This window comes from Cyanobium sp. Candia 9D4 (assembly GCF_024346155.1).
Classification (GTDB): domain Bacteria; phylum Cyanobacteriota; class Cyanobacteriia; order PCC-6307; family Cyanobiaceae; genus Cyanobium; species Cyanobium minutissimum.
Window position 1 is genome coordinate 1 of record NZ_JAGQCK010000011.1, and the last position, 55487, is coordinate 55487.

Consider the following 55487-nt stretch of genomic DNA (forward strand, 5'->3'; position numbering starts at 1 on the left):
AGAAGGCCAGGGAGATCCAGCCGCCGCCACCGCCCTTGCGGTAGCCGAGCTCGACCCGGTAGTCGCGGTCGGAGAGGGGGACCGGGAGGTACCACTCGGTGGCATGGCTGTCGACCACCACCTCCTGAAGGGTGTGGGGATGGGAGGAGCCGCCGGCCAGGCCGGTGACGTCGGCGACGCGCAGGCAGAGCTGGGAGGCGCCGGCGTGCAGGGCGTCGGAACGGTCGTCTTCGGAGATGTCCCAGAAGACGTAGGCCCACTGGGGATCGCGGGGCAGGAAGACGACGCGGGTTTCGGCCGCCGGCCGCGGCGCCGGAGCCATCTCGGCCTCGATGCGCTCGAGGCTGCGGCCCTCACCCTCCTCCACCTGGCGGGTGCTGATGGCCTCCACCAGCTCCTCCTTGGACTTGCGGCTGTACAGAGAAACGCCGAGGTCGCTGGCGATCTGCCGCAGCTGGCGCAGCGTCATCATCGCCAGGGAGGTCAGCGTCTTCTGGCTCACAACATCAGAATTCGTTTGGGATCAGTCTGGAGGAGGTTTCCGCCTTTGGGCGGCAGCGCTCGGCCGTGGTCAGCATCCACTGACGGCCATGGGCGCGCCCGATCCCCCTCTCCCCAGACGGGGACACGAAAAAGCCCCGCCGCTGGAAAGCGGTGGGGCCAGGGGAACGCAGGGGCCGGCGGGGGACCGGCCGGCGAGGGCCGTGCTCAGCGGCCGATGCTGCGGTAGGGCACCTTGGAGAGGTAGTCCATGCCGGTGTTGCCGGCGGCGGCGCTGCCGACACCACGCAGGGCAGGCAGGGTGCGGACCCAGGGCAGGTAGTCCTGGGGGAAGCCGCCGCGGCGCTGCTGGGCGCGCTCGGGGAAGCTGCGTGACTTGCCGGTGTAGACGATCTGGGGGAAGCCCAGGATGCCCCGGTAGTAGGACTCGTAGCGGGGGGAGGTGATGTTGAAGGGGGTTTCGCCCACTTCGCGGGAGCCCACCACCCGGTTGCGGTGGTAGGGGACGGTGTCGTAACCGAAGGCGTCCAGGTACTCCTCGGAGTCGAGGATGGCGTCCACCGCGCCCTTGACCCCTTTGGTCATGATCACGGCGGACCAGGCGATCTCCTCCGCCTTGCCGTGGACCGGGCGGCCCAGCAGCTTCTCGACCAGGTGGCGGGCCACCCGGTAGTTGCTGTTGAGGTTGTAGAAGCTGCGGTTGAAGGTGTCCGACAGGCAGAGCGCGCGGATGAACTCCCGCACGTTGATCTGGCCGTCCCGCAGCTGGGACTCAAGGGTGCGGTCGCGGTCGACCTTGAAGGCATGGAAGAAGATCTGGCGGTAGGCCGCTTCGATCACGAAATTCTGATCTTCCCGGTCCATGGCCTTGTCCATGGACACGGCCTTGGGGTCCTCGTCGGAACCCACCCGGAACGGCGCGACGCGCGAGTTCTGGGAGGTGGGGGGGTACTTGAGGAGTGGAAGAGCCACGCGTGGTCCGGCATCCGTCGTTGGGGATCGTAGAAGTAGGGCCCCGGCGGCCCCGGGCCCGGGAGGGCAGGGCTCACAGTCCGTAACGTTGGCGACACAACACCGGCGCCGCTCCCGTCACCAGCCCAGGGCCGACAGGCAGGTGGTTTCGGGGCTCGCCGGGGCGCCCGTTGCCTCGGCTTCGTCGCCTGTGCCGGTGGCCGCCCCGTCGACGATCCGGGTCTCGACGCAGAAGGAGGCGGTGTTGGAGAGCCCCTCGACGGTGCTGGTGCGCAGGCGCACGTCGGGCCCGGCGAAGCTGAAGCGCTCCAGGCTGTTCATCGTCTCGTAGCTGGTGGTGAGCAGCAGGCCGTCCCGGTCATCCATGGCGAAGTGGCCCGCCACCGGCGCCGTTTCGGCGTAGCCGCGATCGCGCAGCAGCAGGCCGCACCGGCCCCGTTCGTCGGTGGGGATCAGGCCGAAGACGCTCTCGCCCTCGTGGGCCTCGCCGGCCTTGTCCCAGGCCATCGAGCCGCTCCAGCGCACCCGGCAGCCGCCCACCAGGCCGGCCGGATCCTGGCCGTGCAGGACGGCGATCGCCTCCAGGCGCGGATCGGCCGCCTCCAGCTCCACCACTTCAATGAAGGAACCGCCCGCCTCGGCGCGGCGGTGCAGCAGGTGGTGGCTGCTGCGCTGGGAGCGCCAGCGGCCGCAGCTGAGCCGGAAGAAGCTGATGGCGTCGGCGATGGATCCGCTCACGGGGGCCTCAGGCGATGGGGCGTGATCAGGCGATGATCGCAACTCCCCCACCCTCCCGCGGCCCCCTGTCCGCCGCCCCCGCCGCCGCCGCCCCCGTCGCCGCCGCCCTGGCGGCCGCCTTCTGCTGGGCCTTCTCCAGCCTGCTCTGGCGCCGGCTGCCCACCTCCCTCTCGGCCGCCCGGCTGAACCTGCTCAAGAACCTGCTGGCGGTGGCCCTGCTGCTGCCGCTGGCCCTCGTGCTGCCCTGGCAGATGGCGCCGCGCTCGCTGCTGCTGCTGGCCCTCAGCGGGGTGCTGGGGATCGCCCTGGGGGACACCCTGTTCTTCGCAGCCCTGCGGCGACTGGGCACCCGGCGCACCCTCACCATCGATGCCGGCGGTCCGGCGGTGACGAGCCTGGCGGGGGTGGCCCTGCTGGGGGAGGTGCCCCGGCCGGCCCAGTGGCTGGGGATCGCGTTGATCAGCCTGGCGGTGCTGCTGGTGGTGCACCAGCGCGCCCCCCGGCAGGACGGGCCCGAGGGGGAGCTGCCGGCGGAAGGTGATGGGGCGGGCACCGACGCGGCCGCTGACGGGCTCGGGGTGGCCCTGGCCCTCGGGGCCCTGGCCTGCGGCAGCGGCGGGGCGTTGCTGGCGCGGGCGGGGCTGCTCGCCGGGGGGCCGGCGCCGCTGCAGGCGGCCACCCTGCGGCTGGCGGCGGCGGCCCTGGTGATGCTGCCGCTGCTGACGGGGCTGCCGCGGGCCGTGCAAGGGCCCCGGCCAGCCGGGCGCCGCTGGCCCCTGGCCCTGGCCGCCACCCTGCTGGGCACCAGCGCCGGCATCGCCCTGCAGCAGACGGCCCTGGCGGGCCTGCCGGGGGGCCTGGCCGTGGCCCTGCTGTCGACGGCGCCGGTGATGGCCCTGCCCCTGGCGGCCCTGGAGGGGGATCGGCCCGGCTGGCGGGGGGCATTGGCCGCCGCCGCCGCCCTGGCCGGGGTCAGCCTGGTGGCGGGGCTGGTGGGGCTGCCGGGGGCCTGAGGCGACGGTCGGCCTCGCCGGTGGCCCAGTGCACCAGGTCGGGCAGGTCGAGGTCGAGGGGCGCCTTGCCGGCGGCGGCGGCGATGGCCGTCAGCTGGGTGGCCACGTGGCCCATCTGGGTGAGGAAGGCCTGCTCGAAGCCGGCATCGGCGGCAATCACCGGCTGGGCGGCGGCCCAGGCCGCCACGGCCGCGTCCGGCGGGAGCTCACCGGTGCGCCGCCCGGCGATGGCCTGGAGGGTGCGCAGGCCATGGGCCAGGAGCCGCAGGTGGTGGCGCTCCAGGGTGGGCAGCAGGGTGGCCTCCAGCTGCTGCAGCTCCTCAGGGCTGAGCACGGCTCAGCCGACCGCGGCCACGGGGTCGGCGGCCACGGGGGCGATCCGGAAGCCGCAGCTGTGGCCCCCCTCGAGCCGCCAGTGGACCCGCTCAACCGCGCAGTCGGGGAAGGTGTGGCGGATCAGGCGCAGTTCCTGGTCGCAGACGACGGGGTACTGCTCGGCGATGCGCATCACCGAGCAGTGAAATTCGCTGATCACCCAGGCGGGGCCATCGGCGTTGTCGGTGGCGGGGGCGTCGTCGCGGCGGCATTCGGCCACGTAGCCCTCCTTGCGGCGCAGCTCCACCAGGCGCTCGATCCGCTGGGCCAGGGGGCCGCCGCCGATCTGGCGGCGGTAGTCGTCCGCCTTCTCCTCGGCCTGCTGGCGGAGCACCAGCTCGAGGGTGTCCGCCGGCAGGCTTTCGGTGAGGGTGTGGAGCAGGCCGAGGGCGAAGGTCTCGCTGCCGTCGGGGAAGCGGCCCTGGCCCAGGGCGGTGAGGTGCCAAACGTTGCTGGGCCGGCCGGGACCCTCGTGGGGCGCGCTCGCCTCGACCAGGCCGTCGTCCTCGAGGCTGCGCAGGTGGCGGCGCATCACCTGGACCGACACGCCGAGGGCGGCCGCCAGCTGACCCGCCGTCGCCTCACCTTCCCGCAGCAGCACCGAGAGGGCCGCTTCCCGGGTGGGATGGCTTCCCTCGGCGGGAACGGCCGGAAGGCCGCGGGACTGGGCGGGGGCGCTCATGACGGGCGTCTGACCACAACGACGGGCGTCTGACCAAAACACCATGCCACGCACGCCGGGGGATTGGGGGCCGGGCGGTGGTGCCCGCCGGGGCGTCACAATGACCTTTCCATGCCGTCAACGGACCACGCCTGTGCCCTAGGCTCCCGCAGTAACGAAACCAAAGTGTTTCGTTATTCGATCCACCGGTGCGCGCAACCCGACGCTCTGCCCATGACCGACGCCTCCACCACGACGACCCCCGCAGCCGGTGCCGAGAGCCTGGAGGTGATCCGCCGTTTCGCGGAAACCTACGCCCAGCGCACCGGGACCTACTTCTGCAGCGATCCGGGGGTCACCGCGGTGGTGCTCGAGGGCCTGGCCCGCCACAAGGATGAGCTGGGCGGTGCCCTCTGCCCGTGCCGCCACTACGAGGACAAGGAGGCGGAGGTGGCCCAGGCCTTCTGGAACTGCCCCTGCGTGCCGATGCGGGAGCGCAAGGAGTGCCACTGCATGCTCTTCCTCACCGAGGACAACCCCTTCCGGGGCGAGCTCCAGACCATCAGCCTCGAAGACGTCCAGTCCCTCACCGCCGGCTGAACCGGCCCCCTTCCCCATGGCGAGCAGCGCAACCGTCGGCGATCTGGTGAGCCAGCCGTATAAGTATGGCTTCGTCACCGACATCGAAACCGAGAAGATCGCCAAGGGCCTCAGTGAGGACGTGGTGCGGCTGATCTCCGCCAAGAAGAACGAGCCGGCCTTCCTGCTCGACTTCCGCCTGCGCTCGTACCGCCAGTGGCTGCAGATGGAGGAGCCGGACTGGGCGACCCTGGGCCATCCGCCGATCGACTACCAGGAGATCATCTATTACGCGGCGCCCAAGCAGCAGGAGAAGAAGGCCAGCCTCGATGAGGTGGACCCGAAGCTGCTGGAAACCTTCGACAAGCTCGGCATCCCCCTGAGCGAGCAGAAGCGCCTCTCCAACGTGGCGGTCGATGCGGTGTTCGACAGCGTCTCGATCGCCACCACCTACCGGGAGAAGCTGGCGGAGCACGGTGTGATCTTCTGCTCGATCAGCGAGGCGGTGAAAGACCACGCTGACCTGATCGAGAAATACCTCGGCACCGTGGTGCCCGGCAACGACAACTATTTCGCCGCCCTCAACTCCGCCGTGTTCAGTGACGGCTCCTTTGTGTTCATCCCGAAGGGCGTCGAATGCCCGATGGAGCTCTCCACCTACTTCCGCATCAACTCCGGCGACACCGGCCAGTTCGAGCGCACCCTGATCGTGGCCGAGGAAGGCGCCTCGGTGAGCTACCTGGAGGGCTGCACGGCGCCGATGTTCGACACCAACCAGCTGCACGCGGCGGTGGTGGAGCTGGTGGCCCTCGATGACGCCTCGATCAAGTACTCCACCGTCCAGAACTGGTATGCGGGGGATGAGAACGGCAAGGGCGGCATCTATAACTTCGTCACCAAGCGGGGCCAGTGCCGCGGCGACCGCAGCCACATCAGCTGGACCCAGGTGGAAACCGGGTCGGCGATCACCTGGAAGTACCCCAGCTGCGTGCTTCAGGGGGCCGATTCGGTGGGCGAGTTCTACTCGGTGGCCCTCACCAACAACCGCCAGCAGGCCGACACCGGCACCAAGATGATCCATGTGGGCCCCCGCACCCGCTCCACGATCGTGAGTAAGGGGATCAGCGCCGGCCACTCCTCCAACAGCTACCGGGGCCTGGTGCAGCTGGGCCCCAAGGCCGTGGGCGCCCGCAACTACAGCCAGTGCGACTCGATGCTGATCGGCGACCAGGCCGCCGCCAACACCTACCCCTACATCCGCTCCCAGCAGCCGGATGCCCGCATCGAGCACGAGGCCAGCACCTGCCGGATCTCGGCCGACCAGCTCTTCTATCTGCAGAGCCGGGGCATCGCCTTCGAGGAGGCAGTGTCGATGATGGTGAGCGGCTTCTGCCGCGACGTCTTCAACCAGCTGCCGATGGAGTTCGCCGCCGAGGCCGACAAGCTGCTGGCCCTCAAGCTCGAGGGTTCGGTCGGCTGATCCCGGCCCACGGCCACCCCGGCCGGCCCAATGCTTCTACCCCTGTCCCTTCCCTGCCCTTTTCTCCCCCGCCGTGATCCGCCCCGACGCTCCCGTACTGCTCGAGATCCGTGATCTCACGGCCCGCGTGGAGGACCAGCCGATCCTCAAGGGGGTGTCCCTGACGATCCGCGCCGGTGAGATTCATGCGGTGATGGGCCGCAACGGCAGCGGCAAGAGCACCCTCTCCAAGGTGCTGGCGGGCCACCCGGCCTACACCGTCACCGGCGGCAGTGTGCTCTATGAGGGCGAAGACCTGCTGAGCCTGGAGCCGGAGCTGCGGGCCCGCGCCGGCCTGTTCCTCGGCTTCCAGTACCCGGTGGAGATCCCGGGGGTGAGCAACCTCGAGTTCCTGCGGGTGGCCACCAACGCCCGCCGCGCCGGCAAGGGGGAGGAGGAGCTCGACACCTTCGCCTTCGAGGACCTGGTGCGGGAACGGCTGCAGGTGGTGCAGATGGATCCGGCCTTCCTGGAGCGCAGCGTCAACGAGGGCTTCTCCGGTGGCGAGAAGAAGCGCAACGAGATCCTGCAGATGGCCCTGCTCGAACCGCTGGTGGCGGTGCTGGACGAGACCGACTCCGGCCTCGACATCGATGCCCTGCGCATCGTGGCCGGTGGCGTGAACCACCTGGCCGGCCCCGACAACGCCACCCTGCTGATCACCCACTACCAGCGGCTGCTGGATGTGATCACACCCGACTACGTGCACGTGATGGCGGCGGGCCGGATCCTGCGCACCGGCGGCAAGGAGCTGGCCCTGGAACTGGAGGAGCGCGGCTACGACTGGGTCGACGCCGAACTGGCGGCCCTGGAGCGCACACCGGCGGAGGTGGGCTGAGATGGTGGCCGCTTCGCTCTCCACCCCCACCGCCGCCGCCGACGCCGCCCCCGGTGGCTGGGTCGCCGCCCTGCTGGCGAACGTCCCCGGTTTCGCCTCCCCTGGCGCCGATGTCCTGGCGCCCAGCCGCTCGCGGGCGGCCCAAACCCTGGCGCAGGCCCCGCTGCCCTCGCGGCGCGTGGAGGCCTGGCGCTTCACCGACCTGGCGCCTCTCACCGCCCTGAGCCCCACCCTGCTCAGCCCCGCCCCGGCGGCGCAGCCTGAGACGGTCGCGGGCAGCCTGCGGCTGAGCCTGGATGGCCACAGCGATCCCCTGGCCGGGATCAGCCTGCCGGCGGGCCTGGAGCCCATCAGCGGCGCGGAACTTGAGGCGTCCCTGGGCCAGGTGCTGGCGGCCACCGGCAGCGCCGAGCTCTGGCCGGTGCTGCTCAACGGCGCCACGGCGCGCCACGTGCTGGCCCTGCGGGTGCGCGGCGCCGTCGCCACCACCCTGGAGCTGGTGAGTGACGCCGGCGACGGCGAAGGGATCCTGCCCCTGCGGCTGCTGCTGGTGCTGGAGCCGCAGGCCTCGGTGGAGGTGCTGCAGGTGCACCGCAGCGGCGGCGCAAACCTCACCAGCGTGGTGCTGGAGGCCCGGCTGGGCGAGGGCGCCGAGCTGCGCCACGGCCTCCTGGCTCCCGGTGCCGACACGGGCTGTCTGCTGGCCACCGTGGCGGTGGAGCAGGCCACGGGCAGCCGCTTCAGCGGCGTGAGCGCCCATGGCGGCTGGTCCCTGGGACGGCTGGAGCCGCGGCTGGTGCAGCGGGAGGGGGCGGCCCACAGTGCCCTCAAGGCCCTGCAGCTGGCGGATGGCCGCCAGATCAGTGACACCCACAGCCAGATGGTGTTCGAAGGCCCGGATGGGCGGCTGGAGCAGCTGCACAAGGCGGTGGCCGACGGACAGGGCCGCAGCGTGTTCAACGGGGCGGTGCAGGTGCCCCGTGCAGCCCAGCGCACCGATGCCGCCCAGCTGAGCCGCAACCTCCTGCTCTCCGACCGGGCCCGGATCGACACCAAGCCGGAGCTGGAGATCGTCGCCGACGACGTGCGCTGCGCCCACGGCGCCACCGTGAGCCGGCTGGAGCAGGACGAGCTCTTCTACCTTCAGAGCCGCGGCATCGCCGCCGACCAGGCGGCCCGGCTGCTGTTGCGGGGCTTCTGCGAGGAGGTGCTGCAGGAACTCCCCGACGCCGCCCGGCCGTGGCAGCCTCTGGCCAGCCTGTTGGGGGAGCAGGGACGATGACACCGACCTCCACGAACTCCCCGAGGATCGCGGCGCCGCCGCTGGCGGCCACGCCCGTGGTGGCCGACCTGGCGGTGCAGACGCGGCCCGATTTCCCCCTGCTGGCCCAGACGGCCTGCCTGGGGCAACCGCTGATCTACCTGGATTACGCCGCCACCAGCCAGAAGCCCCGCCAGGTGCTGGAGGCGCTGCAGCAGTACTACAGCCTCGACAACGCCAACGTGCACCGCGGTGCCCACCAGCTGAGCGCCCGCGCCACCGACCATTTCGAGGCGGCCCGGGGCAAGGTGGCCGCCTTCATCGGTGCCGCCAGCGCGCGGGAGATCGTGTTCACCCGCAACGCCAGCGAGGCGATCAACCTGGTGGCCCGCACCTGGGGTGACGCCAACCTGCGCGAAGGCGATGAGGTGCTGCTGTCGGTGATGGAGCACCACAGCAATCTGGTGCCCTGGCAGCTGCTGGCGGCCCGCACGGGCTGCGTGCTGCGCCATGCGGGCGTCACCGAGAGCGGCGAGCTGGATCTGGAGGACTTCAAGGCCAAGATCAGCGATCGCACCAGGCTGGTGAGCCTGGTGCACATCAGCAACACCCTGGGCTGCCTCAATCCGATCGAGGCGGTGGCAGAGCTGGCCCACGGGGCCGGCGCCCTGCTGCTGGTGGATGCCTGCCAGAGCCTGCCCCACAAGCCGGTGGACGTGGCCGCCCTGGGGGCCGATTTCCTGGTGGGTTCCTCCCACAAGCTGTGCGGGCCCACGGGCATGGGCTTCCTCTGGGCCCACGAAGCCCTGCTGGAGGCGATGCCCCCGTTCCTGGGCGGCGGCGAGATGATCCACGACGTCTACCTCGACCACAGCACCTGGGCCGATCTGCCCCACAAGTTCGAAGCCGGCACCCCGGCGATCGGCGAGGCGATCGGCATGGGCGCCGCCCTCGATTACCTGCAGAACCTGGGCATGGAGCGCATCCACGCCTGGGAGCGGCAGCTCACCCGGCGCCTGTTCGAGCGGCTGCAGGCCATCGACGGCGTGCGCATCCTGGGGCCCACGCCTGACCAGCAACCTGACCGGGCCGCGTTAGCGGCGTTCAGCGTCGACGGCCTGCACGCCAACGACATCGCCGCCCTGCTCGATTCGGCCGGCATCTGCATCCGCAGCGGCCACCACTGCACCCAGCCCCTGCACCGCCACTACGGCCTGGCCAGTTCCGCCCGCGCCAGCCTGGGCTTCACCACCACCCCCGAAGAGATCGACCGCTTCGCTGAGGAGCTGGAGGGAACGATTGGGTTCCTGAGGGAGCACAGCTGAGGGGGGGCAGGCGATAAGGGAGCATGCTTTGCCGTGGCTCTTGGCTGAGAGACGGCCAGGGCTAGGGTGTGACATCTGTATCGGCCCGAACATGTGGATATCGGACCCGTTAGCCACGGTTATCGTTGGTGCTCCAGAAGTAGGTAACTGCTGCGCTGCAATGGTTTTGGCGGAAGTCAGCTGGAAGCACCGGCGTGGTTCACGGAAGGATAGGACCGCCATTGGGTGGTTATCGGAAACCGTCTAATTGGCGTTATACGTATCGCTAAGCTTTCAGCTATCAAGCAAGGAACCTACAAGGTCTGATGTTCAAGCCAGATCCATCCGAAATCGCTGCTGCTCTTCAAGAGCTATGCAAGCGGTGGGAGAACGTCTTAAATGCTCGTTACCAGACATGGTCAGGGCATTTCAGTGGCTTAATGGCCTTTATGAGAGACAATCCTTATATTGCCGATATTCTAAAGGAAGCTAGTCAGCAAAGTTCCGTCGCTTTTAGGGACTGGTGGTCCGAGTTCCAGGCAACAGGAAACTCTTTTGTTGGGACAAAGTCATATTCTATACCCGAAGACAATACCACCAGGGCAGTGCTCTTTTATCAGTTCCTGGAAGAGATTGAGGCAGGGAGGATTGACCTTCAAGGATTTTGCGTTGATGCATATGGGGTATCAAAGTTTCAAGATATGATGGATACGTTCAACCGTGAGATTGTGTCCCATATAGTGGGAGAGATAGAAAGGAAGTTGATTGATCTACAAAGCACTATAAGTGGCTCTCAGCTTGCAGACGAAGATCCTCCAGAAGTTGGAAAGGTGACATACGTGAGCTCACGGCGAATAGAAGAACTCAGGTTACTGACCACGCAGGACTTTGATTTATCAAGACTGGTTCGCTGCTTGAAGAGCTCAACTCTAACTACGAGAACAGCTGCTTCATGAGTTGCGCCATGCTAGTCAGGGCAATCACCGATCACATCCCTCCAATCTTCAATAAATCAACCTTCGGAGAGGTTGCCTCTAATTATGGAGGAAGGTCATTCAAGGATTCAATGGAATATCTTGATCGCGGCCTTCGGAAGATTGCCGACAATCAACTTCATTCCCAGATTCGTCACAAAGAGTCTTTGCCCACAGCTCAGCAAGTTCATTTTTCCCCGATGCTTGACGTACTACTCGGCGAGATTATCATCCTACTTTCTAGATGAGAACGTATAACAACACCATCCACCAGGGCCGCCACCGAGGGATGTCTCAAGTCGCGCAATCAATCAGCGGCCTGGTGATGGCGAGCGTTAGGTAAAAGATAAGCATGACGCTGCTGATCCAAGAAGTTCCTGTAACAAGTGCTCCAATTGAACTACTGCTACTTGCCGATCCCTCAGAAGACAAGATTCGCTCCTATCTTTCAGGATCAAAATGCTTCGTTGCTTCAAGGGGTGCGGTTGTGGTTGGTGCATGCGTCGTACAGCCACGTGGCACAGATACCTATGAGCTAATGAGCATTGCTGTTCACCCAGCCCACCAGAAGTCCTGAAACGGCACAGCGCTATTGAAATGGGTTATTGATTTCTTTCGCAACTCTGGAGCACGGCAACTAGAGGTGGGCACCGGCACGTTCGGCTATCAACTCGCTTTCTACCAGCGTCATGGTTTTCGGGTTACAAGTATTGACCGTGACTTCTTTTTCAAGAACTACCCAGAGCCCATCTTGGAGGACGGAATACAGCTCATCGACATGCTGCGTCTGACGCTGAGGTATTCAGGCAATGCTGCCTAACTATTTATTCAGGCCGGCGCCGTTTCGCGGTGCGGCTTCATTCAGGCGTTAACCAAGGCCGAGATAGCCTCTTCAAGCCCTATCTTAATCATCGATTCTGTAGGATCCATAGAGTTAGCCTTTCCCCCTGTCATGGGCAAGGGTGACACATCAAAGTTCCCTGATGAATTTATTTGAACTTATAGATGCAGCCCTGGCAGGGCAGCAGAAGATCGCCAACAATGGATCGAGACAATCATATGTATCCATGGCGGTAATGACTTGCCCTTGTGGCTCCCGAAGCAGGAATTCCCGGCCAGGAACGCAGCAGGCAGCGAAAGTGCCGCTGACGTCTGCCGCTGAGACCTGCATAGGTCTATCTTCGCTCGGGGATGTTCTTGCCCAGTGGGTTCGCACAACCGAAAGGATCTATGCCATTTCCTATGGCCAATGCGACGAGTGCTCATGTCCCGCTTATGCGGGCAGTGGGACGTATTGCGCCCGATCGAGCTGTGGGCATCATTGGAAGTCCCACAAAGCAGGATAACCCAATAGGCTCAATGTCCTGCCCTAGTGAGTAAATTCAGCAGCGATCTCTTCTTTCGGATGTGACTCACGGTGAATAATTTTCCGGAGCTAGGAGGAGCTGGAGATAGTTTGCATGGCATCGTTCTTCTGCAAGCAAACCCCTCGAGTGGACAAGCCCTCATCGATTCCCATGTTGAGTTGTCGGGATCGTGGCTGTCACTCAGGGGCAACCTTAATCCAATACGATAAAGTCAGTCCGCGATCGCCCACTGGTTCCGACCGTTATCCTTGGCTTTATACAATCCTTTGTCTGCTCGTGATAGCAGGTTGATGCACTTTGGATCTGGCGGGATAAATGGGCTGATGCCAATGCTAACCGTGCTGCGAATAGATTCTCCGGAAGTTAGTTCGATGGTGGCATTGGCCACATTCTCTCGAATCCTTTCAGCGACAGTGCATGCCTCTGGTAAGGGTGTGTTCGGCAGAAGTACGACAAACTCTTCGCCCCCGAAACGTGCAATGACATCATAGGGGCGAAGGGTAGACTCGCAAACTTGAGCAATCTTCTTCAGCACGATATCCCCATTGATGTGCCCATGGCAATCGTTGACTGACTTGAAATTATCAACATCAAGAATTAACAGCGACATTGGCTCGTTAGAGCGCAGAGTTCTTTCCGGCTCAATCTCAAGGCAATCCAAAAGATAACGGCGGCTGTACACCTTCGTTAGGGGGTCGCGGTTGACCATTTCCAGCAGCTGGGTTTGTAGATCCTCCAGCTCAATCAGGAGCTTGACAACGAAGCTGCTCGCTAAGGGCGCAACGATTCCCGGGACGATGGCGGCTACCAGTAATGACTTTAGGAGTACATCCACACCCTCCCACCAGAATACGGACATGATTACGCCAGTAACCATGCCCGACATCAGAATAGAGAATGCTGTAATAGCAAGCACTGAGCGATAACGCCCCATGCGGAAGATTGCGTTTCGCCAGGTCTTTGCTGTCTGTGCGTTATGGGCGGTCGTTGTCATGGTTCGGTGTAAGTCGGCCCATGGATTGGCTTCATGTAATCCTCAGTGCTATCGCTACATCATAAATCATTGGACCGGATAATGCTGTGATGATTTGGTTTGGGGCAGTGGTGGTCGTTTGTTTCTCCATTCAGCCGTAAGGCCTCTACCGCAAGCGTGACACATGTCGTCCTCGAATTCCCCTGCATGCCAAGGGCCTTCTGCAACGGCAATGGCTCAAGGTGCTTCACCGGCCTTGATTGGCGTGAACAGCACCTGCCGGCATCATTCAAGTAGGTTGAAGGGTGGCACTTCGATCATCTTCAGAGTTCTGGAGCGCGATTGCCTTTGTGAATGCGTTCCATTCAATGCGCCCTGCCGACGCGGCCTGGCTCCATCGTTGGCTTGAGATGTTGACATCAGACTATAGTGGATAGTCTCCATCGAGGAAGTGCAGTTGGCACGTGAAGGAGCTGTCCAAGTTGGGAATCGGACCCTCGCCTATCTCGAAGTCGGTGATGACGGCGGACCACTCGTCATCCATCACCACGGAGGGCCCTCCAGCCGCCTGGAGGCCAATCTCTTTGATGCGTCTGCCAGGGCCCATGGGCTGAGGTTCGTCTGTGTGGATCGGCCTGGTATCGGAGGGTCTGATCCTCAGCCAGATCGCACCTTCGTGTCATGGACCAACGATCTCCTGGCCTTAGCCGATTCCTTTGCTGCACAGGAATTCGCGGTGACCGGCTGGTCTGAAGGGGGCCCGTGGGCGCTTGCTGCCGCCGCCTACCTGGATCCTGCCCGTCTGGCCCATGTCACCTGCATCGCCGGTGCCAGCTACGGAACGTTCGGAGCCAACTGGGCCGCGAGATACCAAAGCAGCGTTGATGCACTTGGGGGGCGCCTGGCGTTGCATTTCCATCCTGGCTTCAGGCTCATGTATGAACTTCTGGGGTTGAGTGCGACGCGCTTTGAGGCCAGCTATATGCAGGCGCTGAAGAAGTCGATCGGTGTCTCTGATCAGGAGGTGCTGTCAGATGAGGGAGTCTGCCAATCTTTTCTGGAGGCATCGCGTGAGTGTTTTCGTCATGGTGCCGATGGACTGGTCGCTGACGCCACGATGCTCTACGAGGCCTGGCCCTTCGATATGACCACAGTGACCCGACCCGTCCACTTCTGGCAGGGAACGGATGACAAACTGGTGCCTGAACCCATCAACAGCACGGTGGCGGACCAAACCCCCGGAGCCATCTGGCATTCCATCAACGGCGGAGGCCACTTCATTGCCCTCAGCCATGCGGACGAGATCCTGGCTCAGGTTGCCGGAGATCTCCATGGCCAAGGGCATGGATAGGACCTCCATGACGCCTCGAGGACCCACCATCCCTTCAGCACCGAGATCCATTCAGAAGGGCACGCCCCTGAAGCTCCTGCTGGGCCAGGAGGCTATTGAGTGTCTGGCGCAGAATATTCAGTACGTAGATGCAGACTTCCCGGCCATCCGATTCTGTGAATCCGCACTGGCAGGCCTCGAACTGTTGACCATCATGCAGCGTGGCCTGCATATCGCCAGGGCGCTCCACGAATTCCTGCCTGGGAACTATGAGGAGTCTCTTCAAGTCCTCATGGCTTCCTTGACGCCGGAGAAGTCAGACACAGAAGACTTCGGCGTGGCAGGCTTTTTCTATCTTCCCCACAGCTTCTTTATTTCTGAGTACGGGCAGGACGATCAACACAATGGTGGCAGCGACCCCTTCGAGCCGTCGATGCTGGCGTTGCATGCCCTCACCAAGCGGTTCACCTCAGAGTTTGCCATCCGCACGTTCCTGATCCAGCAGCAAGAGCGCACGCTGGAGCAGGTCGATCAATGGCTTACCGACCCTAACCCGCATGTGAGGCGCCTCTGCAGTGAGGGGACACGGCCCAGGCTTCCTTGGGGGAAACGCATTCCTTCGTTTGTTGCCGATCCCAGGCCAACGCTGCCCATCCTTGAAGCTCTGAAGGACGATCCATCGCTGTACGTCCGCCGCAGCGTTGCCAACCACCTGGGGGACATCGCCAAAGACCATCCGGATCTCGTCTATGCCACCTGTGAGCGTTGGCTGCAGGACGGCGCCTCCGCAGATCTTCAGTGGCTGATCCGCCATGCGGTTCGCTATCCCGCCAAACAGGGAGATGCACGGGCAAGGAAGATCCGTGCGGCAGCTTGCTAGCATCCAATCAGTTCTTGACGTCGAATGAAGAACGACTGTTCTGATTTGTGTTCCAAACAAGCCCTTGATGGGTGGTTGGCATCAACTCAGACCTTCCGATTCGCTTTCCTGGCGATGGCTGTCCTAGTTGCAGGCGGCTCCGCTCCTGGTCACGCAGGGCAAGGTGCGGCCAAGTTCGGCCCGGCATGGACATCCGTCGACTGCAAGACCTTCGACGTCCCTCCCGCCATCGCCGCCCAGTCGGATTGCGGTTACGTCACCGTCCCCGAGCAGCATGCGAAGCCCAAGGGACGCACCATCCAGCTCGGCGTGGTCCGCACGCGCAGCACGGGAAAAACCCCGGCGGCTGATCCCCTGTTCGTGGAGCAAGGCGGCCCTGGGGATTCCACCATCGGCGACATCGCCAATGGGGCTCTCCCGAAGTACCCCGAACTGCCGGCCTTGCTGCAGGGCCGTGATCTGATCTTCGTGGAAGAGCGGGGCACCAGGTTTGCCAAGCCTTTCCTGTTCTGCCCTGAACTCAATGCCCACAACATCGCTGTGGCGCAGGGGAAGCAGAGCTACACCGACCCAAGCTGGATCAGGGCCTGTAACGCTCGCCTGAAGGCCCAAGGGGTCAATCCCAGCGCCTTCAATACCCGCGAGAATGCGGCCGATATCTACACCGTCGCCGAGACGTTGGGCTATCCGGTCTTCAACTACTACGGCGTGTCCTACGGCACGTTGCTGGGCCAATACGTCATCGCCCAGGCCGACAGGCACAAGTCCAAACTCCGCAGCGTGATCCTCGATGGCGTCGTGCGGCCGGATCTGGATTTCAATCTGGCCTCAAGTCATACCTTCAGCTACGCCCTGAGACACGTGTTCCGCGCCTGCGCGCAGGACCAACAGTGCAACGCGGCCTACCCGAATCTGGAGACGACGTTTCTGGGGATCGTCGATCGGCTCAACCAAAAGCCCGTGCCCCTGACCCTCACCATTCCCTCCAGCCAGCAGACCTTCACTACCCAGCTTGACGGCAACGCGTTCATCACGGGCGTCGTGCCCTATCTCGCCCGGCCCTATTCCGGTGAATCGTCCCGGGGCAGTTCCTTGCCCCAGTTCATCCACGCCGCCAGCCAAGGCAACTTCGGTTGGATCGCCGAATCCCTGTCGGATCTCGAACCGCGCGGGGCCAGGGAGATGTATCACACGGTCGTCTGTGCCCGGGGTCGATCGGTACGGGTCCAGCCCGGCCAGGTGCTGCCGCCGCCCTATCCGCAACTGCTCCCCCTGGGCCTGCGTGAAGCTGAAGCGGTCAACAATGCCTGCGACATTCTCCAGGTGGAGCAGAAACCTCCTTTCGTTTATGCCAATCCGCAGATTCCCACCCTGGTGCTGAACGGCAGCTACGACCCGATCACGCCGGCCCCCTACGGCGAAGCCGTGGCCAGGAACCAGACCACCGCCTACGTGGTCACCTTCCCCGGTGTCGGCCATGGGGCGCTGTTTGCGCCGCAGGGGATGCCCGCCGCCGCCTGCGTGACACAGATCGCCGCCGACTTTCTGGCCAACCCGAAGCAAGCACCCGACAGCCGTTGCCTCGCCCAGGTCAAGCCGGTATTCGTCGTTGAGTGATCGCTGCCCACTTCCAGCCCCGCCCTCCGAGCGATGACGTTCCTCTCCTTTCTCGTCCCGCTGCTGGTGCACTACGCGTTGACGGTGCTGCCACTGGGCGTGGGGCTACTGGCCTTTGCCAGGACAGGCCCCGGCCGCAGGCGTCAGCGTTGGATCGTGGTGGCTGGCCTGTTGGCTGTTCTGGGTGGCGTCCTTGTGCTGCTCCGGAGCAAGGCGGCTCTGCTGGGTGCGCCAGACGACGGCACCTGGTTCATCGTAGTGACGGGACTGCTGCCGATCGCCCTGGGGGGCGTCAGCCTGCTGCGCTGGTCGCGCCTCTGAGCCTCCGAAGCAGCCAGGCTGGGGACATCAGGGCCCGGTGATGCCGCAGACGCTCTTTTCCACCCTCTCCCCCGGTGAACGGCTGTCGATCGCCGGCACCTACTCCCTGACCCTGCTGGAGAACCTCTGCACGCTCTCCTATCCGGCGATCACCGGCTGGGCGGTCGATGGGCTGCTGAAGGGCAGCTACCGGGGCCTGTCGGCGCTGATCGCCGTGTGGCTCGTGCACCTGGTCACGGCCTTCGTGCGGCAGCGCTTCGATACCCGGGTCTTCATGGGCCTCTATGCCCGCCTCGCCGTGCGCACCGTGGCCGAGCAGAAGCGCCTCGGCCACGGCACGAGCATCGTTTCGGCGCGAGTCGAGATGATGCGCGACATGGTCGGCTTCTTCGAGGCCGACGTGCCGGCGATGTTCTCCCAGGTGGTGACCGTGGTGGGCTCGCTGGTGATGCTGTTCACCTACGACCTCCAGGCCGGACTGATCGCCATGGCGGTGCTGCTGCCGATGGGGCTCGTCAACGGCTGGTACTGGCGGCGCGCCCTGCGCCTGCACCGCGGCCTCAACGACCAGATCGAGCGCGAGATCGAGGACATCGAGGCGGCCCGCCCTCTGCGCCTGCGGCGCCACTTCGGCCGCGTGCGTCGCTGGCATGTGCAGCTCTCCGACAGCGAGTCGTGGACCTGGACCGTGACGGAGCTCGCCACGATCGTGGCGCTCGTGGTGCTGCTGATCGACTTCACCCGATCGGCGTCCTTCAGCGCCGGCGCCATCTATGCCGTGCTCGCCTACGTGTTCGACTATCTCGAGGGCCTCGACAGCGCTCCGGCGCTGGTGAACAACGTCGCCCGGCTCAGGGACATCCGGGCGCGGCTGGGCAACGCCGTGGCCGCCGATTGAGCGGACCCGGCAACGCATCTAGCGTCGGGCTATGTCCCCCCGGCTCTGGCGCGATGGCCACCACCCTGCGACCCCTGTTGGCGGCCCTGGAAACGATGCCGCCCAAAGGGCCCTGATCGGGTGCTCTGAACCCAGGCCGCAGCGCCGGCGCCACGCTCCCCAAGGCAGGCAAGCCGAGTCGGCCGCTGGCCCTTAACCACCTCTTAACGATTTATTTCAATGGCTGTAGGCGGTGGCCTCCTGGCCTGAAATGTGGACCATTGGATTGGCGCGGAGCGGTGAAGCCCCGGAAAATTGCGCTTATTGGTATCAGTGGCACTGGGAAAACCACCCTGGCACGTTGTATCTCACGGCTATCGGCTATCCCGTTGCATCATATGGATCGTCTGATCTGGGCTGACAATTGGGCAAGATGCAGCCTGGACGCGATCGATTCGGAGCTGCAAGCCATCCTCAGAACGGATGCCTGGATTGTCGAAGGTTGGATTGATTCGTACTCCCAGAAGATCCTGGAGGCTGCGGATCTTGTGATCTATCTCGACTATTCGGGTTGGTTGGCCCTGTGGGGTGGCCTGAAGCGAGGTTGGAGGCATCGTGTCACGCCCCGACCTGAGCTGCCAGCCGGTTGCTGTGATTCCTTGAGGTTGAAGGCTCTTCTTGCCCTGTTGCGCAAGGACGAGCGGCCGCGGATTGAACGCTTCCTGGCGACCTGGGCACCCGCCAACCTGGTCCGGTGCCGATCGCGATCGGAGGCTGCCATCGTGCTGGGACGCATGGGCTTGTGCGAAAGGCCCTCGAGGGCGACCTAGACGTCCACGCTGGCATCGCTCCGGTGTTCGGAATCCAATGGACCGATGAGGTCCGCACGGACGTCTCGCTTGAAGCGGATTTTCTTCGACACTCAGGTTCACTCAGCACGGCATCGTGGCGTGTGCCCGTCTGCCAGACCAACCACGTTCTGGTGCGCGACGAGGAGCCGCCGCTGTCAAACGCCGGACTCCAGGGAGTGTTTCAGGTCCTGCGCGATGCCGTGGCCACGCTGATCGATCGCACCCAGCCGTGCCACCTTGCCTGGAGCCAGGTCGAATTCGATGCGATCGGTGGCCTCAACCACTGGCTGGAACTGGCCCCCTGGCCCAGCCGGTCTGGACCCTCTTCGGCAGGCAGGTGAGTGGGGATGATGTCACCCTCCGCCCCGCCCGTGGCCTGGCGGCCACCCTGCCCTGCTCGAGCCTTCGGCTGTCCTGCCGCACGGGCTGGTTGGCAAGCCCCTATGGAGGCCATCGCTGAAGGAGGCCTACCTCACAGGGGCAGCTGCCGGAAAGCCTCGCTGGACATGGGCCTGCCGATCCAGTAGCCCTGGATTTCGTCGCAGCCGGCCCGGCGCAGCAGCTCCATCTGCTCGGGGGTCTCCACCCCTTCGGCGATCGTGCGCAGGCCCAGGGTGCGGGCCAGGTTGATGATCGTCAGCACGATGGCGTGGTCGTCGCGGTCGGTGGCAAGCCCACGCACGAACGACTGGTCGATCTTGAGCTTATGGGCGCGGATCCGCTTGAGATAGCTCAGCGATGAGTAGCCGGTGCCGAAGTCGTCGATGGCGATCTGGATTCCTTCGTGGTACAGGCGATCCATCAACAGCAGGGCTTTTTCGGGGTCATCCAGTGTCACCGACTCGGTGAGCTCCAGTTCCAGCCGCGCAGGGGGCAGCTGTTCTTCGGCCAGGATGGTGAGAATCCGACCGGCCAGATCGCTGTTACGGAATTGAACCGCCGAGATGTTCACCGACACCGTCAGCGGCGGCGCCCCATCCTGTCCTGCGGGCCGGACCCACGTGCCGGCATCCCGCAGGGCCTGGCGAAGCACCCAGTCGCCGATGGGAATGACCAGGCCGTTGGCCTCGGCGACGGCAATGAATTCCCCCGGAGACACCGAACCCAGTTCCGCCGAATCCCAGCGCAGCAGAGCCTCGGCACCGATGATCCGGTTGGTGACCAGCTCCACCTGGGGCTGGTAGAGCAGCTTGAACTCGTTGCCTTTCAGGGCCTTGTGCAAGGCGTTGGAAAGGCGCAGGTGACGGGAGATCCGCTCCTGCACGCTGGGGGTGAAGAACTGGAAACCGTTGCGGCTGCCCTCCTTCACCTGGTGCATGGCCGCATCGGCATGGCTCATCAAGGTGGCCATCGTGCTGCCGTCCTCCGGGTAGAGGGCGATGCCGATGGACGCCGTCGTGAAGAGGGTCTCGCCATGGACCCGACAGGGTGACGCCACCGTCTTCAGCAGGCGTCGCACCAGTGCCAGGGCGCCATCGGCGTCGGTGTCCGGCAGCAGCAGCAGGAATTCATCCCCTCCGGAGCGCGAGAGGGTGTCCCCGGGGCGCAGTTCCCCCTCCAGGCGCCGCGCCACCTCCACCAGCAACTGGTCGCCGACGGCATGGCCAAGGCTGTCGTTGACGGTCTGGAAGTGATCCAGGTTGAGGTTGAGCAGCGCCAGACGACCTCCCTGCTTCTGGGCCAGCATCAGGGCATGGCGAAAGCGGTCCCGCAGCATCACCCGGTTGGCCAGGCCGGTCAGCTGGTCGGAGTACGCCAGCCGCTTGATCTGTTCGTTCGCAAACCGGCGCTCGGTGATGTCGCGGGAGACGCCATGCATCTCGATACGCCCTGTACTGATATTGCGGATCAGCTTGGTCACCACCTCCGTCCACACGCTGGACCCGTCCTTGCAGGGCTGCTCCACCTCATCCACCGACACGATCTCGCTGCTCCGGAGACCCTGTCTGAATTCCTCCAGCTCAGAGCGGATCTGCTCCTCCATGCGCTGCCCGCTCCCCGGCTGCAGGGAGTCGGCGAACGGCCGGGCGATCACCTCGTCCGGCGTGTAGCCCCGCATCCGCTTCACGGAGGGGCTCACATACAGGTAACGCATGGTCACCGGATCGAGGGTCCAGATCACGTCGTGGACCGACTCCGTGAGTTCCCGGTACTTCGCTTCACTGGCCGCCATCTCCTGCTCGAGTCGGCGGCGCATCGCCAGGGCGTTCAGCCGGCTGAGGGTCAGGTCGATGTCCCGCACCATCTCCACCAGGAGTTGCTGGCTCTGCTCATCGAAGGCGTTGCAATCGGGGTGGTAGATCGCCAGCCCACCGACCACGACACCCTCGCGGAGCAGAGGCAGGGCGGCGGCCGATCCCCAGCCGTAGAGGCGGGCGCGGTCATGCCAGGGGGCCAGGCTGGCATCGTTGAGAAAGTCCTGGCACCACTGGGGCCGGTTCTCCCGCATGGCGCGACCCAGGGGGCCTTGCCCGTGCGGGACGTCGGGATCGATGCTGATGTGCAGGTCGTCCAGGTACTCGGTGCCGGTGCCGGCCCAGGCCACCGCCCGCAACTCCCGGCCCACGGGATTGAGCAGCCCCGCCCAGGCCATCTTCATCTCGCCGTAGGTCACGGCGATCTCGCAGATCTCCTGCAGCAGCGCCGTGCCGTCCTCGAGGCGGGCCATCGCCTGGTTCGACCGGCTCAGGGCCGTGTAGAGCCGATTCAGTCGCTCGATCCGGCGGGCATCCTGCTTGCGGGCCGTGATGTCACGGCTGAGCACCAGGAAACGCGGCTGGCCCTGGGAGGGAAGGCTGCGTTGCGACACCGACAGCTCGAACCATGCCGGTCCGCTGGGCAGGGGCAATTGAATCTCCTTCCCATGGCTGAATCCCCTGCTGCCGGCCTCCGCCAGGGCCTCCTTCACGACGGCGGCGGCGGATTCCGGCAGCACCTCGCTCAGGGAGTGGTTCACCTGTTCCTCGGCGGGTCGTGTCAGCAGGTTGTGGCGCGAGCTGTGGACGTCCAGGATCTGCCCATCGGCGGAGATTTCGATCAGGGGGTCGGGGATGGCCTCGATCGTGCTGGTGAGAACATCGCGGGCCTCGGCCAGGTCGCGGGTGCGGCGGCGCACCTCCAGCTTCAGGCTGGCGCTCCACAGCGCGATCAGCCCCGCGGCGGCCGCCGTGGCCCCGAGCACCTGGAGTCCATGGCGGGCCAGCCAGCTGAAGCGGGGGTGGACGCCATCGCCCAGCCACTTGCGTTCCATGGCGGCTTCCTCGGCCGCGCTGATCCGATTGAAGCCTGCGATCACGGTGTCCCGCAGGGCGGTGTGGTCCTTGCGCACGGCCTCGTACATGGCCGAGGTGTAGATCGGCGGCGATTGCAGGAACTCCTCGCTCAGTCCCTCCCTGGCCAGGATGTAGTTGGCCGGCAGCTCATTCATGCAGAACACCGGCAGGCTTCCGGAGCTGGACGCCTCGATGAGGGCGCTGTAATCCGGGTAGATGCGGAAGGTGCGGTTGCCGGCCGCCTTGAGTTTTTCGATGCACACATCGCCGGCGCGGACCCCCACCTTGAAGGCCTTGCTGGTATCGAGATCAACGATTCCGCTCAGCCTGCGGTCGTAATAGAGGCGAACATCCACCTCCAGATAGGGTTGGGTGAAGGCGTAGATCTTCTCCCGGTCCCTGGTGCGGGCCATGGCGGCGATGACATCGGCGCGGCCGGCCTGGACAGCCTTCTGGGCCTCCAGCCAGTCCATCGCCTGCAACTCCACAGGGATTCCTGTGCGACGCTGCCAAAGATCCCAGCGATCCCTTGCCAGGCCCTGGATCCTGCCCTGGGGATCCACGAAGCTGATCGGCGGGAAGGCGTCGCTCACCACCACCCGCAGGGGCCGCTGAGCCTGGAGTTTGGCGCTGGCCGTCAACGGCACCGCCAGGCACGACAGCGCCAGCAGGTGCGTCCAGGATGAAACGCGGAACGAGGAACGGACCGGGGGAAGGACGAAACGATGAAAAAAAGACGTTGCGCCCCCTTGATCGCCCTCGGGCGAGTTCTTCTCCATTCAACCTACTCACCCCCCCGGCAGTCGTCAGGGCATTCCGCACCGCTTCGCTGCGAATCTTCAGAGCGGCCTGAGCACCGCCAGGGCCTCGGCCCGGTGCTGGCCCTGCCAGGCCCACTGCCACCGCCAGCCCGCCGCCTCCGCCTCCCGCACGATCGCCTCCGGGTCGGCTGGATGGTCCCACTGGCTCAGGTGTTCGATCACCTCCTCCTGGCGCTCCGGCTCCAGCGGGCTCCAGCCGTGCACGCGGGCGCAGTAGCGGCCCACGTAGGTGTCACGGTCCTCCCCCGGCGCGCGGAACACATCGGCCCAGAGCAGCAGGCCCCCCCGGGCGATGTGACGCCGGCAGCCCCGCAGGAAGCGGCCCTTGTCCGGCTCCTGCAGGTGGTGCACGGCGAAGCTGCTGAAGATCAGATCCACCGGCGGCCCCTCCGGCTCCGCCTCGGCCCAGGCCAGCAGATCCCCCTCCAGGAAGCGGCTGGGGTAGGGCACCGCCCCGAGGGCCTCGGCGGCCAGGGGCAGCACCGCCCCGTTCAGGTCCAGGGCCGTGAATGAGGCCAGCGGCAGGCGCCGCAGCAGCGGCGGCAGCAGGGAAAGGTCGCCGCAGCCCAGGTCCACCGCGTGGGGGGGCGGCTCCGCGGGCCCGCGCTGCGCCAGCCAGCCGTCGATGGTTCGCGTGATGGCGGCGGTGAGGGCCCCGTGCTCCATCAGGTCGTGCTCCAGCACCCGGCGGTAGGTGCTCCAGTGGCGGGAGAAGAACGTCATGGCAGCGATTCTGGCGGCCCCGTCGCCTCCGGCACCGCCACCCCGTCAGCTTTCGGAGGCCATCGCTATGGTCAGCGCCACTTCGGCGCGGCGGCGCGAGTCAGCAGTGACGGAACGGCGGATGCATCTGGTGCGCTGGGCGCTCACCACCGGCTGGATCCTGATCATCCTCTCGCTGCTCTACGACCCGTTCACGCCCCGGTTCACCGCGCCCGACCACCCCTGGAGCCCCCTGCGGCTGCCGGAGGCCTGCGTGACGGTGCAGGGCAGCTGTCTGAGCGAGACCCCCTACCCCCTGGGCACCACCCTGTTCTGGGGCCTGGTGGTGCCCTCGGGCATCTTCATCCTGCTGGTGTTCGGCCATGAGCTGTGGCGGCGCATCTGCCCGCTCTCCTTCCTCTCCCAGATCCCCCGCGCCCTGGGGCTGCAGCGCCAGATTGCCCGGGTGAACCCCAAGACCGGCGAGAAGCGTCTGCAGCTGGCCAAGGTGCCGGCCGATTCCTGGCTGGGCAAGCACTACTCCCGGCTGCAGTTCGGCTGGCTGTTCGTTGGCCTCTGCGGCCGCATCCTCTTCTTCAACGCCGACCGCCTGGTGCTGTTCGCCTGGCTGGCCTTCACCATCGCCTGTGCCATCGCCGTCGGCTGGCTCTACGGCGGCAAGAGCTGGTGCCAGTACTTCTGCCCGATGGCACCGGTGCAGAGCGTCTTCTCCACCCCCACCGGCCTGCTGGGCAGCCGGGCCCACATGGCCAGCACGCCGATCACCCAGTCGATGTGCCGCACCGTCCAGCCCGACGGCAGCGAGCAGAGCGCCTGCGTGGCCTGCCAGCAGCCCTGCATCGACATCGACGCCGAGCGCCTCTACTGGGCCCGGCTGCCCAGCCCCGCCTTCGCCTTCGAGCGCTACGGCTACGTGGGCCTGGTGTTCGGCTACTTCGTCTATTACTACGTCTACGCCGGCAACTGGGACTACTACTTCTCCGGCGTCTGGCTGCGCCAGGAGGACCAGCTGGCCCAGCTGCTGCGGCCAGGCTTCTATCTCTTCGGCCAGCCGATCGATGTGCCCAAGCTGGTGGCGGTGCCCCTGTTCCTGGGGCTGTGCACCTGGCTGGGCACCCTCGCCGGCCGGGCGATCGAATCGGCCCTGCGGACCCGGGTGCGGCGCCGCGGCGCCGAGCCCGACCGGGACCGGATCCGCCACCGGGTGTTCGTGGTGGCCACTTTCCTGGTGTTCAACTTCTTCTTCCTGTTCGCCGGCCGGCCGCTGCTGCTGCTGGCGCCGGCCTGGCTCCAGTACCTGTTCGACGTGACCCTGGTGGCCGTCAGCACCCTGTGGCTCTACCGCGCCTGGAACCGCTCCCCCGACCTCTACGGCCGCGAGAACCTGGCCGAGCGCTTCCGCAAGCAGCTCACCCGCATGGACCTCGATGTGGGCCGCTACCTCGACGGCCGCTCCCTGGCCGACCTGGGCACCGAGGAGGTGTACGTGCTGGCCAAGGTGCTGCCGGGCTTCACCGGCCAGAAGCGGCTCGAGGCCTACAAGGGCGTGGTGCGCGAAGCCCTGGAGGAGGGCTTCGTCAACGCCGCCAGCAGCCTGGAGGTGCTCAAGCAGATGCGCCTCTCCCTCGGCATCAGCGACGGCGAGCACCGCCAGGTGCTCGACGAACTCGGCGTGGAGGATCCCGGCCTGCTGGATCCCGACAGCCGCCGCAGCCTGGAGGACCAGATCCGCCTCAGCGGCTACCGCAAGTCGCTGGAGCGGCTGATGCTGGTGCAGCGCCTCGGCAGCGGCCCGGTGGCGGGCGGCCCCGACGGCGCCGCCCTGCAGGCCCTTCGGCGCGAATACGGCATCTCCTCGCGCGAGGAGGAGCAGGTGCTCGACGACCTCTCCCCCGCCGCGGCGGCGACCCACAAGGTGGAGCGGCTGCTGGAGCGGCTGCCCGCCCTCACCGACGGCTACCGGGCCCTGCACCAGAGTGCCCTGCGCCACCAGTCCGCCGTGCTGGCCCTGCTCGACGACCGGCTGCAGCTGCGCAAGGAGCTGACCCTGCGGGCGATCCTCGACGGCCTGGCCACCCTCCAGGAGGATCCGGCGGTGCCGGCCCTGGTGCAGCGCCTCCAGGCCATCGCCCCCCTGGAGCTGCCGGAACTGCTGCGCCGGGAGGGCTGGGAGCGCCGCCTGCCGCCGTCCGTCGCAGGCACCCTGTCCCACCCCGGTGGCGAGGCCCCCTCCTGTTCCCTGGAGGTGCCCGTCGGGGAGACCCTTGGCTTCCTGGCCAGCCTGGCCGCCGATGCCAGCCCCACCCTCGCCTCCGCCGCCCTGTTCCTGACGGCCTGCCTTGACGCCGAGCGGGCCCGGGCCATGGCCGCCGAGCGGGGCGGTCCCGGCGCCCCGGCACTGCTGCGCCAGACCGCCCGCACCGTCGAGGGCCTCAGCGGCCCCCCTGAGCTGCGGGGGTTTCCGGAGCTGGAGAAGCGGGTGTTCCTGGCCACCAGCGACTTCTTCCGCCGCAGCGACGCCGACACCCTCGATGCCCTGGCCTCCCAGGCCGATGTGCGCGCCTTCGCCAAGGGCGAGCTGATCACCGAGGCGGGTGACACCTGCCGGGAACTGCTGCTGCTGATCGAGGGCCGGGCCCGGGTCCTGCACCGGGACGGGCAGCGCACCTGGGTGGAGGACCTCCAGCCCGGCCGGGTGCTCGACGAGCTCCAGGTGCTCACCCACAGCGCCTCGGAGAGCACGATCGTGGCCGAGGCCGACGGCACCCGCCTGCTGGCGGTGCCGGTGGATTCCTTCGATGCGGTGCTGGAGCGCGACCCCGACTTCGCCCGCCGGGTGCTGGAACTGGAGAGCGGCCAGCTGCAGCGGCTGATGCGGGCGGGAGTCTCCTGAGTCCGGAGTCCCCGGCGCCGTTGGTACCATCACGCCCATGTACGTGCTGATCGGCGGGGCGGGAATGATGGGGCTGGGCCTGGCCCGCCAGCTCCTTCAGCTCGGCCACACCATCGCGATCATCGACATCGATCCGCTGGCCTGCAGCTTCGCCCGCGAGAAGATCGGCGTGATGGCCTTCGAGGGCAGCGCCGTCAGCTCCACCGTGCTGATCGAAGCCGGCATCCGCAAGGCGGATGCGGTGGTGGCCGCCCTGCGGGACGATGCCCTCAACCTGGCCCTGATCACCCTGTCACGCAGCTACGGCAGTTCCCACATCGTGGCGCGCATGCGCGATCGCGAGTTCCTCCAGGCCTACCGCCTGGCGGGAGCCAGCCACATCATCAGCACCATCGATCTGGCGGTGGCGACGATGGCGAATGCGATCGAATATCCCGATGTGGAATCGATGATGCACTTCGAGCAGGGCCAGGTGAAGGTGCTCAAGCTGCCGGTCCCCGCCGATTGTTCCGTGGCCGGCCGCAGCGTCGCCGCGATCGCCCAGGATCCCCGTTTCCCGAGCGGCTCCCTGATCATCGGCTACCAGCTCAATCCCGAGGCCAGCGTTGAGATCCCCAACGGCAACACCGTGCTCCAGGCGGGATCCACGATCCTGGTGGTCACCAGGCCGGAGTTCGTGCACCCGCTGATCGACTATCTCGGCCTCAGCGCTAGTCGTCGTCCAGCGCTAGAAGTTTCTCATCCAAATCTCTGACGAAGGGCTGCACGAGATCGTCCGGCACGATGCGTTTACGGAGCGCCTCCATCAGGGCCCCCTTCTCGGCCAGGAGCAGGCGTCTCCGGATCGCCTCCAGCGGTCGGGCCCCGGGCTGATCAGGGCCGGAGCGCCCCTCGCTGTAGGCCTCCCGCAGCACCCGTTCGGACGCCGCCACCCGCGCCTGGTAGGAGGCCCACAGTTCCTCGTAGGCGGTCTTCGGCAGCACCCCGGACTTCAGCAGCCGGTCGAGTTCCTCCTGGGCCGCCTTGGAGGCGATCAGCTGGATCTGCAGCCTGCCGATTTCAGCGCCGACCGGTGACACCTGGGCGATGTTCAGGCGTCCGATCAGCCAGGGCAGCGCCAGCGCCTGGATCACCAGGGAGAACAGCACCGCGCCGAACACCAGCTCGATGATGCCGCTCCGGCCGGCCAGCGACAGGGGAATCGCCACCGCCATCGCCATCGAGAGCGAGCCTTTGATGTTGCCCAGCACCAGCACGTGCTGCCAGCGCAGGGGGATCGGTCGATCGAAGCGACGCAGCAGCGCCAGCAGCCCGTACACCGTGAGCACCCGCGCCAGCTGGTAGGCCAGCACCACCAGGGCGATCGCCGGCAGCGACGTCCACAGGGTCAGGGGGTTGATCTCGAGGCCGATCAGCAGGAACAGGAAGGTGTTGACGATGAATCCGGCGTACTCCCAGAAATTCAGCACGGTGAGCCGGTCGGTGGCCGTGTCGCTGCGTGGCAGGCCCTGGTTGCCGAAGACGAGCCCGGCGATCACCACCGCCACCGCACCGGAGACCCCCAGAAACTGGCCGAACTGAAACGTCCCCAGGGCCAGGGGCACCGTGAGCAGCAGCGAGCTGAGGGGGTCGTGGAGGCGCAGGAACACCGGCAGGCACAGGTAGCCCAGGACGCCACCCACCAGCACCCCACCCACCGCCACCACCACCATCTCCCGCAGCCCCTGCGCCACCGTGATCGAGCCCGAGGCATGGATCAGCAGCAGCAGGTTGAAGCTGACCAGGGCGGCCGCATCGTTGAACAGGGTCTCGCCCTCCACGATCGTCGTCAGCCGCGCGGGCACCCGGATCTCCTTGAAGACCGCGATCATCGACACCGTGTCGGTGTTGGCCAGGATCACCCCCACCAGCAGGGCAGGGATCCAGGGGAGCCCCAGCACCAGATGCACCAGCAGCGCGATCACCCCCGAGGCGACCAGGGAGCCCGGCCCCGCCAGCAGCGCGATCGGCTTGAAGGTGCTGCGCAGCCGGCTGATGTCGGTGTTGATCGCCGCCTCGAAGATCAGGATCGGCAGGAAGAGATTGAGCACCAGCGAGGGATCGAGCCCGATCCGTCGCGAGAACACCTCGGTGAACGGCAGGCCCGCCAGCACCAGGCCGGTCACGTAGGGCAGCCGCAGCCGCTGGGCGATCAGGGCCACCGCCGTCGCCAGCAGCAGCAGCACGATCGAAAGGCTCACCAGTTCGGGGATGCCACCGGCCGTCGTTCCGGCCGTCGGTCCGGCGCTGGCGCCGCCGCCCGCCACCGTCGCCATGGCCAGCCCCATCTCGTTCAAGTCGGCCACCGCGGGGTTGGGGTCTTCGGTCCGCTCAGTTCGATCGCGGAGCCCCATTATTGGCTCAGGTGGCCACCCTGGGCCGCCCTGGACGGGGCGGACGGGCCGTTGCGATGCTGGGCAGGCGCTGGGGGCGGCAGGCTCTTGCCCAGGGGGATCAATGCGGGTGGTATCGGGTGTGCCATCGCCCTGACGGCGCTGCTCTCCCCTGCATGGGCGGAGGCTCCGGCGGTGGGGCGGGAGGCCGAGCCGCCTTGCGTGGCCCGGATCGCCGCCGTGCAGCGGGAGATCCTGGGCCGCAACCTGGCCACCGGCTCCGGGCCGCCCCTCAACGCCTTCCAGCAGCTCAATCCCTACGCCCTCGAACAGGCCGCCGCCCTCGACCGCGCCCGGGCGGCGGGCGCCCCCGCCGGCCCCCTCGACTGCCTGCCGCTGGCGGTGAAGGACAATTTCGCCACCGCCGACCAGCCGATGACGGCCGGGTCGCTGGCGCTGCTGGGCAACCAGCCGGCGGCCGATGCCGAGGCGGTGGCCAGGCTGCGGGCCGCCGGGGCGATCGTGGTCGGCACCACCACCATGGACGAGTTCGCCTTCGGCATCCGCGGGCTGTCGGGGGCGGCGGGCCGGGTGGGCAACGCCTACGACCCCTGGCTCAGCCCGGGGGGCTCCTCCTCCGGTTCCGCCGTGGCGGTGGCGGCGGGGTTCGTGCCCCTGGCCCTGGGCAGCGACAACTGCGGCTCCCTGCGCCTGCCGGGCGTCTACAACGGCGCCGTGACGCTGCGACCCACCCAGGGGCGCTTCTCCAGCGCCGGCCTGTTGCCGTTGGGTTTCGTCAACGGCACCCCGGGGCTGATCGCCCGGGACCTGGACCTGCTGGCCCGGGGCCTGGCGGTGCTCGATCCCACCTGGCGGCCTGGGCGGGCGGCGGCCCCGCCGGACCTGCGCGGCCGGCGCCTGGCGGTGCTGGCCCGGGCCGGCGACCAGGACCTGGCACCCACCACCGCAGCGGCGGCGACGGCTCTGCGGCAGGCCGTGGCGCTGCTGCGGGCGGCCGGAGCGGAGGTGGTCGAGGCGCTGGTGGTGCCGGGGCTCGACACCCGGCTCGGTGCGGACTTCGTCAAGGGCTCGGGGCGCCGCATCGATGCCCAGCTGGCCCGCTACCCCGGCAGCCGGCGCAACTGGGACGACATCTGCGGCTCCGGCCGCCTGCCGCCGGAGTGGACCCCGGCCGAATGCCGTGGGCTGATGGCCAGCGATCCGGCGGCGGAGGCGCGGGCGCGCCGGCGGATGGACGCCAACCGCCGGCGGCTGGAGCAGGCCCTGGTGGCCGGGCGCCTCGATGCTCTGCTGCTGCTGAGCGACCGTCGCGGCGGCGCCCAGCGCGAGCCCTCCCCCGCCATCACCTGCATGGTGAGCAGCACCAGCGGCCTGCCGGCGGTGGCGCTGCCGGTGGGCATCGATGGCCGCGGCCTGCCGGTGGGCCTGGAGATCCTCGGCGCCGGCGGCCGGGACGAGGATCTGATCGCCATCGCCGCGGTGCTGGAGGCCCGCCGCGGGCCGCTGCCGCCGCCCCGACCGGTGGCGCCCCTGGCGTCCCCCCTGGATCTGGCCGGCCACAACCGGCTGGTGCCGCTGCTGGGCTGGAACGCCTGGCGCAGCCGCCGCGGCGAGGCCCTCGGGGATCTCGAGCCCGGCCGCTTCCGGCGCCTCACCGACACCCTGCTGCGCCGGCCCGGTGATGGCGGAAAATCAACACCGGCGCCCCCTGCGTCCCCATGACCCCCGGGTCCCCATGACCCCTTCTTCCTGATGAACATCGACGGCAGGCCCTGGCGCACCATCTGGCTGGAGGAGGGCGGGCGCTCGGTGGGCGTCATCGACCAGACCCTGCTGCCGCACCGCTTCGTCACCCGCTCGCTCACCAGCGTCGAGGAGGCGGCCGAGGCGATCGTCACCATGGTGGTGCGGGGGGCTCCCCTGATCGGTGTCACCGGGGCCTACGGGCTGATGCTGGCCCTGCAGGCCGATCCCTCCGATGCCTCCCTGGCCGCGGCCTTCGCGCGCCTCGATGCCACCCGGCCCACCGCCATCAACCTGCGCTGGGCCCTGGAGCGGGTGCGGGCCGCCGTGCTGCCCCTGGCGCCGGAGCAGCGCGCCGGGGCGGCCGGGGCCGAGGCGGCCGCCATCGCCGAGGAGGACGTGGCCATGTGCGAGGCGATCGGCGACCACGGCCTGCGCCTGTTCCAGGAGATTGCCGCCCGCCGCCCTGAGGAGCGCCGCGGCCAGCCCCTGAACGTGCTCACCCACTGCAATGCCGGCTGGCTGGCCACGGTCGACTGGGGCACGGCCCTGGCGCCGATCTACAAGGCGCACCGCTCCGGCCTGCCGATCCACGTCTGGGTCGATGAGACCCGTCCCCGCAACCAGGGGGCCAGCCTGACGGCCTTCGAGCTGGGCCGCGAAGGGGTGCCCCACACCGTGATCGTCGACAACGCCGGCGGCCACCTGATGCAGCACGGCCAGGTGGATGCGGTGATCGTCGGCACCGACCGCACCACCCGCACGGGCGATGTCTGCAACAAGATCGGCACCTATCTCAAGGCCCTGGCCGCCCACGACAACGGCGTGCCGTTCTACGTGGCCCTGCCCGCCTCCACCATCGACTGGTCGATCGGCGACGGGGTGAAGGAGATCCCGATCGAGGCCCGCTCCCCCCTGGAGGTGACCCGCATCGCCGGCAAGCCCGCGGCCGGGGAGCCCACCAGCGTGCAACTGGTGCCCGACGGCAGCGACGGCTTCAACCCCGCCTTTGACGTCACCCCCGCCCGGCTGGTGACGGCCCTGATCACCGAGCGGGGCGTGGCGCCGGCCAGCGAGGAAGGGCTGCAGGCCCTCTATGCCGACCCGGTGGCCGCGGGCTGAGCCGCGGACCGCTGCCGCCACCAGGGGTTCGGTTCAGAGCGAGGGCCGCAGCAGGCTGATGGGTTCGCCAGGGCCATCCGGCCGGACCGTCAGGGTGGAGTAGGTCCAGCTGCCGGCCTTCTGGCGGGCCTCCACGTAGAGGGTGCCGCTGCTCCGGGATCCCTGCAGGGGAATGGCCAGCCGGGCCTCGCCCGTGCCACCCGAGAGGCTGACGTTGCCGGAGACGAGGAAGCCCCCCTGGATCGGTGTGCCCAGCCGGCCGATCACCACCGGATCCCGCTGGGCCCTGGCCAGGGCCTCCTTGTAGGGCGTGGTCGATTTGAGCAGCCCGAACACGAGGCTGACGATCAGCGCGATGAAGCCGGCCACGCCGGCCAGGCCGGTGAGGCAGCCGGCCGGTACCAGCCACTTCCAGTGACGGGCCCACCAGCTGGGGGCCGGTTGGCTGTCCATGGGGTGATTCTGGTCGTCGACCCTCAGAGCCCTTCGAAGCGGACGTTGAGGTTGAGCTGGTTGGGGCCGATGGCGGTGGCCTGCAGCACCAGGGCGGCGGCCTTGCCTGCGGCGGTGCCGTCCACCTTGGTACCCGCCGGGGGATCCAGCACCAGGTTGAAGCCCCAGGGGCCGACCACGGTGTTGACCGTGCGCTCGCTGTAGCCCTGCTTGGCGAGCGACGCCTTCACCTTGGCGAGCAGCTCGTCCGGCTTGCCGGGCAGCTGGGTATTGAGGCTGGTCTGGCCGATGGCGTTGGCGGCGAACAGGCTGGCGGCCGGCTTGGGCAACGGCAGCGCCAGGCCCTTGAGCAGCGATCCGGCCGGGGTGGCCAGGGCGGCCCCGCCGACCAGGGCGCCGGCTCCCACCAGCAGGGAGGTGGAGAGGGCCAGCAGACGGGGACGCCAGTTCATGGCCTGTTCATCACGGCAGCAGGGCAACCGTACCCCGATTCCGAAGGCACACCCCCCTGTGGTTCAACACACAGGGGCCCAGCCCCGCCATCGCCTAAACATCGGTACATCGGTCGTTGTTCCGTTCAATGTTTTCCCGGATCTCCCGTCCCAGCCGGCGCCTGTTCCTCTCGGTGGCGGCCGGTGCCGCCACCGCCCTGGCAGCCACCGGCTTCGCCTTCGCTGAAGCGCCGATCACCCGGGCTCTGGCCGCCGCCCCCTCCCAGGCCAGCGCCGCCTTCAGCACCCTGGCCGCCGGCGGCACCACGCTCCAGGTGCTCTCCCCTGAAGAGGCCGCCGCCGCCGCCCGTTCGGGCCGCTGGAAGGTGCTCGACGTCCGCCCGGTCCCGCCGCTCTCCTACGTCGGCGGCCACATTCCCGGAGCCGTCCATCTCTCCGAGCAGGCCTTCCGGGGCCCCAACGGCCGTCTGCCGTTCCAGATCTGGACTCCCACCAAGCTGGCGGGCCTCCTGAGCCAGGCGGGCATCTCCAACCGGGATTCGGTGCTCGTCTACTCCGACGGCAATGACGTCCTCGGCACCGCTCTGGTCGCCTACATCCTGGAGAAGAGCGGCGTGCGCCAGGTGGCGATCGTCGATGGTGGCCTCAGCGGCTACAAGGCGGCCGGCCAGAGCACCACCAAGGCCTTCCCCAGCTTCCAGGCCGGCAGCTTCCGTCCCACCACGGTCCAGGGACTGGCCATCACGCTCGATGAGCTGAAGCCCCTGATCGGACGCAAGGACGTGGTGATCATCGACCCCCGTCCCAAGGCCCAGTTCGAGGGCACCGACCAGACCTTCATTCGCAACGGTCACATCCCCGGGGCCCGGAACATCCCCTGGCAGTCATTCACCGAAGCGAACAACGCCGATGCGTCCAAGAAGAATGCCCACAAGCTGAAATCCCTCGAAGAGATCCGGGCCCTCCTCGTCAGCCGCGGCATCACTCCCGACAAGAAGATCATCGTCTCCTGCAGCACCGGCCGGGAGGCCAGCCTGCAGTTTCTGGCTCTCCGGCATCTCCTCAAGTACCCCAACGTGCGGATCTATGAGGGCTCCTGGACCGAATACAGCGCCACCAATCTGCCGATCGCCGTGGGGCCCGAGGGCAGCCCGGCCCAGCAGGTGAGTCTGCGCTGATCCCCACGTCCGTTTCCCCTTCCCGCCGCCATGGCCAAGACCCTCTCCCGCGCCCGTGTCTGGGTGCTGGCCAGCCTGTTGCCGCTGCTGTTGCTCACCCCGGCCATCGCCCTGGCCTGCGACACCGGCGCCGACAGCTCACCCCCCGCCGCCCGGACGAAGAAGCGTTGAAACAGCCGCTTTCCCCGGCGCTGGCCGTGGCCCCCGCCGTGGCGGTGGCTGCGGCCCTGGCGATCCGGCAGCCGTCCTCGGCCCTGGTCTGGGGGCTGGGCTGCGGCCTCGGCCATGTCCTGGTCCGCTCCCGCTTCGGCTTCGCCTCCGGCTACCGCCGGTTGCTGCAGCGGCGGGATGCGGGATCGGTCTTCGCCCAGCTGCTGCTGGCGGCGCTGCTGGTGATGGCCATGGCCCTGGTGCTCGCCGCCGAGCCCCTCACCGGCCTGCGGCCGAAGCTGCTGGCGACTCCCCTCTCCCTGCCGTTCCTGGCGGGGGCCTTCCTGTTCGGCATCGGTATGGAGCGGGCCCGGGCCTGCGGCTGCGGCACCCTGGCGGCCACCTCCCGCGGCGGCGCCGGCGTGCTGGCCGCCCTGGTCGGGCTGGTCGCCGGTGCCTTCCTCGGCACCCTGCACGCCCCCCAGCTGGCGGCCCTGCCCCTGCCGCGCCTGCCGTCCCCGGTCAGCCTCGACTGGTTCGGCCTGCTGGGCGCCCTGACCTTCCAGCTCGCGTTCATCGCCGTCCTCACCCTGGTGCTGTCGCGCTGGAGCGGTCAGGTGCCGTGGCATGGCGAGGGCCGCGGCCCCTACGGCGGCGCCATCGCCGTCGCCCTGCTGGCCACGGGTCTGCTGCTGGTGACGGCCGAGCCATGGAAGGTGCTCTGGGGCCTGGCCCTCAGTGGCGCCCACGCCGCCCAGGCCCTGGGCTGGGATCCCGGCGGCAGCCTGTTCTGGTCCAGCCCCCGGGGCCAGGCCCTGCTGACGGGACCGGAGGCCTGGCTGTTCAACGACGCCGTGCTCGTCGATCTGGGCCTGCTCTACGGCGCCGTCGCCACCGCCATCGGGCAGGGCCGCTTCCGCTGGCGCGGCGAGCGGCTGGAACGCCTGCCGGACCTGGCCCGGCGCGGTTTCGGTGGCCTGCTGATGGGCTACGGGGGCCTGCTGGCGTCGGGGTGCAACGTCAATGCCTTCCTGGGCGGAGTGATGAGCTTCAGCCTGCACGGCTGGATCTGGCTGGGTGCGGCCCTGGCGGGCTTCGCCGCCTCGCTGCGGTTGCGCCCGGCTCCGGGCCCCGCAGCGCCGTCAGACTGAGTCGCCGCCGCTCCGCCGTCCATGGCCCAGGCCCAGCCCGTCGCTCCGGCCCTGACCCCCGCCTCCCCGGCCCCGCCCCCCAACTGGGTGGCCTCGCGCCATCCCCTCGGCTGGCTGATCGACCGGCTGCTGGCCGTCGAGCCGCTGCGGCGCCTGCTGTTTCTCCAGGCCCGCCAGCTGATCATCCGCACCGCCGAGCGCCGCGGCATCGCCTGGCGGGCCCGGCGCGAGGAGCTGGTGCGGCAGGCCGAGCCGCTGCTGGCCAGCAGCACCGAGGCGGCCACCCAGGCGCCGCCCTACTACCGGGCCCGCTTCCACGCCTACCAGGAGGGCAACCTCTGCTGGGCGGCGGCCGGCGAGGCGGAGCAGGCCACCGATGCCATGGCCCTGCGGGTGTGGCCGGGGGAGACGCTCGAGCCCCAGGAGGCCCAGCGCCGGCTGAGGGACGCGATCTTCGCGGCGATCGCGCCCAGCCTTACCGGGCCGGTGCGCACCGCCCTCGACATCGGCTGCTCGGTGGGCGTCGGCACCCTGGCCCTCAAGGACTGGCTGGACCGGCGTGAGGGCACCGATGTGGCCGTCGAAGGGCTCGATCTCTCCCCCCAGATGCTGGCGGTGGCGCGGGTCCGCGATCCAGAGGGGCGGATCCGCCGCTGGCACCACGCCGCCGCCGAGGCCAGCGGCCTGACGGCGGCCAGCGTCGATCTGATCACCCTGCAGTTCGTCTGCCACGAGCTGCCGGCCGACGCCACCCGGGCGGTGCTGCGGGAGACGGCCCGGCTGCTGCGGCCCGGTGGGGTGGTGGCCCTGGTGGATCAGGACCCCGATTCGGCCGTGATCCGCCGCCTGCCGGCGCCGATCGCCACCCTGCTCAAGAGCACCGAGCCCTACCTGGAGGAGTACTTCAGCCTCGATCTGCCCCGGGCCCTGGAGCAGGCCGGCTTCGGCAACGTGCGCCGGCAGGCCTGTGACCCGCGCCATCGGGTGCTGGTGGCCGTGCGCTGAGGAGCTCCCGAGTGCGGCGGGCGCCCATGGCGTTCAGCCCCAGCCCACCAGCGCGATCTTGCCGATCGTGCTCCCGGAGGCCAGCTGGGCGTGGGCCAGCTCCAGGTTGGCGGCGTTGATGGGGCTCAGGGTGCGGGCCAGGGTGGGGCGCAGCTCGCCGGCCTCGAAGAGCTCGGCGATCCGGTTGAGGATCTCCCCCTGCCGCCCCATGTCGGCGGTCTGGAACTGGGAGCGGGTGAACATGAACTCCCAGGCGAAGGTCACGCTCTTGGACTTGAGCCGATTGAGGTCGAGGGGGTGGCGGTTGCCCACGATCGCCACGATCGAGCCCAGCGGCGCGATCAGTTCGGCCATCACCTCCCAGTAGGCGTCGGTGTCGCTGAAGTTGGCGATCCGATCCACCGCCTTGAAGCCCAGGGCGGCCAGCTGGGGGGTCAGGGGCCGGTGGTGGTCGACGACGTGGTCGGCCCCCAGCTCCCGCACCCAGGCGGCGCTCTCGGGGCGCGAGGCGCTGGCGATCACCACGGCCCCGGCCCGGCGGGCCAGCTGGATGGCGATCGAGCCCACCCCGCCGGCGCCGCCGAGGATCAACAGACTGCGGCCCCGCCCAGTGCCACCGGTTGGATCAAGGTCGAGCCGCTCGAACAGGGATTCCCAGGCCGTCAGCCCCGTCAGCGGCACGCTGGCCGCTTCGGCCCAGGCGAGAGACGCCGGTTTGCGGCCCACCAAGCGCTCGTCCACCAGCACGGCCTCGGCGTTGCAGCCGGCCCGTCCCGCATCGCCGGCGAACATCACCGCATCCCCCACCCGGAAGCGGCCCACCCGCTCCCCCACCGCCGCCACCACCCCGGCGGCGTCCCAGCCCAGCTGCCGGGGCGGATCCCCCACGCCCACGGCGGCCCGCAGCTTGGTGTCGATCGGGTTCACCGCCACCGCCTCGATCCGCACCAGCAGGTCGTGGGGGCCGGGAACGGGCACCTGCAGTTCCGTGTCCACCAGGGCCGGGGTGGCCAGAATTGCTCTCATGGCGGCGGGGTCAGTAGCGGCAGTAGCCCACCTCCCCCTTCAGGGGTGGTTTGCAGGGGAAGCGCAGCGGCACGAAGATCCGGTTGCCGTTGGCCTCGTTGGTGAGGGTGATGTTGCCCTGCACGAAGAGCTCCCGGCGCCAGATCCCCCCCAGCCGGTCGCGCAGCAGGTCGCTGCCGCTGGCGTCCTTGCCCTTGCCGGACACCGACCGGTAGGTCATGGACTGGCCGTCCTTCCAGCGGATCTTCAGGCCGCCGGGGAGCTGCTCATCGACGCAGGCCAGGGGCTTGTCGTTGTACTCACAGTCCTTCCAGCCGTCGCGGGGGATCTGGGGGGGCACGGGCTGCTCGGCCCGGGCGGGGGCCGCCACCCGGCCTCCCACCGCCAGCAGCAGGGGCAGCCACGCCAGGCAGGCCCACGGCTTCAAGACCTGGCGGCGGCAGTCGATGGACACGGGCAGCCCCTGGAGGATCGCTCCCCGTAGTCTCCCCCCAGAGTCCCCGTTTCGCCCCATGGCCGTGCAACATCGCTGGTCGGATGCCGCCGCCCGCGAGGCGATCGCCCGCTACGGCGCCCAGGGGGTGAACGAAGACCTGGCCCTGCGCACCTACACGGCCCGGCTGCTGGGGGCCGACCCCGAGCTGGTGCTGCACGGCGGCGGCAACACCTCGGTGAAGATCACCGTGCACGGGTTGCTGGGCGAGCCGATCCGGGTGCTGTGCGTCAAGGGATCGGGCTGGGACCTGGGCACGATCGAGCCGCCGGGTCATCCGGCGGTGCGGCTGGAGCCCCTGCAGGCCCTGAGGGCCCTGGAGTCCCTCAGCGATGAGGCGATGGTGGCGGCCCAGCGCCAGAACCTGATCGATCCGGCCGCCCCCAACCCCTCGGTGGAGGCGCTGCTGCACGCCTTCCTGCCCCACACCTTCGTCGACCACACCCACTCGATCGCCCTGCTGGCCCTGGCCGACCAGCCCGATGCGGCCGAGGTGTGCCGTGAGGTGTACGGCGATCGGGTGGCCCTGGTGCCTTACGTCATGCCCGGTTTCGCCCTGGCCAAGGCGGCGGCCCTGGCCTATGAGGCCGCGGCCGCCGGCGGTCATGAGCCTGAGGGCATGGTGCTGCTGCAGCACGGCCTGTTCTCCTTCGGGGCGACGGCCGAGCAGAGCTACGACCGGATGATCGACCTGGTGCGGCGGGCCGAGGAGCGCCTGGCCCGGGGCGAGCGCTCGCTCCACACCGTGGCCGTGCCGGAGCGCCCGGCCCCTGCGGCGGCGGTGCTGCCGGTGCTGCGGGGCGCCCTGGGCCGGGCCGCCGTCGCCGCCGGCGTCCGTCCCCACTGGATCCTGGCGCTGCGCGACACGCCCCTGGCCCGCGCCGTCAGCGACGATGCCCGACTGGCCGACTGGGCGACCCGCGGCGTCGCCACCCCCGACCACGTGATCCGCACCAAGGCCCGGCCCCTGGTGCTGCCGCCGCTTCCGGCCGGCGGCGACGGCCTGGCCCTGGCCGCCTGGGGCCAGGCGCTGGAGCAGGCCCTGGAGGCCTACGCGGCCGAGTACCGCGCCTACTTCCAGCGCCAGAACGCCGCCGCCGGAGGCGCCAAGAAGGCGCTCGATCCCCTGCCGCGGGTGGCGGCGATCCCGGGCCTGGGGCTGGTGGGGATCGGCAAGTCGGCCGCCGAGGCGGCCACCGTGGCCGACATCGCCGAGGCCTGGGCCCAGACCCTGCTGGCGGCCGAGGCCATCGGCCGCTTCGCGCCCGTGGGCGAGGCCGACACCTTTGCCATGGAGTACTGGAGCCTGGAGCAGGCCAAGCTCGGCAAGGCGGCCGAGAAGCCCCTGGCCCGCCGGGTGGTGCTGGTGACGGGGGGCGCCGGCGCCATCGGTGCCGCCACCGCCCGGGCCTTCGCCGCCGCCGGGGCCGAGGTGGCCGTGCTCGATCTGGACCAGGAGGCTGCGGCGGCGGTGGCCGCTGCCTGCGGCAAGCGGGCCCTCGCCGCGGCCTGTGACGTCACCGACCCGGCGGCGGTGCGGGCCGCCGTCGCGGCGGTGGCGGCCCATTTCGGCGGCCTCGACATCGTGGTGAGCAATGCCGGTGCCGCCTGGACCGGCCCGATGGCCACCCTGGCCGACGCCGACCTGCGGGCCAGCTTCGAGCTCAACTTCTTCGCCCACCAGAACGTCGCCCAGGCGGCCCTGGCGCTGTTCCGCGCCCAGGACCGCCCCGAGGGCGGCGGCCGCCCAGTGCTGGGGGGCCAGCTGCTGTTCAACGTCAGCAAGCAGGCGCTGAATCCCGGCCCCAACTTCGGCGCCTACGGCATCAGCAAGGCGGCCCTGCTGGCCTTGGTGCGCCAGTACGCCCTGGAGGAAGGCGAGGCGGGGGTGCGGGTGAACGCCATCAACGCCGACCGCATCCGCTCCGGCCTGCTCGACGACAGCATGATCAGGGAACGCTCCGCCGCCCGCGGCCTCAGCGAGGAGCTCTACATGGCCGGCAACCTGCTGGGGGCCGAGGTGCGCGCCAGTGACGTGGCCGACGCCTTCGTGGCCCTGGCGCTGATGGAGCGCACCACCGGCGCCGTGCTCACCGTCGATGGCGGCAACGTGGCGGCGATGGTGCGCTAGGCGCGCCTTTCGGCGCGACGGTGCGGTAAGGGTGCTGCGCGGCGCCGCTAGAGGAACCCATTGATGGTGGCGTTCAGGATGGTGCCGTTGGCGAACTGGAGCCGTTCAATCACGCCCACGTTGTTGTCGTCGTACCAGCTGAAAATGTTGATCCCGCCGCCATCGCTGCCCCCGGGATTGGAGGGGGCAACAATCACCTCGAGTGTGTTTCCGTTGCGGCTGAAGCTCACATCCGCCGGCGTGATGCCGGCGCCGAGAACGATCTGATCGATCGGGCCACCGACACCGGCATCGCCGGTGTCGGCCAGGAAGTCGGTGCCGTCGCCCCGCTGCCAGCGGTAGGTGTCGGCACCGCCGCTGCGGTCCTCGAGCAGGTCGTCGCCGGCGTTGCCGGCCACGTCGTCATCGCCGGCGCCGGAGTAGATCCAGTCGCCGTCGCCCCCACCGGTGATGGTGTCGTTGCCGGCGAGGCCCCAGAGGCTGTTGCGCTGGGTATCGCCGGTGAGGGTGTTGTCGCTGCCGTCGCCGGTCTGCCACTGGCCAACCGGCAGGGAGGCACGAAGATCCGTGGCGCTTCGGGTGGTGGTGTCGAACAGGAAGCGCAGGGTCTCGATCGGCCCGTCGGTGCCACTGGCAGAGAACCCGATGTCGGGATCGAGCAGCCCCCAGAGGGTGACGCCCCAGCTGATGTTCGTGCTGGAGAAGAGCTGGATCCCGTTGCCATCGGCCCGTATCCCGATGCTGGCCGGGTCGATGTCGGCGGTGAGTTCCACCACGTCGCCGGGCTCGTTGGCCACGGGATCAATCAGGAACCGGAACCCATCGCCGCTGCCGATGCGATAGGTGTCGGCTCCGTTGCTGCCGTTGAAGAAGCCATCGCCCTGCAGGCTGATCAGGATGTCGTTGCCGGCCCCGCCATTGAGGTCGTCGTAGCCGCCGCCGCTGCCGTCGAGGACGTCGTTGTCGTCGCCCCCATCCAGCTGGTCCGTGCCGTCACCGCCGATCAGGGTGTCGTTGCCGCCGTTGCCATACACGGTGTCGTTGCCGCCCAGGGCATCGAAGCCGTCGCTGGCGTCGCCCAGGTTCAGCAGGTCGTCGCCTTCGGTGGCCCCGTTGCCGAGGTCATCCACCACGTTGGCGGCAATGGCGGTGCGGTCCCAGACGTCGAAGGTGTCTCCCTGGACGTTCTGGAACAGGATCTCGTCGATGCCGTTGCCGAGGAACCAGTCCCTGACGAGGATCCTGTCGCTGACGGACCCCACCAGTCGCACCACCAGATCCTCACCGCTGCGGGTCAGCTGCACGCCGTTGGCCTCAATGCCCCGCAGCTCCAGCCGATCGGTGTCGTTGCTGTCATCGACCAGGCTGTCGCTGCCGTCGCCCGGGGCGTAGACGTAGGTGTCATGACTGGCGCCGCCGTCGAGCAGGTCATCGCCGCTGCCGCCGGTGAGCAGGTCACTGTCGTCGCCGCCGAAGAGGGTGTCGTTGCCGGCCCCGCCCATCAGGGTGTCGTCGCCGAAGCCCCCCTGGATCAGATCGTTGCCGCCCAGGCCGTCGATGCTGTCATCGCCCTCAGCGCCGAGGAGCACGTCGTCATCGTCGGTGGCCGTCCCGAGGTCGGCGAGGAGCTCCGCCATGGTCACGCTGCTGCCATCGGCGAATTCCAGTCGCTCGATCACCGTGCCCCTGTTGCCGCCGGCCAGGGCATCGAGGATGCGGATGCTGTCGGCGGCGCTGTAGCTCAGCAGCAGGTCGCTGCCGCTGGCCCTCAGCCGGAGGTCGCTGCGCGCCACCCCGGTTCCGAACACGATGCGGTCGGCTGGGCTGCTGTCGGCGAAGCCGTCATCCTGCAAGGTGTCGCTGCCGTCGCCAAGGGAGAAGCGGTAGGTGGTGGCTGCATCGTTGCCGGTGAGCCAGTCATTGCCGGTGCCGCCCCGCTGGTCGATGGCCTGGAGGATCACATCGTCCCCATCCCCCCCCTCCGCCAGCTGGCCGCCGCCGAGCGTGTCGTTGCCGTCGTCCCCATACAGACCAGCGGCTTCCTGGCTGTAGGTGTTCTCGTAGCTCGACCAGAGGCGATCGTTGCCCGCCCCACCCCGCAGCGTGTCGAGGCCGGTGTTGCCCTCGATGCGGTCGTCACCGATGCCGCCGTCGAAGGCCTCCGCCGCGCCGGTGCCATAGATCCAGTCATCCAGGTCAGTGGCTCGCAAGGTGCGGGCCACGATTTCGGCCCTGTTCCAGACGGTGCCGTCGTCGAAGGTGATGAATCCGAGTTCGTACCTGGTGCCATAGAGCTGACTGTCCAGCTCCACCGTCTGGCCGCCGGCCACATAGACCCGTACGTCGGCGTAGCTGTAACGCACCAGGGTCACGTCGGCCGGGGCGGCACCACTGAGCAGCAGGGTGTCGTCGTGGGCGGGGCCGTCAGTGAAGAAGCTGCCGAAGGCCTGGGTCAGGCTGGAGATCACGATCGTGTCGAAGCCACCGTCGGCCCCGACCCGGAAGGTGTCGGCACCGCCGCCGCCGTTGAGGGTGTCGTCGCCGGTGCCGCCATCGAGGGTGTCGTTGTCGTTGTCGACGAACGGAATCGTCGACCCTGAGGCATAGATCTGGTCGTCGCCGGCATCCCCGAACAGCTGATCGGCGCCTGTGCTCCCTTCGAGCGTGTCGTTGCCCTCGTTGCCGTGGAGAGTGTCGTTGCCGCTCTGGCCGCGGAGACGGTCGTTGCCACCCAGGCCGTCGAGGGCATCGGCTGCGCTGGTGCCCACGATGTCGTCGTCGCCATCGGTGCCCGACGAGAGGTTCGCGGCCACCTGCTCGTAGCCCCAGCTGGCATCGGAGAACTCAAGGGTGAAGGGTTGGCCTGCGCCTGCGCTGCCGAAGAAGTTCTCCACCGTCAGCTGGTTGGAGGGGTCAGACCGATCCGTGACCTGCAGGTGGTTGCCCAGGACGTTGAAGCGGAAGGCGCTGGAGGCAAGGCCCTCGAAGCGGAGGGTGTTGGCGAGCTGCCCGGACACGAAGCGATCGCGGATCGTGTCACGCCCGAAGCCGGCCCGGATCACATAGATGTCGGCGCCGCCGGTTCCCACCAGCAGGTCGTCCCCGGTGCCGCCGTCGAAGCTGTCGTTGCCCCCCAGGCCCACCAGGGTGTCGTTGCCGCCGCCGCCCACCAGTGACTCATTGGCCGTGGTGCCGCCGATGGCGTCGTTGCCGCCGGTGGCCAGCAGTGCCTCGCTGGCGATGCGGGCGGCGTCCCAGGTGTCGATCACGCTGCCATTGGCCGCGAGAAAACGGATGCGCTCGATCGCATTGACCGGGCCCGCGCTCTGGTTGAAGACCGTCACCCGGTTGGTGCCGTCGCTGATCGTGAGGGCTCTGCTGGCATCGAACTGGGCGCTGTAGCCGTAGCGCAGCACCAGATCGGCCGGGGTGGTGCCGCCGTAGAACTCGATCGTGTCGGTGCTCCCCGCGGTCCCCGTTTCGCTGATGGTGTCCAGTCCCCAGTCGGGGCCGAATCGGTAGAGGGTGTCGCCGGTCTGCGGGTTGGCGCCGAAGCCATAGCCGCGCAGTTCGTCGTTGCCGGTGCCACCGTCGAGCACGTCGCTGTCGTTGCCGGCCAGCGGAGAGACACTGTTGCCCTGCCCGGCCTGGAGGACGTCGTCGCCGGCGTCGCCGAACAGGGTGTCGTTGCCGGCTCCCCCCACCACGTAGTCGCGGTCGTCACCGCCGCGGACCAGGTCGTTGCCCTCCTCACCATCCAGCTGGACGTCGCCGCCGGGGCCACCATCGATGGTGTCGTTACCGGCCCGTCCGAAGGCGCTGTCGCGGCCCCCCAGGGCATTGATCAGGTCGTCGCCGAGGGTGCCGGTGAGCAGGTCATCTCCCTCGGTGCCTCCGCCGAGGCGTTGCAGCACGTCGTTCTCTAGCCAGGTGGTGCCGTCGGCGAAGACGAAGCGCTCCACCCGGGCCTGGATGGAGAACCAGAACTTCACCAGCAGGCGATCGCCGCCGGCGGTGCGGATCTGCAGGTCGTCGCCGTTGACGCGTGAGAAGCTCAGGTCGGCGGGGGTGAGGCCGGCCCTGAACAGGAGGCGGTCGTTGCCTTCGTTCAGGCTTTCCCTCACCTCGTCGTCACCGTCGCCGGCCCCGAAGCGGTAGGTGTCATCACCCGCTCCGCCGCTGAGGTCGTCGCTGGCGCCGTCACCGACGCCGCCATCGAGGGTGTCGTTGCCCTCCTGGCCGAAGAGGTCGTCCTGGTCGGCGCCGCCATCGAGGCTGTCATTGCCCTTGCCTCCATAGGCAATGTCATTGCCGCCCAGCAGGGAGAAGACGTTGTCGCCGTCGTCGCCGAGGAAATTGTCCGGCCCGGGGCTGCCCTGGCTGGCCCGGGTGAGGATCTCCTCGGTGTTCCAGACCGGGCCGCCGGCGAACTCCACGCTGCCCAGGCGCCCCACCTGGCCTGGGGCCAGGAAGCCCGCCAGCCGCAGGCTGCTGCCATCGGGAGCGAACAGCAGCACGTCGTTGCCCGTGCGCAGCAGGGTGATCTGGGCCTCCGTGAGCCCGGCATCGATCAGCACGCGATCGAGGCCCGGCTGGTTGGAGCTGGAGATCGCCAGATCGGCGCCGCGGCCATTGCCGAAGCGGAAGCTGTCATTCCCCTCGCCGCCGATGAGCGTGTCGTTGTCGATGCCGCCGTCAAGGGTGTCGGCCCCGTCGCCGCCCTGCAGGCTGTCGTTGCCCTGCTGGCCCAGCACGAGGTCGTTGCCGCCGGCAGCGAGCACCGTGTCGTTGCCGGCCAGGGCGTCGATGGTCTCGGAGTTGGCCGTGCCGTAGAGCAGGTCGTTGCCGCCGGTAGGGGCGAACAGCAGCTCACGGATCTGGCTGGGGGTCAGCGTCTGGTCGCTGAACTCGAACCGGTCGATCTGGCGGGCGTTCTGGTCGTCGACGAGGAAGAAGTTGACCACCCGCAGGCTGTCGCCGGTGGCGATCAGGGTCACGAACAGATCGGTGGCGTCGCGGCGGAAGCTCACCTCCGCCCGTGTGATCCCCACGAAGATCGCCGTGTCCACCTTGGTGGTGGAGGGGTCGTTCTGCAGGATCAGATCCTGGCCCCACCCCGGCGCAAACCGGTAGGTGTCATTGCCGGCGGCCCCGTCGAGGGTGTCGTTGCCGGCCAGTCCTTCGAGGGTGTCCGCAGCGGCGGTGCCCAGGAGAATGTCATCGCCGGGGGTGCCCTGCCGTACGGCGGCCAGCATCGCCGCCGTGTCGAGGGCCGTGCTGCCATCGGCGAAGGTGATCCGATCCAGCTGCCAGCCCCCCAGGCCATCGCCGCTGAAGAAGTGGTGGACGCGCACGCTGCCGCCGCCGCTGATGGTGATCAGCAGGTCATCGGCGAGGCGGGTGCCGCGGAAGCCCAGCTCATTGCTGACGACACGGCGCAGGGACAGATCACCGCGGCTGATGCCGGCCCCGAAAGCCAGCACATCGACCCGGCCGGGGCTGTCGTCGCCGTTGTTGATGGTGTCATCGCCGTCGCCGCGTTCGTAGCGGTAGGTGTCGCTGCCGGTGCCGCCGGCGAGGGTGTCGTCGCCGCCGCCACCGCGCAGGTCATCGTCGCCGCTGAAGCCCCGCAGATCGTCAACGCCGGCGCTGCCGACCAGCACCCGGGCGCGCAGCAGGGCCGGCGTCCAGATGCTGCCATCGGCGAAGCGCACCTGCAGCACACCCGCCGGACCCTCTCCATCGCCCACGAAGAAGTTGCGCACCCGCAGGCTGTCGCCGCCGGGCAGCGTCAACAGCAGATCGTCGAAGCCCAGGCCGCTCAGGCGGCTCACCGCCACAGCGTCCGGGGTGATGCCGGCGCCCAGTTCGATCACGTCGCGTTTGCCGTCACCCGTGTCGTAGGCATCGATCAGGTCGTTGCCGTCACCGGCCAGGAACCGGAAGCTGTCGTCACCGCTGCCGCCGGTCAGCAGGTCGTTGCCGGGGCCGCCCCGCAGGGTGTCGTTGCCCCCCTGGCCGTCGATGCTGTCGTTGCCGCCCAGGCCATCGAGGTCGTCGGCCCCCGGGCCACCGAAGAGGGCGTCGTCTCCCCCGGAGGCACTCCGCAGGGCGGCGGCGATGGCGGCGGCATCGAGAACGGCGTCGGCGAAGCGGAGCTCATCGACCCGCGGGGCAGCGCTGAACTGGCCAAGGACCGTCAGGGTTTCACTGCTCGCGGTGATGATCAGCTGGAGATCGTTGCCGGAGCGCCGCACCTGCACCTGGGCGCGGTTGAGGCTGCCCATGTCGACGACATCGCTCTCCGACGCCGGATAGATCGTGTCGTTGCCCGAGCCGGGCCCGAACACGATCGTGTCTCGCCCGGCGCCACCGTCGAGCACGTCATCCCCGGGACCTCCGTCGAGCCGGTCGGCGCCGGCCTCTCCGTAGAGGAGATCATGGCCATCCCCGCCCAGCAGGGTGTCGTCGCCGCTGCCCCCCTGCAGCTGGTCGTTGTCGGCATCGCCGGCGAGGGTGTCGTTGCCGGCCAGGCCCAGCAGGGTGTCATCCCCTGCCAGCCCGGCGAGGGCTTCCGCCTCCTGCGTGCCGGTGAGCACGTCGGCGGCGGCCGTGGCCCCTGCGGACCGCGCCACGATCTCCGGGTAGCTCCACACGGTGCCCGGTTCGGCTTCGAAGGCCACCCGATCGATCCGCCAGAACCCCTCGGCGCCGTCGAGGAAGAAGTTGTCCACCTGGAGGCTGTCGCTGCCGACAGTCAGGTAGAGCGTGTTGCCGCGACGGCTGGCCCGCACCTGGGCCGGGGTGATGCCGGCGGCGAACAGGATCGTGTCGATCCGGCCCGCGGCCGGATCCTCGTTCTCGATGCGGTCGCTGCCGAAGCCCGGTCCGAACCGGTAGGTGTCGTTGCCGGGGCCGGCCCGGAGCCGGTCGTTGCCGCCGCCAGCCTCGATGGTGTCGTCACCGGCATGGCCGGTGATCGCATCGGCGCCCAGGGTGCCGAGCAGGGCCCGCTGCCGCAGGGTGGCCAGATCCCAGACGGTGCCGGCGGCATCGCCGAACGCCACGCTGCTGATGGCCGCCGCGGTGCTGGCTTCGGCCCGGAAGTGGCCCATCACCCGCAGGCTGTCGGGGCCCCGCAGCAGCAGCAGATCGTCGCCGGAACGGCGCACCACCACGTCGGCGGGGTCGACATCGGCGGCGAACAGGATCCGGTCCCGGCCCGCCACGCTGTCACCGTTGTCGATCAGGTCCTGCCCCCAGCTGCCGCTGAAGAGATAGGAGTCGGCGCCGTCGCCGCCGGTGAGCTGGTCGTTGCCGCCGTTGCCGATGAGGGTGTCATCGCCGCCATGGCCATCGATGAAGTCGTTGCCGGCGAGTCCATCGATGCGTTCCCCCGGATCGAAGCCGTGCAGGTTGTCGTTGCCGGAGGTGGCGGTGAGAATGGCGGCCCGCACGTCGGCGGCGGTCCAGACCGTGCCCGGTTCGTCGCTGAACGCGATCCGCTCCAGGGTGCTGGCGCTGTCGCCGCTGCCCCTGAAGTGATCCAGCACGGTGACCACGGGCCCCCTGGTAACGCTCAGCACCAGGTCGTTGCCGCTGCGGTCGATGCGCACGGCGGCCGAGGCGATGCCGGGCCCGAAGCGCAGCACGTCGGTCTCCCGCTGGTCCGGATCGCTGGCATCAAGCCTGAGCCACTGGTCGCGCAGGTCCACCACCAGGGTGTCGGCCCCGGCGCCGAGCGTGACGCGGTCGCTGCCGCCGCCGGAGAGGACGCTGTCGTCGCCTTCGCCACCCTGGAGGTCGTCGTTACCCGCCTGGCCGAGCAACGTGTCGTTGCCGGTGCCACCGATCAGGGTGTCGTCGTCGTCGCCCCCCTCCAGCCGGTCGTCCTCCGTGCCGCCGTCGAGCCGGTCGGCTTCACTGCCGCCGATCAGGGTGTCATCGCCTTGGTCGCCGCTGAGGTTGTCGGCCGAGCTGCCGCCCGAGAGCCGATCGTCACCGGCGCCCCCGTCGATCGTGTCGCTGCCGGCCCCCCCTTCCACCGTGTCGGCCGTGGAAGCGAGCTGCAGCCGGTCGTGCCCGGGGGTGGCCAGCTGGGTGCGGCGCAGGAGCTCAGCGGTGTCCCAGCTCTCGCCGCCGGAGAACAGCACCCCATCGAGGCCGCCGCCGCCGCTGGCGAAGTGGGCGAGCACCCGCAATTGATCGCCGCTGCTCTCCGCCGTTCCAGGCTGGCCTGCCGCCGCCACCAGGAGCAGCAGGTCGTCGCCCTCGCGCCTGACGATCACCGCCTCCGGGGCGATGCCGGCACCGAAGCGCAGGCGGTCGATCGTGACGGAGCCGTCGCCATTGCTGATCGTGTCGCTGCCATCGCCACGGGCGAAGTCGTAGAGGTCTGAGCCGGCGCCGCCCTCGAGGAGATCGCGCCCGGGCCCGCCGATGAGGGTGTCGTCGCCTACGCCGCCCAGCAGCGTGTCGCGGCCGAGGCCACCGCCCAGGAGATCGCCGTCGGGGCCCCCCTCAAGCCGTTCGTCATCGTCGGGGGTGCCAGTCACCCGTGTGGAGGCCGGCGTGAAGGGGGCGCTCAGGCGGGCCCGCACCTGATCGGCCGTCAGCTCGGTGCCATCGGCGAAGCGGAAGCGGGCGAGGGGCACGGCATCGGCGGCGAACCAGCCCTGCAGCACCAGTCGATCGTCGCTGGCGCCCACTTGCAGCACCAGGGCATCACCGTCGCGGGCAGCCCGCAGGTCGGCGGCCAGGATGCCGGCACCGAACTGGAGGCTCTCTTCGAAGCCCGAGCTGCCGGCATCGGTGATGACGTCGATGCCATCCCCCAGTTCGAAGCGGTAGGTGTCGTAGCCGGCGCCGCCGGTGAGCGTGTCGCGGCCGGCGCCGCCGGCGAGCAGGTCATCGCCGGCCCCGCCGTCGAGGCTGTCGTGGCCGCCGCCGCCGAGCAGGCTGTCGTAGCCCAGGCCACCGCGCAGCTGGTCACCCTCGTCGCCGCCGGCCAGCGTGTCGTCGCCGCTGCCGCCATCGAGGACGTCCCGTCCCTCGCCGCCGTTGATCTGGTCCTCACCGGCGAGTCCCAGCACGGTGTCGTCGCCGAGGCCGGCATCGATGACGTCGTCGCCGGGGGTGCCGCTGATCGCCTCACTGCGGCCGTCAGCGGCGGTCAGCCGCTCGGCGATGGCCAGGGAGTCCAGCAGGCTGCCGTCGGCGAACTCGATGGCGTCAAGGCCGGCCTGGAGGGAGCCGTCGGCACCGAAGGCCCCGGCCACGCGGATCTGGTCGGCGCCATGGCTCAGGCGCACGATCAGGGCGGTGCCGTCGCGCTCGAAATCCAGGTCGGCGGCGCTGATGCCCGGTCCCAGCAGCAGGGTGTTGCTGCCCTCGCCGTCGCCGATGGTGTCGCTGCCGTCGCCGCGTGAGAAGCGGTAGAGGTCGTTGCCGGCGCCGCCCAGCAGCAGGTCGTCACCGCTGCCGCCCTCCAGCACGTCGTCGCCGCCGTCGCCGCGCAGCACGTCGTTGCCCCCCCGGCCCAGCAGCAGGTCGTTCCCGTCCTGGCCGGACAAGTTGTCGGCGCTGCCCGTCCCCACGAAGCTGTCGTCGGCGCTCTGGCCCACCAGGGCTCGCCGGTTATCAGTGGGCAGCAGGGTGTAGCCGCCGGCGCTGTAGCCGGCGTAAAGCCTGGGCTCCCCGGCATCGCTGGTGTACACCGAGGAGGAGAGCAGCAGATCGATCAGCTCCGGGGTGCGATCGGCGGCGGCCACCAGGTCGGCCAGCAGTTCGGCCCCGTGCCAGCGCCGGTCGATGCCGTACCGGCGGGCGATGAAGGTGTTCAGGTCGATGAGATCCCCGATGGCGGTGATCGGATCGATGGCGGCCCGGCTGCGCAGGCTGGATTCGATCTGGGAGAAGGCCGCGGCCTGATCCACCGATTCCCCCTGCAGGGGCGCCAGCACCGACGCCAGGCGTGTCTGGGCCACCAGTTCCTCGTAGACCTGCTGGCGCAGGGCTTCATAGCGGCCCTGGAGGGCATGGCCGAGGTGGGAGGCGCGCCAGACGATGTGAACGGTGGGGGTGACGCTGCTGGCATCGAGCCGCAGCGAGCCCTCCAGCGAAGCGGTGGGCCATACCTCACCAGGGAGCACGTGGAAGTAGTCGCCGCTCATGGCCTCGATCACGAACAGGCGTGATTCGAAGTAGTCGACGTACGCCTCCCAGGTGATGGGATCGAAGGCACCCCGCACCCAGCCCTGCTGACCGGTGAAGACGGAGCTGCCTTCCTGCCAGCTCTGATAGGGCCGGTCGCCGGGGCGGGCGTAGTAGTAGTGCCCGGGCCGCTCGAACTGGTCGTAGACCACGGCAAACCCCTGGGCCGCCCCCCGTTCCCGCAGGGGGGTCATGTCGGAACTGCGGGCCCAGGCGTGGAGCAGGGCATCGATGGCGTTCTGCTGGCCGGCGCGGTCGAGGCTGCCGAAGGCGGCCAGCTGGGTGGCCAGGTCGCTGGAGAGGGACGCGGCGCTGTGCAGATCCCGGACCCGGCCGCTGCCCTGCAGGGTGGGCAGATCGGCCACGGACGGATCGATCGGCACCGGCGGCAGTTGCTGGTTGGAGAGATCCACGCCCAGGTCGATGTCGGCCGTGCTGCCCACCACCGCCGAGCTGCCGCTGCGGCCATCGGCGTAGAGGAAGGTGCCGAGATCGGCCACCTGGTTGCCGTTGGCGAGCGCCTGGCGGTTGCCCGTGTTGGTGACCCGCAGGGCGGCGATACCCAGCTCGCTCAGGCTGGCGAGTTCGTTCGCCTCGGAAACGCCGTTCTGGTTCAGGTCGCGCCAGATCCGCAGGTCGCCGAAGCGTGCGTCGCGGGCATCGACCCAGCCATCGCGGTTGGTGTCCTCCTGGTTGAGGGCATCGAAGCCATCGATGGCGGTTCCCCCGAAGGACAGCGGAGTGGAATCGCCGAACAGCTCCTGGCCTGAGTCGATCCTGCCGTTGCCGTTGCGATCCAGGGCGAGGAAGCCGTCGTCGGGTAACACCCAGCCGGTGCGAAGCGGGACGCCGTTGCCCTTCTGGTCGAAGTAGACGGTGTTGGCCGGGTCATCGGGGCCGATGGTTTCGATGCCGTCGCCGTCAAGATCCAGAACCAGGGGATCCGTTCGGGCGGGAACCAGTTTGGTCTTGGGCGGTTTGTTGGGGTCGGCTTCGTCATCTGTGAGGGTGATGCCGAGATCGCCGTTCTTCCATTTCTTGATGATGAGGTGTTCGTCGCTGCCGTTGCGGATCACTTCGAGACGATCACCGAGCCACAGGTATTTGATGCCCTGGCCGTTGTCGGTGTAGTAGACGGAGGTGCCATCTTTGTAGCCGCGGCTGAGTTTCTTGCCGTCAAATTCGACCGATCCTTCGCCATCGAAGTCCTGGATCTCCGTCTTGCCGGTCACGATGTAGCGATCAACGCCCGAACCGCCGTAGACATGGTCTTCCGAGTCGGCGTAGAGGATGTCGTCGCCGGCGCCGCCGTACACCAGGTCTTTCCCTTTGCCTCTGGCATCGACCTTGTCGTCGCCTTCATCGGCGAGGAAGACGTCGTCGCCATCGGCGCCTTTCATGATGTCTCGGCCGTAACTGCCAAGCAGAAAGCCGTTGGCAGGATCAGAGCCTGTGATCTCCACGACGGCAGGTGTTCGCGTGGCAAGGGCCCAGGATCCAGCAGTTTCAAACAGGGAAATCGTTATCTTTTCCGAGCCAAAATCCTGGATTTCAGCCTTAATTCTGTAGGCAACGTATGCTTTCAGTGAGTTGTAGCCTTCGGATTCTGCTGGCGCAAGTCTGTCAACGAGTCGTGTCTTGTTGATGGTGATGGATCCACGCCCGGCGCTGAGAAGCGTGGGGAAGTCGCTGGCGAGTCGGTCAAATGTCCTGTAGTAATTAATAGCGAGTTGGATCAGGCCTTGGATGATGGGAAGAGCGTTCTTTTCGAATTCTTTGTTGAGGTTCTCGACGCTTCCTGTTTTTGGATTGGTTACAGTCAGTTCGCCAGGAATGTAGTTTTCGGGTACCTCTTGCTCCGTGTAGGGCACGTCAGTCTTGATTTTGTCGATCTCGCTGAGGAATGGCGCTAGCAGATGTCCCCAAGTGGTCACTCCGCCGACTGATACTGGTGCATATGTGACATGTTCGAGAAACGAAGTCTTAGGGTCGTCGTAACCCTTCTCCTCAACCTTGCTGTTGAAAACCTCAGGGATGAATTGCCAGAGTCTGCGGGCTATTCCTGTGATCCGTGCATCGGCAAAATAGGCATTCCATAACGTTCCTGTGTGGAGGTCCCAGCTGGCAAAGCCTGTGTTCTCGTCGCGCCAGTAATCGCCAAACCACCAGGGACCACCCACGTGTCCCATGTCGATTCCGACCATTTTCTCCCTGTTGATCCGCATGGGTACAAAGGGATCGAGGGAGAGAAATTCACCGGGTTTGTTATAGCCTCTGACATTTTCGAATCTAGTGGCAAGATCAGGGTTGCTGGCCACAAGGCCAGCAGCGGTCATCCAATTGGCAGGAATTCCACCACTGAGAATGATTCCGCTATTGAAAAACTTGGGAATCAGAGAAAAGATGGCTCCCCAGGATTCAGGCGTTCCAAGCAGTCCTTGTAGCTCAGCTTGCGTTGGGAGAACTTCAAGATTCAAGTTTTCCCTGATCAGCATGCCGTGGAGTTCTGACGCGTATTCTGTCAACTTAGGCAATGTCAATCCGGAGCCTTTCCCCTGTATGTATGCTTCTGCGTAAGCAACGATGCTGTCGACAGAATCAGGGCTGAAGGTGATGAAGCGGAAGGGAGCCGAGTCGAAGGCGATGGCTGGGTGGTCAAAAAGGATTCCCATGACGGATGCAAGCCCTCCGCCAAGAGAATGCCCGGTAAATGTTATATTTGGATTGAAGCTCGGATCCTTTGCCTTATCAATTTCGATTTGCAGCAGTGTGTTGATATAAAGCTCGGTTGCGCCTGCGATCTGATCTACTTTCCCGAAGTACTGGTTGAAGTCCTGTACGAAATCGACATCTTCATCCGTGCCTGCAAATGCGACGACGATGTCATTGCCGCGTTTCAGGGTGAAACCCTCGAAGCCGTTGGAAGTGCCTCGATAACTTAGTTGTGCATATACCTCGAAACCCATGGCCTCAAGGCTTGGCAGGTTATTTTGGTTGTTACGTGCAAAACGGTGGGCATAGCCTGTCATCAGGGCGTATTCCGCATCCGTCACCCCACCGGCCACTGCCTGCTCCTCTCGCGTCACCACCAGCGAACCGGCCGTGCTCTCATTCCCGGCCTCATCGGTGGCGGTGGCCGAAAGGTTGTTGACGCCTACCGTCAGCTGCACCTGAAAGATGGCCCTTCCGGCCACGACCTTCTGGCTCTGCCCGGCCAGCTTGATGGTGCTGTCGGATTCGGCGGTCACCACAATTGTGGCGGTGGCCACCTTGGTGATGTTGTCCCCTTTGGGATCGCTGTCGGAACTCGGATCCAGTGTCAGAACCGGGGCATCCGGCTTCTGGGTGTCCAGCTTGAGAGCAAGGGTGCCGGCGTCGCTTTCATTGCCGGCACCATCGGTGACCTTGGCCGAGAGATTGTTTGTCCCCTCGGTCAGATTCACGGTGAACCGTGCCTTGCCATCGGCGCCGGCCTGAGCCGATTGGGTTCCCAGCTTGACGGTGGCGTCCTTCTCCGCCGCCACCTCCACAGTGACACTCGCCTTGTTGGTGAGCTTGTCCCCCTTGGTGCCGCTGTCGGAGGCCGGATCCAGGGTCAGCGTCGGTGCGTTGGGCTGCTCGGTGTCGAGCGTGATCTCCAGGGTGCCGGCTTCGCTTTCGTTGCCGGCCACGTCCTTGGTTTTCGCCGAAAGAGTGTTCTTCCCTTCCTGCAAGGCCACGGTGAACACCACCTTGCCGCTGGCCCCCACCGTTTTCTCGTCCGTCCCCAGGGTGACGGTGCTGTCCGGTTCGGCCTCCACCTCGATCGTCACCGAGGTCTTGTTGGTGATGTCGTCGTCGTCTTTTTCGCCGCTGTCGGAGGCTTTGGCGAGGTCGAGAACGGGTTTGGCCGGACGGTTGGCGTCGAGCGTCAGCTCCAGGCTGCCGGCATCGCTCTGATTGCCGGCCACGTCGGTGGCGGTGGCGGAGAGGGTGTTGGTGCCGTCACTGAGGTTGACGGTGAACACGGCGCTGCCATCGGCCCCCGCCTTCTGCTGGTCGGTGCCGAGGGTGACGGTGCTGCCCGCTTCGGCCCTCACCAGCACCTGGACGCTGGCTTCCTTGGTGATCTTGTCGTCGTTCCTGCTGCCGGTATCGAAATTCGGATCCAGGCTGAGCGAGGCCGCCGCAGGCTTTTCGGTGTCCCGCACCACCACGAGCGAACCGCTGCCGGTGTTGCCCGCCTTGTCTTCGGCGGTGGCAGTGAAGCTGTTGTTGCCTTCGCTGGTCAGGTCAACCTGGAACGTGAGCGGCGAGCCGGTGGATTCCTTTGTCTGGCCACCCAGGCTGACGGTGGTACCGGCCTCAGCGGTGACGCTGATGCTGACGCGGCCCTTGTTGGTGATGCCGTCATCGTTCGCCTCGCCGCTGTCGGAGGCGGGGTCGAGGGACACCAGGGGTGCGGCGGGCGGATCCTCGTCCACTTCCACCACCAGGCTTCCCTGGGCGCTGACGTTGCCGGCCTGATCGCGTGCCGTGGCCACGAGGACGTTGGAGCCAGGGGTGAGGACCACCTGGAAGCTGGCGCTGCCGCCGATGGCCACCTGGCTCTGGCCTGCCAGCGAGACCGTGCTGCCGCTCTCGGCGTTCACCTGGACCGTGACCGTGCGCAGCCTGGTGAGGTTGTCTCCCGCCACCCCGGTGTCGGAGGCTGGCGCCAGGTTCAGTACGGGCGGCAGTGGAGCGTTGCCGTCCACGCCCACCACCAGAATCCCGGCGGCACTTTGGTTGCCGGCCGCATCGGTGGAGGTGGCGCTGAAGGTGTTTCCCCCCTGCAGCAGAACCACCGGGAAGCGAGCCGTGCCGTTGGCCACCACCTGGCTGCGGCCGTCGTTGAGACGGACGGTGCTGCCGTTCTCGGCGCTCACCACCAGCGCGGTGCTGCCCCCGCTGCCGGGAGCCAAGGAGAGGAGCGGCGCGGGCGGTGGTGTGGCATCGCGCAGCACCACGAGGGTGCCTGAACTGCTGACGTTGCCGGCAGCGTCGGAGGCGGTGGCGGTGAAGGTGTTGGAGCCTTCCGCAAGGGTCACCTGGAAGGAGGCACGTCCAGCGGAGGCCACCTGGCTCTGGTTGCCGAGGGAGACGGTGCTGCCGTTCTCGGCGGCCACGAGGAGGGTGGCACTGGCGGCGTTGGTGCGGTTGTCGCCCCGGTTGCCGCTGTCGGAGGCGGGGTCGAGGGAGAGCACCGGTGTGGCTGGTGGGGAGCCATCGCGCACCACCACCAGCGAGCCGGCGCCACTGACAAGGCCGGCGGCGTCGGTGGCGGTGGCGGCAAGGGT

General features: G+C 67.9%; 37 protein-coding genes. 23 read left to right on the forward strand and 14 right to left on the reverse strand.

Annotated elements, in window-relative coordinates; translation table 11 throughout:
• From KBZ08_RS14840 to KBZ08_RS14850, 3 genes are all read right to left on the reverse strand, one after another.
• A partial coding sequence (locus KBZ08_RS14840) for a DUF4912 domain-containing protein (RefSeq protein WP_254973989.1) occupies nucleotides 1-469 on the reverse strand: 469 nt, incomplete at its 3' end.
• A 239-nt stretch (nucleotides 470-708) separates the two neighbouring features.
• Nucleotides 709-1473, reverse strand: coding sequence for a phycobilisome rod-core linker polypeptide (locus KBZ08_RS14845; protein WP_106222799.1), 765 nt, complete (start codon nucleotides 1471-1473; stop codon nucleotides 709-711).
• A 117-nt stretch (nucleotides 1474-1590) separates the two neighbouring features.
• Nucleotides 1591-2211, reverse strand: a complete 621-nt coding sequence (locus KBZ08_RS14850) for a phycobiliprotein lyase (protein WP_254973943.1) — start codon at nucleotides 2209-2211, stop codon at nucleotides 1591-1593.
• 32 nt (nucleotides 2212-2243) lie between these two features.
• Between KBZ08_RS14850 and KBZ08_RS14855 the strand changes: the two genes are divergently transcribed.
• Nucleotides 2244-3224: an EamA family transporter gene (locus KBZ08_RS14855; RefSeq protein WP_219904488.1), complete on the forward strand. Its 981-nt coding sequence runs from the start codon at nucleotides 2244-2246 to the stop codon at nucleotides 3222-3224.
• On the opposite strand, the gene KBZ08_RS14860 is transcribed toward KBZ08_RS14855, so the two are convergent.
• Both KBZ08_RS14860 and sufR read right to left on the reverse strand, forming a co-directional pair.
• Nucleotides 3184-3558, reverse strand: coding sequence for a hypothetical protein (locus KBZ08_RS14860; protein ID WP_254973945.1), 375 nt, complete (start codon nucleotides 3556-3558; stop codon nucleotides 3184-3186). The two genes, KBZ08_RS14855 and KBZ08_RS14860, sit on opposite strands and share 41 nt — an antisense overlap.
• Nucleotides 3559-3561: 3 nt before the next feature.
• The gene (gene sufR / locus KBZ08_RS14865; RefSeq protein WP_254973947.1) at nucleotides 3562-4281 is read right to left on the reverse strand and encodes an iron-sulfur cluster biosynthesis transcriptional regulator SufR; all 720 of its coding nucleotides are present in this window, start codon (nucleotides 4279-4281) and stop codon (nucleotides 3562-3564) included.
• Nucleotides 4282-4494: 213 nt separating this feature from the next.
• On the opposite strand from sufR, the gene KBZ08_RS14870 reads away from it, so the two are divergent.
• The 7 genes from KBZ08_RS14870 to KBZ08_RS14900 all read left to right on the forward strand — a co-directional run bounded on the left by KBZ08_RS14870 (nucleotide 4495) and on the right by KBZ08_RS14900 (nucleotide 11312).
• Nucleotides 4495-4860, forward strand: a complete 366-nt coding sequence (locus KBZ08_RS14870) for a ferredoxin-thioredoxin reductase catalytic domain-containing protein (protein WP_106222794.1) — start codon at nucleotides 4495-4497, stop codon at nucleotides 4858-4860.
• Nucleotides 4861-4876: 16 nt separating this feature from the next.
• Entirely contained in the window at nucleotides 4877-6319 is a 1443-nt protein-coding gene (gene sufB / locus KBZ08_RS14875) for a Fe-S cluster assembly protein SufB (protein ID WP_106222793.1), read from the forward strand.
• 73 nt (nucleotides 6320-6392) lie between these two features.
• Nucleotides 6393-7196 carry a Fe-S cluster assembly ATPase SufC gene (sufC, locus tag KBZ08_RS14880; RefSeq protein ID WP_254973950.1) on the forward strand — a complete coding sequence of 268 codons (804 nt, stop codon included), beginning with the start codon at nucleotides 6393-6395 and terminating at the stop codon, nucleotides 7194-7196.
• Between the two features lies 1 nt (nucleotide 7197).
• Nucleotides 7198-8478 carry a Fe-S cluster assembly protein SufD gene (gene sufD, locus KBZ08_RS14885; RefSeq protein ID WP_254973951.1) on the forward strand — a complete coding sequence of 427 codons (1281 nt, stop codon included), beginning with the start codon at nucleotides 7198-7200 and terminating at the stop codon, nucleotides 8476-8478.
• Complete coding sequence (locus KBZ08_RS14890) at nucleotides 8475-9782, forward strand: SufS family cysteine desulfurase (protein WP_254973954.1); 1308 nt, start codon at nucleotides 8475-8477, stop codon at nucleotides 9780-9782. The genes sufD and KBZ08_RS14890 overlap by 4 nt, the downstream gene beginning before the upstream one ends.
• Before the next feature lie 305 nt (nucleotides 9783-10087).
• Nucleotides 10088-10717 (forward strand): hypothetical protein, encoded by a 630-nt coding sequence (locus KBZ08_RS14895; RefSeq protein ID WP_254973955.1) that lies wholly within the window; start codon nucleotides 10088-10090, stop codon nucleotides 10715-10717.
• A gap of 370 nt (nucleotides 10718-11087) precedes the next feature.
• The gene (locus KBZ08_RS14900) at nucleotides 11088-11312 is read left to right on the forward strand and encodes a GNAT family N-acetyltransferase (RefSeq protein WP_254973956.1); all 225 of its coding nucleotides are present in this window, start codon (nucleotides 11088-11090) and stop codon (nucleotides 11310-11312) included.
• Nucleotides 11313-12313: 1001 nt separating this feature from the next.
• Here KBZ08_RS14900 and KBZ08_RS14905 read toward each other — a convergent pair.
• Nucleotides 12314-13096 carry a GGDEF domain-containing protein gene (locus KBZ08_RS14905; RefSeq protein ID WP_254973958.1) on the reverse strand — a complete coding sequence of 261 codons (783 nt, stop codon included), beginning with the start codon at nucleotides 13094-13096 and terminating at the stop codon, nucleotides 12314-12316.
• A gap of 430 nt (nucleotides 13097-13526) precedes the next feature.
• On the opposite strand from KBZ08_RS14905, the gene KBZ08_RS14910 reads away from it, so the two are divergent.
• From KBZ08_RS14910 to KBZ08_RS14935, 6 genes are all read left to right on the forward strand, one after another.
• Entirely contained in the window at nucleotides 13527-14426 is a 900-nt protein-coding gene (locus KBZ08_RS14910) for an alpha/beta fold hydrolase (protein ID WP_254973960.1), read from the forward strand.
• Nucleotides 14407-15285, forward strand: a complete 879-nt coding sequence (locus tag KBZ08_RS14915; RefSeq protein ID WP_254973961.1) for a DNA alkylation repair protein — start codon at nucleotides 14407-14409, stop codon at nucleotides 15283-15285. Before KBZ08_RS14910 ends, KBZ08_RS14915 begins: the two co-directional genes overlap by 20 nt.
• Nucleotides 15286-15399: 114 nt before the next feature.
• On the forward strand, nucleotides 15400-16902 hold the full coding sequence (locus tag KBZ08_RS14920; protein WP_254973963.1) for an alpha/beta fold hydrolase: 1503 nt from the start codon (nucleotides 15400-15402) through the stop codon (nucleotides 16900-16902).
• 33 nt (nucleotides 16903-16935) lie between these two features.
• Nucleotides 16936-17223 carry a hypothetical protein gene (locus tag KBZ08_RS14925; protein ID WP_254973965.1) on the forward strand — a complete coding sequence of 96 codons (288 nt, stop codon included), beginning with the start codon at nucleotides 16936-16938 and terminating at the stop codon, nucleotides 17221-17223.
• A gap of 40 nt (nucleotides 17224-17263) precedes the next feature.
• Nucleotides 17264-18121, forward strand: coding sequence for an ABC transporter six-transmembrane domain-containing protein (locus KBZ08_RS14930; protein ID WP_254973967.1), 858 nt, complete (start codon nucleotides 17264-17266; stop codon nucleotides 18119-18121).
• A gap of 733 nt (nucleotides 18122-18854) precedes the next feature.
• Nucleotides 18855-19292 carry a hypothetical protein gene (locus tag KBZ08_RS14935; protein ID WP_254973968.1) on the forward strand — a complete coding sequence of 146 codons (438 nt, stop codon included), beginning with the start codon at nucleotides 18855-18857 and terminating at the stop codon, nucleotides 19290-19292.
• A 131-nt stretch (nucleotides 19293-19423) separates the two neighbouring features.
• Here the strand turns inward: KBZ08_RS14935 and KBZ08_RS14940 are convergent, their stop codons facing one another.
• Nucleotides 19424-22864 (reverse strand): EAL domain-containing protein, encoded by a 3441-nt coding sequence (locus KBZ08_RS14940; RefSeq protein WP_254973969.1) that lies wholly within the window; start codon nucleotides 22862-22864, stop codon nucleotides 19424-19426.
• A 198-nt stretch (nucleotides 22865-23062) separates the two neighbouring features.
• Nucleotides 23063-23767, reverse strand: a complete 705-nt coding sequence (locus KBZ08_RS14945; protein ID WP_254973971.1) for a trans-aconitate 2-methyltransferase — start codon at nucleotides 23765-23767, stop codon at nucleotides 23063-23065.
• Between the two features lie 67 nt (nucleotides 23768-23834).
• Between KBZ08_RS14945 and KBZ08_RS14950 the strand changes: the two genes are divergently transcribed.
• Nucleotides 23835-26660 (forward strand): cyclic nucleotide-binding domain-containing protein, encoded by a 2826-nt coding sequence (locus tag KBZ08_RS14950; protein ID WP_254973973.1) that lies wholly within the window; start codon nucleotides 23835-23837, stop codon nucleotides 26658-26660.
• Between the two features lie 37 nt (nucleotides 26661-26697).
• Complete coding sequence (locus tag KBZ08_RS14955; protein ID WP_106222779.1) at nucleotides 26698-27414, forward strand: TrkA family potassium uptake protein; 717 nt, start codon at nucleotides 26698-26700, stop codon at nucleotides 27412-27414.
• Here KBZ08_RS14955 and KBZ08_RS14960 read toward each other — a convergent pair.
• Nucleotides 27371-29005: a sodium:proton antiporter gene (locus KBZ08_RS14960; RefSeq protein WP_254973974.1), complete on the reverse strand. Its 1635-nt coding sequence runs from the start codon at nucleotides 29003-29005 to the stop codon at nucleotides 27371-27373. The two genes, KBZ08_RS14955 and KBZ08_RS14960, sit on opposite strands and share 44 nt — an antisense overlap.
• A 249-nt stretch (nucleotides 29006-29254) precedes the next feature.
• On the opposite strand from KBZ08_RS14960, the gene KBZ08_RS16415 reads away from it, so the two are divergent.
• Nucleotides 29255-30775 (forward strand): amidase, encoded by a 1521-nt coding sequence (locus KBZ08_RS16415; protein ID WP_315861266.1) that lies wholly within the window; start codon nucleotides 29255-29257, stop codon nucleotides 30773-30775.
• Nucleotides 30776-30805: 30 nt separating this feature from the next.
• Entirely contained in the window at nucleotides 30806-31918 is a 1113-nt protein-coding gene (gene mtnA / locus KBZ08_RS14970) for an S-methyl-5-thioribose-1-phosphate isomerase (RefSeq protein ID WP_254973976.1), read from the forward strand.
• Between the two features lie 33 nt (nucleotides 31919-31951).
• Here the strand turns inward: mtnA and KBZ08_RS14975 are convergent, their stop codons facing one another.
• Together KBZ08_RS14975 and KBZ08_RS14980 are read right to left on the reverse strand one after the other, a co-directional pair.
• Entirely contained in the window at nucleotides 31952-32371 is a 420-nt protein-coding gene (locus KBZ08_RS14975) for a cytochrome c oxidase assembly factor Coa1 family protein (protein WP_254973977.1), read from the reverse strand.
• A 23-nt stretch (nucleotides 32372-32394) separates the two neighbouring features.
• The gene (locus tag KBZ08_RS14980) at nucleotides 32395-32823 is read right to left on the reverse strand and encodes a hypothetical protein (RefSeq protein ID WP_106222777.1); all 429 of its coding nucleotides are present in this window, start codon (nucleotides 32821-32823) and stop codon (nucleotides 32395-32397) included.
• Nucleotides 32824-32951: 128 nt separating this feature from the next.
• Here KBZ08_RS14980 and KBZ08_RS14985 point away from each other — a divergent pair, with 128 nt between their 5' ends.
• Genes KBZ08_RS14985 through KBZ08_RS15000 form a run of 4 tightly spaced genes read left to right on the forward strand, consistent with a single transcriptional unit; the run spans nucleotide 32952 to nucleotide 36307 of the window.
• Entirely contained in the window at nucleotides 32952-34001 is a 1050-nt protein-coding gene (locus KBZ08_RS14985; RefSeq protein ID WP_219904486.1) for a sulfurtransferase, read from the forward strand.
• A gap of 30 nt (nucleotides 34002-34031) precedes the next feature.
• Entirely contained in the window at nucleotides 34032-34172 is a 141-nt protein-coding gene (locus KBZ08_RS14990) for a hypothetical protein (protein ID WP_181280208.1), read from the forward strand.
• Nucleotides 34169-35302 (forward strand): YeeE/YedE thiosulfate transporter family protein, encoded by a 1134-nt coding sequence (locus KBZ08_RS14995; RefSeq protein ID WP_254973980.1) that lies wholly within the window; start codon nucleotides 34169-34171, stop codon nucleotides 35300-35302. The genes KBZ08_RS14990 and KBZ08_RS14995 overlap by 4 nt, the downstream gene beginning before the upstream one ends.
• Nucleotides 35303-35323: 21 nt before the next feature.
• Nucleotides 35324-36307 carry a class I SAM-dependent methyltransferase gene (locus KBZ08_RS15000; protein WP_254973982.1) on the forward strand — a complete coding sequence of 328 codons (984 nt, stop codon included), beginning with the start codon at nucleotides 35324-35326 and terminating at the stop codon, nucleotides 36305-36307.
• Between the two features lie 33 nt (nucleotides 36308-36340).
• On the opposite strand, the gene KBZ08_RS15005 is transcribed toward KBZ08_RS15000, so the two are convergent.
• Both KBZ08_RS15005 and KBZ08_RS15010 read right to left on the reverse strand, forming a co-directional pair.
• The gene (locus KBZ08_RS15005) at nucleotides 36341-37333 is read right to left on the reverse strand and encodes a zinc-binding alcohol dehydrogenase family protein (RefSeq protein WP_254973984.1); all 993 of its coding nucleotides are present in this window, start codon (nucleotides 37331-37333) and stop codon (nucleotides 36341-36343) included.
• 10 nt (nucleotides 37334-37343) lie between these two features.
• Nucleotides 37344-37787, reverse strand: coding sequence for a hypothetical protein (locus KBZ08_RS15010; RefSeq protein ID WP_254973986.1), 444 nt, complete (start codon nucleotides 37785-37787; stop codon nucleotides 37344-37346).
• A gap of 58 nt (nucleotides 37788-37845) precedes the next feature.
• Here KBZ08_RS15010 and KBZ08_RS15015 point away from each other — a divergent pair, with 58 nt between their 5' ends.
• Entirely contained in the window at nucleotides 37846-39957 is a 2112-nt protein-coding gene (locus KBZ08_RS15015) for a bifunctional aldolase/short-chain dehydrogenase (RefSeq protein WP_254973987.1), read from the forward strand.
• 47 nt (nucleotides 39958-40004) lie between these two features.
• Here KBZ08_RS15015 and KBZ08_RS15030 read toward each other — a convergent pair whose 3' ends face one another.
• Nucleotides 40005-55430: a calcium-binding protein gene (locus KBZ08_RS15030; protein WP_315861267.1), complete on the reverse strand. Its 15426-nt coding sequence runs from the start codon at nucleotides 55428-55430 to the stop codon at nucleotides 40005-40007.
• Nucleotides 55431-55487 lie beyond the last annotated feature (57 nt).

Coding starts and splice junctions, on each gene's coding strand:
- KBZ08_RS14930 (WP_254973967.1), top strand. CDS start 17,264: ATGCCGCAGACGCTCTTTTCCACCCTCTCCCCCGGTGAACGGCTGTCG.
- KBZ08_RS15015 (WP_254973987.1), top strand. CDS start 37,846: ATGGCCGTGCAACATCGCTGGTCGGATGCCGCCGCCCGCGAGGCGATC.
- KBZ08_RS15000 (WP_254973982.1), top strand. CDS start 35,324: ATGGCCCAGGCCCAGCCCGTCGCTCCGGCCCTGACCCCCGCCTCCCCG.
- KBZ08_RS14985 (WP_219904486.1), top strand. CDS start 32,952: ATGTTTTCCCGGATCTCCCGTCCCAGCCGGCGCCTGTTCCTCTCGGTG.
- KBZ08_RS14945 (WP_254973971.1), bottom strand. CDS start 23,767: ATGACGTTCTTCTCCCGCCACTGGAGCACCTACCGCCGGGTGCTGGAG.
- KBZ08_RS14905 (WP_254973958.1), bottom strand. CDS start 13,096: ATGACAACGACCGCCCATAACGCACAGACAGCAAAGACCTGGCGAAAC.
- KBZ08_RS14870 (WP_106222794.1), top strand. CDS start 4,495: ATGACCGACGCCTCCACCACGACGACCCCCGCAGCCGGTGCCGAGAGC.
- KBZ08_RS14925 (WP_254973965.1), top strand. CDS start 16,936: ATGACGTTCCTCTCCTTTCTCGTCCCGCTGCTGGTGCACTACGCGTTG.
- mtnA (WP_254973976.1), top strand. CDS start 30,806: ATGAACATCGACGGCAGGCCCTGGCGCACCATCTGGCTGGAGGAGGGC.
- KBZ08_RS14990 (WP_181280208.1), top strand. CDS start 34,032: ATGGCCAAGACCCTCTCCCGCGCCCGTGTCTGGGTGCTGGCCAGCCTG.
- KBZ08_RS14920 (WP_254973963.1), top strand. CDS start 15,400: ATGGCTGTCCTAGTTGCAGGCGGCTCCGCTCCTGGTCACGCAGGGCAA.
- KBZ08_RS14855 (WP_219904488.1), top strand. CDS start 2,244: ATGATCGCAACTCCCCCACCCTCCCGCGGCCCCCTGTCCGCCGCCCCC.
- KBZ08_RS14980 (WP_106222777.1), bottom strand. CDS start 32,823: ATGAACTGGCGTCCCCGTCTGCTGGCCCTCTCCACCTCCCTGCTGGTG.
- KBZ08_RS14915 (WP_254973961.1), top strand. CDS start 14,407: ATGGCCAAGGGCATGGATAGGACCTCCATGACGCCTCGAGGACCCACC.
- sufB (WP_106222793.1), top strand. CDS start 4,877: ATGGCGAGCAGCGCAACCGTCGGCGATCTGGTGAGCCAGCCGTATAAG.
- KBZ08_RS15005 (WP_254973984.1), bottom strand. CDS start 37,333: ATGAGAGCAATTCTGGCCACCCCGGCCCTGGTGGACACGGAACTGCAG.
- KBZ08_RS14975 (WP_254973977.1), bottom strand. CDS start 32,371: ATGGACAGCCAACCGGCCCCCAGCTGGTGGGCCCGTCACTGGAAGTGG.
- KBZ08_RS14900 (WP_254973956.1), top strand. CDS start 11,088: ATGACGCTGCTGATCCAAGAAGTTCCTGTAACAAGTGCTCCAATTGAA.
- KBZ08_RS14950 (WP_254973973.1), top strand. CDS start 23,835: ATGGTCAGCGCCACTTCGGCGCGGCGGCGCGAGTCAGCAGTGACGGAA.
- sufR (WP_254973947.1), bottom strand. CDS start 4,281: ATGAGCGCCCCCGCCCAGTCCCGCGGCCTTCCGGCCGTTCCCGCCGAG.
- KBZ08_RS14895 (WP_254973955.1), top strand. CDS start 10,088: ATGTTCAAGCCAGATCCATCCGAAATCGCTGCTGCTCTTCAAGAGCTA.
- KBZ08_RS14955 (WP_106222779.1), top strand. CDS start 26,698: ATGTACGTGCTGATCGGCGGGGCGGGAATGATGGGGCTGGGCCTGGCC.
- sufD (WP_254973951.1), top strand. CDS start 7,198: ATGGTGGCCGCTTCGCTCTCCACCCCCACCGCCGCCGCCGACGCCGCC.
- KBZ08_RS14890 (WP_254973954.1), top strand. CDS start 8,475: ATGACACCGACCTCCACGAACTCCCCGAGGATCGCGGCGCCGCCGCTG.